Source organism: Altererythrobacter sp. CAU 1778 (assembly GCF_054482795.1).
This window is the reverse complement of record NZ_JBTLRP010000002.1, coordinates 229,315-284,256: the sequence shown is the minus strand read 5'-3', so window position 1 is coordinate 284,256 and position 54,942 is coordinate 229,315. Positions and strand designations below refer to the sequence as shown.

Genomic DNA, 54,942 nt, shown 5'->3' with positions numbered 1-54,942 from the left:
GCCAGCTACGAAAATCGCAGGCCATTGCGTACGCGCTCTGCCGCCTGGGCGCAGAGCCTGGCGTCCGCGCTCGCGGCCATCGGGCTCAGCCCCAATGCGATCAGCACCATCGGCATACTGTTCGCCGCGATGGGGGCGTGGGGATTCCTCAGGACGGACGAGAGCCAGTGGTTCTTCCTGCTCGCCGCGCTCGGCATCCAGCTGCGACTGCTCGCCAATATGCTCGACGGGTTGGTCGCGGTGGAAAGCGGCAAGGCGAGCGCGACGGGACCGCTGTTCAACGAAGTGCCCGACCGCATAGAGGACGCGCTGCTGCTGATCGCTGCGGGATATGCCGCAGGCGAGGTCGAGCTGGGCTACGGCGCGGCGCTGCTCGCATTCGGCACGGCCTACGTCCGCGCGACCGGCGGGGCGCTGGGCTTGCCGCAGGATTTCATCGGGCCGATGGCCAAGCAGCACCGCATGTTCGTGCTGACCCTCGCCGCGCTGCTCGCCGCCTTCCTGCCGGCCAATCCCTTCATCGCGTGGGGCCTTTGGCTGATCGTCGCCGGAGCCGCGCTGACCTGCCTGATCCGCACCTGGCGCATCGGGCGCGGGCTGCGTGGCAAGGCGCGGGGCCAATGATAGCGCGGCTGGTGGGCGAGGCTATCTTCGCCGCCACGCGCTTCCTCGTTGGCGGGCATCCGCGCTGGCGCGGAGTCGAGCCGGACCTGACGCAGCGGATCTACTTCGCCAACCATGCGAGCCATCTCGACACCATCCTGCTGTGGGCCGCGTTGCCGGGCGCGCTGCGCCGCACGACGCATCCGGTGGCCGCGCATGACTACTGGGGCACCGGCGCGATAAAGCGCTTCGTCGCCATCGATGTGCTCAATGCCGTGCTGGTGGAGCGGAGCGGCAGCCGCGACCCGCTCGCCCCGATGCGCGAGGTGCTGGAGCGCGGCGAAAGCCTGATCATCTTCCCCGAAGGTACCCGCCGGAACGAAGCGACGCCGGGCCGCTTCAAGCCCGGCCTCTACCATCTCGCGCGCGACTTTCCGCAGGCGCAGCTGGTGCCGGTCTATCTCACCAATCTCGCCCGCGCCTATCCCAAGGGCGCGCTGATCCCGGCGCCGATCACCAGCGTGGTCAATTTCGGCCCGCCGGTGGAGTTGATGGCAGGAGAGGACAAGGACGCTTTCCTCGCGCGCGCACAAGGCGCCGTCGCGGCACTGGCTGAAGGAGAAAGTGCATGAGCCTGAGCCTGAGCCCGACGATGATCACCCTGTTCGGCGGCGTGCTGGCGCTGCTGCTGGTCGCCTCGCTGGTGGGCTTCGTGCTGTCCCGGCGCGTGACCAGCGAAGGCGGCAGGCTGACGATCGACAATTTGAATGCGCGGATCAAGGCGTGGTGGCTGATGATCGCGATTTTCGCGGTCGCATTCACCTTCGGCAAGATGGTGACGATCGTGCTGTTCGCACTGACCAGCTTCTATTGCCTGCGCGAATTCCTGTCGCTTACGCCCACGAGGCCGGAAGATCACCGCGCGGTGGCGGCGGCATTCTATCTCTTCATACCGCTCCAATACTGGCTGATCGCTGTGGAATGGCAGACGCTGTTCGCGATCCTGATCCCGGTCTGGGCGTTTCTGCTGCTGCCGCTGCTGTCGGTGATGAAGGGCGAGACGGAGGACTTCCTCCCCCGCACCGCTCGCATCCAGTGGGCGCTGATGCTGACCGTCTTCTGTATCAGCCACGCCCCGGCGCTGCTGATCCTGGACATTCCGGGGCTCGAGGAGAACTTCCTGCTGCTGTTTTTCCTGATCACCGTCGTGCAGCTTTCGGACGTGTTGCAATATGTCTTCGGCAAGCTGTTCGGCCGCCACAAGGTCGCACCGCGCGTCAGCCCGGCCAAGACGTGGGAAGGCCTTATCGGCGGGGGACTCTCCGCATCGGCAGTGGGGGCGGCGCTGTTCTGGATCACGCCTTTCTCTCCGTTGGAAGCGGCGGGCATGGCGCTCACCATCGTGCTGGCCGGCTTCGTTGGCGGACTGGTGCTGAGCGCGGTCAAGCGCAGTCTGAAGGCGAAGGACTGGGGCACGATGATCGAAGGGCATGGCGGCGCCCTCGACCGGATGGATTCGGTCAGCTTTGCCGCGCCGGTGTTCTTCCATCTCACCAACTACTTCTTCGCAATCTAGACGGAAGGGGAAAGCGCAATGGCCTTCGCCGCGATCGGACTGGCCGCCGTCTGGGCGCTGGCAGAGGCGGTGGTGTTCTTCATCGTCGCGGATGTGCCGATCATGGCCGTGGCGCTGCGCTGGGGCTGGCGACAGGGCGTCTTGGCGGCGTGCTTCGCTGCCGTCTTTGCCGCGCTGGGCGGAGCGGTGGTTTACATGGGCGCGGCGACCTTGCCGGAACTGACGCGCCCGTTGCTGCTCGGTGTGCCGGGGATAAGCGCGCAAATGCTCGACGATGCGGTGGAAAGCTACGGCATGGGCGGCTTCCTGCCGATGCTGGCCGGGTCGTTCACCGGCGTGCCATATAAACTCTACGCCTTCGCCGCCGGGCTGAACATGGTCCCGTTGCCCGCATTTCTGTTGCAGACCGTGTTCGCCCGCTTGCCGCGCTTTCTCCTCGTGGCGCTGCTATCGGGATGGCTCGGCGAGCGCCTGCGCCCCTGCCTGCCGCAATGGGCGATCTGGGCATTGTTCGGCGTATGCTGGCTTGCATTCTACGCCTGGTATTTCACTTCCTTCGGATGGTGAGGAGGACATGTTGAAGCGAGCCGTTCCCTGGCAGCGACGAGCTGTGGGAAACCTCGGAACGAAAACCGGTCCTGAACCGTTGGTTGCTTGTAAGTCATTGAGACAATGACGCAAAACCAGAATTCAGGAGTATCTATGTTCGAGAAGTTTCGCATCAAGGAACACATGGAAGTCGCCGACAGCAACGGCCAGCATATCGGCACTGTCGATGACGTCGACGGTGACAAGATCAAGCTGACCAAGTCCGACGCGGCAGACGACATGCACCACTTCCTCTCGATGGACGATGTCGAGAAGATAGACGACAATCGCGTCTATCTGAAGGAAGGCGCACGCATTCCGACAGGCCTGAACGTCTGACGACCAGAGCACTGCCAGAACATTGATTGCCTCGCTCAACAGGGTGGGGGCAACACCGGCCCCGGTTTCGATCCCCCTCGGAACCGGGGCTTTCGGTATCTGGATGGCAGACCGGATGGACAAGGCGCCGCTGCTGCCCCATCTTGCTGATAATTTGGCGTTACAGGGAGCTTAAGCGATGTCGGCAGTTATCATTTCCGCAGGTCTGGTCTTTTCCATGCAGGCGGTGACGGAACCGGTCGCGCGGGCCGAATATCTCGCCGTCATGGATGCCGAACACGCGAAGCTCGATGCCAATGGCGATGGCAACGTGACCGGGCAGGAAGCTGCCGCCGCGCAGACGCGCGAGGCGCAAATGCAGGTGCTGGCCGCCAACAGGCAGATCTTTGCGCGGCTGGACAGGGACAACAACGGGACGCTGACGGCAGAAGAATTCGCGGCCCTTGCCGCCCAGCCGCAACCGGCGGACCCCGCACCCTTCATGCAGCGGCTGGACCTCGACAAGAACGGCAGCGTCACGCTGATCGAGCATCGCCGCGTGATGGCGCAGACCTTCGACGCGATCGATACCGATGTCGATGGCGTGGTCACGCCCGCCGAAATGAACGCCGCGAACCAGCGCGCCGCCGCCGCGGCGCAGGCCGAGGCGCAACGCCAGTCGAACGGGCGGTGATCAGGCCGTACCGCGGTCCAGCCAGCGCGCCAGCTTGACGCCGCCGGTAATCAGGAACGGCACCAGCACGATGCTGAGGGCAACCTTCGCCAGCACCTGCCCGATCAGCAGCGGCGTGATGTCGAACTGACCGTAGAAGGCCAGCGTCACGAAGATCACCGAATCGATCGCCTGGCTGAGCGCAGAGGCGATCGCCCCGCGCACCATCAGCGACACGCCCTCGCCCTCGCCCGAACCTCGCAGGCGGTCGAAGATCCAGACATTGAGCAACAGCGATACGATGTAGGCTGCAGGGCCAGCCAGCATGATGCGCGGCGTTTGCGACAGCACCCGCTCGAACGCGGCCAGGTCCTCTCCGCGGAATGCGATCATGTCTGGCGAGGCGGGCAGACGCAGCACCAGCAGGATGAGAACCGCCGAGATGGCCAGCGGCAGAAAGCCCCACCACACCAGCCTGCGCGCGCGTTCCTGGCCGTAGAGCTGGGCGATGGTGCTGGAAATCACCACCAGCAGCAGGAAAGCGAAAATGCCTGCCTCTACCGCGAGGTTGGTCGGCCAAAGCTGCACCTGCTTGTAGGCAAGCACGCCCGCCGCCACGGTCATCCCGCCATAAAGCAGGGTGTAGACGAACAGGCCGCGCGGCATGGTAATGGTCGAAGTGTCGTTCATCCCGTGGGGGCTATTAACTCTGCGGGCAAAAGGGAAGCGCCGAGCCGTGGGTGGCTGGCTTTTGCCTGTGGATGCCCATAATGCTCCCCCTTTGACACGCGGGCCGAATCCGCCTGCGCACATCGAATTCGACCTTCGGGGGGTCCATGCCGCAATTGTTCAGCCTGCTCGGGATCGGCGCGATCCTGCTCATCGCCTTTCTGCTTTCGACCGGAAAGAAACGCATCAAGCTGCGGATCGTGGGCGCGGCCTTCGCATTGCAGGCGCTGCTCGCCTTCCTCGTCCTGCGGACGCCCTGGGGACGCGCTGCGATCCAGTGGATGGCGGATGGAGTCGCCGCACTGCTGAGCTATGCGAACAAGGGCACGGAATTCCTGTTCGGTCCCTCGGCGACCAACCCGTTGGCAAACACTTTCGCGCTCGGCGCGCTGCCGGTGATCGTGTTCTTCGCGGCGCTGGTCTCGATCCTCTATTACCTCGGCGTCATGCAGCGCGTGGTGCGCTGGGTCGGCGGGGCGATCGGCTGGCTGACGGGCGTGAGCAAAGTCGAATCGCTGGGCGCGGCCGCCAACATCTTCGTCGGACAGAGCGAAAGCCCGCTGGTCGTCCGCCCCTATCTCGCCGCGCTGGCGCCCAGCCGGTTGTTCACGCTGATGACGGTCGGCATGGCGGGCGTCGCCGGTACCATCCTGGCCGCCTATGCCGGGCTGCTGGGAAGCGACTATCTGCCGTTCCTGCTCGCCGCCGCCTTCATGTCCGCGCCGGGCGGCATCCTGATGGCCAAGATCATCATGCCCGACGAAGGCGGCCCCTCGCCCGAAGCGGAAGGCGAACTCACCCTGCCGCGTGGTCGCCTGAGCGGCGAAGGCCCGGCGGCGATAAGCGAAGGCAAGCCGCACGAGGTCGAAATGGCCGAAACCTTCGAGGACGGCGTGCGGCCCGCGAACATCATCGAAGCCGCCGCGCAAGGCGCGCAGACCGGGCTCAAGCTGGCCGTCGCGGTCGGTGCAATGGTGCTGGCCTTCGTCGCGCTGGTTGCGCTGGCCAATGGCATTCTTGGCGGAATCGGCAGCTGGTTCGGCTATCCCGAACTGTCGTTCCAGGCGATCGTCGGCGCGATTTTCGCGCCGGTGATGTGGCTGCTCGGCATTCCGTGGAGCGAGGCGCAGGTCGCGGGCGGGCTGTTCGGCACCAAGATCGTGCTCAACGAATTCGTCGCCTTCATCGACCTCGGCGCGATGGAGCCGGGAACGCTGTCCGACCGGACGCGCGCAATCGTCACCTTCGCGCTGTGCGGGTTCGCCAATTTCAGCTCCATTGCGATCCAGATGGCAGTGACCGGCGGCCTTGCACCCAACCAGCGCCCGGTCATCGCGAAGCTGGGCCTGCGCGCGCTGGCGGCAGGCAGCCTCGCCAATCTGATGAGCGCCGCATTGGCGGGCTTGTTCCTCGCCTGATTGTGCTAAGGGCGCGGGCATGACTTCGACAGAAATGACCATTGCCAGCGTCTCGCTGGAACAGCCGCTCGAAAGCATTGCGACAGAGCTTGGACACAGCTTCGAGGAACTGGGTTTCGGCGTCGTCCGCGACCACGGCATTCCCGATGCGCTGGTGGATCAGGCGTGGGACCGCGCCCGCGCTTTCTTCGACCTGCCCGATGATTTGAAGCGCGCCTACGCCATCGCCGGAAGCGGCGGTGCGCGCGGGTACACGCCCTTCGGCACCGAAAAAGCGAAGGACGCCGCCGTCCACGACCTCAAGGAATTCTGGCACGTCGGCCAGACGCTGGAGCCGGGCGATCCGCTCAATGCGACGATGCCGCCCAATGTCTGGCCAGCAGAGGTCCAGCAGTTCGAGGAAACCTTCCAGCAGCTGTACCGCACGCTGGAGAGCGTGGGCACCCGCATCCTGTCGGCCATCGCGCTGCACATGGGGCTGGACCGCAACTGGTTCACCCCCACGGTGGAGCGCGGCAATTCCGTGCTGCGCCTGCTGCATTATCCGCCCGTGCGCCCCGGCAACGAAGGCGCCGTACGCGCCGCCGCGCACGAGGATATCAACACCATCACCCTGTTGCTGGGCGCGGAAGAAGCCGGGCTGGAGCTTCAGCGCAAGGATGGCAGCTGGATGCCGATCGACCCGCCCGAAGGTGCGCTGGTCGTCAACATCGGCGATATGCTGCAACGCCTGACAGCAGGCCGCCTGCGCTCCACCACCCACCGCGTGGTCAATCCGGTCGGTGAAGCCGCCCGCCGCTCGCGCTATTCGATGCCATTCTTCCTGCACTTCCGGTCGGACTTCATGATCGACCCGGACAAGGTAGGCATCGCGCGTTCGGATGATCCGGCCTACGCCCCGATCAGCGCGGACGACTACCTGATGCAGCGCCTGCGCGAAATCAATCTGGTCTGACGACCTCAGGATATTGGCAAGATTATCCACTCACGAGTGATTTTGCAACTTATGTTGCAATGCGGCAACAGTGATTAACTACTATATTTCATCAACTTAACCGCCACTATTTGGCTATAGAAAATATATTGGCAAGCGCCGTGAAACCTCTGCAGAGGCTGTCATAGACTCGTCACAACTCCCCTGTTTAGGAGCGCCAACCATGGGCCGAAGGGATTCGCGGTCCGGTGCCCAACGTCGAAACAGGGAACCCAGACGTCATGAAACTTAAGTATCTTCTCGCGGCGAGCGCACTTAGCCTCTCCGCAACGGCAGTCGTACTGCCTACCGCCGCTGCTGCACAGCAGATCACTTCGGGGATCGAAGGCCGCGTGGCCGACGCCAACGGCGCTTCGATCAGCGGTGCAAGCGTTGTGATAACCGACACCCGCACAGGTGCGAGCAGCACGTCGACGACCGGAGCCGACGGCCAATTCCGTGTAGACAGCCTCGTTACTGGCGGCCCGTACACTATTACAGCAACCGCTGGCGGCTACGAAGGGCAATCGGTAGAAGGCGTATTCATCAACCTGCAGGGCAACACCCAGCTTACTTTCTCGCTTGAAGACGGCTCGGCATCTGGCGAAAACCTTATCGTCGTGACCGGCAGCCGCGTGCAGCTTTCGACTCGTGCGATCGGCCCCGGCCAGTCTTTCGGCGAAGGCACGATTAAAGCCTTCCCGTCGATTTCGCGTGACGTGCGCGACATCATCCGCATTGACCCGCGTGTCAGCCTTGACCGTTCGAACGAAGTCGACCGGGTGTCCTGCCTTGGCGGCAACGACCGTTCGAACTCCTTCACTGTCGACGGTATTGCCCAGTCCGACCTGTTCGGTCTGAATGGCACGCCCTTCGCCAGCCGCAACTCGCTGCCGCTGCCCTATGACGCGGTTCGCGAAACCTCGGTCGAATTCGCACCCTTCGATGTCCAGTACGGCCAGTTCACCGGCTGTGCTATCAACGTCGTCACCAAGTCCGGGACCAACGAGTTTCATGGCTCGGCCTTCTACACCTATGCCAGCGACGACCTGCAGGGCGACAAGGCCGGTGGCGACGACTTCAGCGGCTCTTCCTACAAGGAAAAGCGCTGGGGCGTTTCGCTCGGCGGCCCGATCATCAGGGATCGCCTGTTCTTCTTCGGCGCTTATGAAAAGACCGACCTTGGCGACAGCCAGGAAGCAGGTCCGATCGGTGCAGGCTATGCCCGCGAACTCGACTTCGTGACGCAGGGACAGTTCGACCAGTTCTCGCAGATCCTCAGCGACGTTTACGGTTATGAAACCGGCGGTCTCGCCCGCGGCCTGGCCGAGGGCAGCGAGCGTTATTTCGGTCGTATTGACGCCTACATCACCGACGATCATCGTCTTGAGGCAACTTATCAGCACCTCGAAGAAACGAACGTCGAAGGTGACGATTTCTCCGAAACATCCAACGTTCTGACCGGTCTCAACAGCTTCGAAGACGAGGGTACGCAGAGCGACTATTACTCGCTTCGCCTGTACTCGACCTGGTCGGACGTCTTCTCAACGGAACTGCGGTTCAGCCGCGCCGACGTGCAGGACGTGCAGGGCCCGGTCGGTGGCGGTGAGGCGCAAGATGCCAATCCGATTCCGCGCTTCGTCGTCGGTGTCGAAAATGACGGCGAATTCGGTTCGATCGTCGCCGGCCCTGGCTTTTCGCGCACATCGAATGATCTCAAGACGAAGGTGACGCAGGTCAAGGCGCTTGGCCGCATGGACTTCGATGCGCACCAGATCACAATCGGTGCCGAATTCAATCAGCTCGATGTGTTCAACCTGTTCGCACAGAACTCGACCGGTACGCTGACCTTCAACAATCTGACCGATTTCGCTAACGGCATCCTGTCGGGCGGCTCCAACACCTTCCCCGACGGAGCAGCGATCAATGCAGGTGACGCAGCCGGTTCGTACGGAAACTTTACCGCATCAGGTGACATCAACGACGCTGCAGCCAACTGGAAGCGGAACACTTGGGTGGCCTATATCCAGGACGACTGGCAGGCGACTGATCAGCTTGAATTGCAGGCTGGCGTCCGTCTGGAGTGGCTTTCGGGCGATGCTCCTGATCACAACCCAAACTTCTTCAATCGCTACGGGTTCACCAATGCGAATTCGTTCGGGAAGATCGATCCGGTGGTGCTGCCCCGTCTGGGCATAACCTACGACCTGTATAACAACGGTTTCATCTCTAACACAAAGATCAAGGGCGGCGTCGGTCGCTTCACCGGAGGCGATCCGGCGGTATATGTGTCGAATGCCTTTTCGAACAACGGTTACGCCGTTGGCTTTGGCCAGACCGGCCGCAATGGCTGTGCTGAAGGCACGCAGGTCGACGTTACTCCGGCGGGCTCGTTCACGGGCATTCCGCAGTGTGTGATTAATAATGCATCTTCAGCTTCAGCTGGCGGTTTTGCGGATACCCAATCGACCGATCCCAACTTTAAGATGCCGACCGTGTGGCGCGCCAATCTCGGACTTTCGACCGATCTGGGCACCGAAACGGGCTTCTTCAGCGACTGGCACCTCGATCTCGACTTCATTTACTCGAAGTTCGTGAACCCGGTGGACTTCGTCGACCTTTCTCAGGTCGTCGATCCTTCGCAGGGCCTTGACGGCTATACTGTCGATGGTCGTCCGATCTACGCCGCGATCGACCCGACACGAGACGGCTGTGACGCTACCCTCCTCGACCAGGGTGGCTCGCCGCCGACCTACACCAACGTCACCGGAGCCTGCTTCGGAACGAGCCGGGACGACGAAATCCAGCTAACCAACGGCAAGAGCTACGAGAGCAAGATCTTCTCGGCGATCCTGTCGAAGTATTGGAACCGCGGACTGTTGACCGACGGTGGCTCGGTCCGCTTGAACCTCGGCTATGCCTACACCGACGCGGAGAACAACCGTTACAACAACAGCTCCACCGCGACGTCGAGCTTCGACATCGTGGCGGCTTTCGACCGTCAGAATGTCGATGTTGCGACGGCTGAGTACCAGACCTCACACAACATCAGCGCGGCGATCAATTTCGAGGAAACCTTCTTCGGCGATTACGCGACCAGCGTCGGTGCGATCTTTGTCGCCCGTTCGGGTCGTCCGTATTCGATCGTGTGGGACAATATCTCGACCGTTCTGAACGACAGCGCGAGCGGCGACTTCAATTCGCTGCTTTACGTCCCGACCGGGGTTGGCGATCCGAACGTGGTGTACACCAACGCCACTGCGGAGAGTGAGTTGGATGCCTTCATCAACGCCAACTCGTGTGTCTCGGACTACCGTGGTTCGGTGCTGCCGCGTAACAGCTGCCGCAACAATTGGTTCTACGACCTCGACCTGCGCTTCAGCCAGGAACTGCCGGGCCCGGCACGCGTGTTCGGTCTAACCAACGACCGCATCAAGCTGTTCGCGGACTTCGACAACTTCCTGAATCTGCTGGACTCGGACAAGAACGTCTACAAGCGTTACGGATATAGCGAAAGCGTCATCCGTGCGAATCGGATCGATAGCCAGGGCCGTTATGTCTATGACGAGTTCACCGGTCCGCGCGATCCGGAAATCCAGAGTTCCTCTTCGCTCTGGAAGATTCAGCTGGGCGTGAGCTACGAGTTCTGATGCTCATGACCCGATTGAACTTCCGTTCGATCATCCTTGCGGTCGCCCTGTCAGGGGTGGCCGCTTTCGTTTCCGGGCCCGTTGAAATTACGTCGGGCACGCTGTCTATGGCGGACCCAGCGATGTCTCCAGCCGTCCTCGACACCGCGCAGCCACTGACCCGAATCGCTTTTGCCAGTTGCAACCGGCAGGACAGTCCGCAGCACATGTGGCCTCTGATCGGGGCGACGCGCCCGCAGCTGTTCATGATGATCGGCGACAACGTCTATGGCGATCGCGGCTGGGCCGGTGATCCGGAGCTTGCCTCCTTCAGCAATGCCTACGCCATGCTCGGGGCAGAGCCGGGCTTCACCGCCCTGCGCCACGATGTGCCGATACTCGCGACATGGGACGACCACGATTACGGACCCAACGACGCCGGAGGGGAGTTCCCCTACAAGCTGCGATCCGAAGACCTTTTCGAAGCCTTCTGGAATTCCTCTGCCGCCGTACGTTCGCGGCCCGGCATCTACGACAGCGTGACGGTCGGCCCGGCGGGCCAGCGGGTGCAGATTATCGTGCTCGATACGCGCTTCTTCCGCAGCCCGTTGACCAAGGGTCCGCAGACGGAGGAACGCCCGCCGCTGGGCCCCTACGTGCCGCACAGCGATCCCGCCAAGACCATGCTCGGCGCAGAACAGTGGCAGTGGCTCGAAGGCGAGTTGGCCAAGCCCGCCGACCTGCGCCTGATCGTCTCCTCGATCCAGGTGCTGGCGGACGCGCAGAATTTCGAAAAGTGGGGCAATCTGCCGCTGGAGCGGGAAAGGCTCTACCGTATGCTCAAGGCACGCAACGGCGGCGGCATCGCGCTGCTGACTGGCGACCGGCACTCCGGCAGCTTCTATCGCGCCACCCCGCCCGCTTTGGGCGAAGAGGTGGTCGAGATCACCTCGTCATCGCTCAACGCCGCTTTCGTATCCGAAGGCGCGAGCGAGCGGGAGGCCGACGCCAGCCGCATCGGCCCGCTCTATCTTGTCGAAAACTTCGCCACGCTGGACATCGACTGGCGCGCGCGCGCGCTGAAGATGGATTTGCGGGACAATACCGGCGCGGTGATCGCCGGAGAGACGATGCGCTTCTAGTTAAGCTTTCTTGCGCCGGCGGAACTGGTGCAGCAGCGGCTCGGTATAGCCGCTCGGCTGCGTCGTACCCTCGAACACCAGCGCCCGCGCTGCCTGGAAGGCAAGGCTCGTCGCTTCGTTGCCTGCCATCGGTTCGTAGAGCGGATCGCCCGCGTTCTGTTCGTCCACCTTGGCGGCCATGCGGCTGAGCGCGGCATCGACCTCGTCCGCCGTCACCACGCCATGCTGCAACCAGTTGGCGATGTGCTGCGAGGAAATCCGCAGTGTCGCGCGGTCTTCCATCAAGCCGACGTCGTGGATGTCCGGCACCTTGGAGCAACCGACGCCCTGGTCGATCCAGCGCACCACGTAGCCGAGAATGCCTTGCGCGTTGTTATCGAGTTCCTCGCGCACTTCCTCCGGCGTCCAGTTGGTCCCACCAGCCAGCGGGACGGTAAGCAGGTCGGCCAGCGGCGCGATGCTTTCCGCCGCGCGCTGTTCCTGCCGTTCCGCCACGTTGCAGCTGTGGTAATGCGTCGCATGGAGCGTCGCGGCGGTCGGTGACGGCACCCATGCCGTGCTCGCGCCACTCTGCGGATGGCCGATCTTCTGGTCGAGCATATCGGCCATCATGTCGGGCGCGGCCCACATACCCTTGCCGATCTGCGCCCGGCCGCGGAAGCCGCAGGAAAGGCCGATCTGGACGTTGCGATCCTCGTAGGCGGAAATCCATTTCTCCGCCTTGATCTGGCCCTTGCGCAGGAACGGCCCGGCCAGCATCGAGGTGTGGATTTCGTCGCCCGTGCGGTCGAGAAATCCGGTGTTGATGAAGAAAATGCGATCCTTCACCGCGTGGATGCAGGCGGCAAGGTTCGCACTGGTGCGCCGTTCCTCGTCCATTACGCCGACCTTGATCGTGTGGCGGTCGAGCCCCAGCAGATCTTCCACCGCGTCGAACAGATCGTTAGTCAGCGCCGCCTCTTCCGGCCCGTGCATCTTCGGTTTGACGATGTAGATGCTGCCGCTCCGGCTGTTGCGATATTGCCCCAGGCCCTTGAGGTCGTGGAGCCCGCAGAGCGAGGTGAAGACCGCATCGAGCAGGCCTTCGGGCGCTTCGGAGCCATCGGGCAGGCGCACCGCCGGATTGGTCATCAGATGGCCGACATTGCGCACCAGCAGCAGCGAGCGGCCGGGCAGCGTTTGCGCGTTCCCGTCGGCATCGGTGTAGGTGACGTCAGGGTTGAGGCGGCGGGTGAGCGTCTTGCCTCCCTTGTCGAAGCTTTCCTCCAGATCGCCGCGCATCAGGCCGAGCCAGTTGCGATAGGCGAGCACCTTGTCCTCTGCGTCGACCGCGGCGACCGAATCCTCGCAATCGATGATCGCTGTCAGCGCGCTTTCGAGCACGATGTCGCTGATCTTCGCCTTGTCGGTGCGGCCAACCGGGTGTTCGGCATCGAAGCGAATATGGATGTGCAGGCCGTTATGTCGCAGCATCACGCCACCCTCGGTCGTGCCGATATGGCCCGCCGGATCGGCCAGCACGATGTCGTCGACGCCGGAGATATCGGCCCAATGTCCGCTCGCCAGCGGCACCGCGCGGTCGAGGAATTCGCGGCCCCATGCGATCACGCGCTGCCCGCGCGCCTCGTCATAGGCGCCCGGAGGGGCGGTGTCGCCCAAAGCATCGGTGCCGTAGAGTGCGTCGTAGAGACTGCCCCAGCGCGCATTGGCCGCATTAAGCACGAAGCGCGCGTTGAGCACGGGCACCACCAGCTGCGGGCCGGCAACACTGGCGATTTCGCTGTCGGTGTTCTCGGTCCCGATGGTGAAGGCCGCAGGCTCGTCGACCAGATAACCGATTTCGCGCAGGAAGCTTTCCGGCGCCCCGCCCTTGCCCGGATTGGCCTTGTGCCAGTCGTCGATCTGCTGTTGCAGGTTTTCTCGCTTGGCCAGAAGTTCGCGGTTGCGCGGCGCGAAGCGGGCGAGGATGTCGGCCAGCCCTTCCCACAGGGTCAGAGCGCTGATGCCGGTGCCGCGCAGCGCCTCGTCCTCGACGAAGCGGACCAGTTCGGGCGCAAGCCACAGTCCCGCACGTTGCTCGAAAGCGTCCTCTCCCAAACTTTCCGGCTTCGCTGTATCGGCAACTGTGGCTTGCATTCGGTCAGACCTCTTCGGTGTGATCAGCCCGCCCGGCCAAGCCGGTGCAGGAGATTGGCGTAGCGCTGCGATTCTGCCGGATCCTCGCAATTGCGGGCATATTCGGCGACGGCGGTGCGCAGCAGTTTGAAATCCTGGTTGGAAAAGATCGCGCGCGGCCGTTCGTCCGGGCGGCTCTGCGGCATGTCTTCGTCGTGGCTCATCGTCTGTTCTCCTTATCGGCCCCCAATCGATCGGGGCGCGGACGCTCTCTCCTATCGCCGCGCCCCGACCGAGGCCACCCCCACGGGCGGTGACCTCCAGCAGGGACCGCCGGCGTCAGGCAGCAGCGAACTGGTTCATGGTGTTGTCCTTGCCGCCGGCCTTGAGGGCCGCTTCGCCGGCAAAGGCTTCCTTGTGGTCGTCCCCGATGTCGGAGCCGGCCATGTTCTGGTGCTTCACGCAGGCGATGCCTTCGCGGATCTCGCGGCGCTGGACCTGCTCGACATAGCCCAGCATCCCCTCTTCACCGAAGTAACGCTTGGCGAGGTTGTCCGTGCTCAGCGCGGCCGTGTGATAGGTCGGCAGGGTGATCAGGTGGTGGAAGATGCCCGCCTGCGCCGCGGCATCGGCCTGGAAGGTGCGGATGCGGGCATCGGCTTCCTGCGCCAGCTCGGTCTCGTCGTAATCGACGCTCATCAGCCGGGCGCGGTCGAAAGCGGAGACGTCCTTGCCTGCGGCTTCCCAGGCATCATAAACCTGCTGGCGGAAGTTGAGCGTCCAGTTGAACGACGGCGAGTTGTTGTAGACCAGCTTCGCATTGGGGATGACCTCGCGGATACGGTTCACCATGCCGCCGATCTGGCCGATGTGCGGCTTCTCGGTTTCGATCCAGAGCAGATCGGCACCGGCCTGAAGGCTGGTGATGCCGTCGAGCACGCAGCGGTCCTCGCCCGTTCCGGCGCGGAACTGATAGAGGTTGCTCGGCAGGCGCTTGGGGCGCAGCAGCTTGCCTTCGCGGCTGATGAAGACATCGCCGTTCTTGATGTCGGCCGGGGCGACTTCCTCGCAGTCGAGGAAGCTGTTGTACTGGTCGCCGAGGTCGCCTTCTTCCTTGGTGTAGGCGATCTGCTTGGTCAGGCCCGCGCCGAGGCTGTCGGTGCGCGCGACGATGATTCCGTCGTCCACGCCCAGCTCGAGGAAGGCATAGCGGATGGCGCGGATCTTCTGGTGGAAGTCCTCGTGCGGCACGGTGACCTTGCCGTCCTGGTGGCCGCACTGCTTCTCGTCGGACACCTGGTTCTCGATCTGCAACGCACAGGCGCCCGCTTCGATCATCTTCTTGGCGAGCAGATAGGTCGCCTCGGCATTGCCGAAGCCTGCGTCGATGTCGGCGATGATCGGAACGACGTGGGTTTCGTAATTGTCGATCGCGGACTGGATGCGCTTGGCCTCGACCTCGTCACCCTTTTCGCGGGCGGCGTCGAGATCGCGGAACATGCCGCCGAGTTCGCGGGCATCGGCCTGCTTGAGGAAGGTGTAAAGCTCCTCGATCAGCGCGGGCACCGAAGTCTTTTCGTGCATCGACTGGTCGGGCAACGGCCCGAAGTCGCTGCGGAGCGCGGCGACCATCCAGCCGGAGAGGTAGAGGTACTTGCGCTTGGTCGTGCCGAAATGCTTCTTGATGCTGATCAGCTTCTGCTGCCCGATGAACCCGTGCCAGCAGCCCAGCGACTGCGTGTAGTCGGCGGGGTTGGCATCGTACGCAGCCATGTCCTCGCGCATGATCCTGGCGGTGTACTTCGCGATGTCGAGGCCGGTGTTGAAGCGGTTCTGGATCTTCATCCGCGCTGCGGTTTCGGCGTCGATCGCGTTCCAGGGCGCTCCGTTGGTGCCGATGGTCTGGCTGAGTTGGTCGATTTCGGACTGGTAGGTCATCGGGAGAGATCCTTCGTTGACTGGTGATTCGATCTGCACCCGAAATGCGCTGTTGCAATGCACAAGAAAACGCTCTGCGGTGTCATATTGTCAAACTTTACAAAATATGATTGTAAGGATGTAAAGTTTAAGTGGAGTTTGCCTGATGGTCGCGAAAGCCCTGTTCCTCGGACCGCGTATCAAGCGTCTGCGCCGCGATCTTGGCCTGACGCAGGCGAACATGGCGAGCGATCTCGACATCTCGCCCTCCTACGTCGCACTGATCGAGCGGAACCAGCGCCCGGTAACGGCCGATATGCTGCTTCGCCTCGCGCGCACATACGAGGTCGACATCGCCAGTCTGGCAGATGACGATGCGGACGAGACGGGCCAGCGCCTGCAGGCCGTGCTGGCGGAGCCGATCTTTTCCGACATAGATCTTCCCGCACTCGACGTGGCGGATATCGCGGCGTCCTATCCCGGCTTTGCCGAGGCTTTGCTGCGGCTGCACACCGCCTATGGCGAAGAACAGCTCGAACTCGCCCGCCGACGCGAGGTGACGCCCGCTGGCGCAGGCGCGGTGGTGAGGACCGATCCCGTCAGCGAAGTGCGCAACTTCCTCGCCGCGCGGCGCAACGCCTTCCCGACGCTCGATGATTCGGCGGAACGCTTGGCCGGGGACCTCACTTCTGCCGAGACGATGATCGCTCGCCTGGCGGACACGCACCGTCTGGAGGTCCGGTTCGTGAACCCCGAACTGATCATGGGGGCGCTGCGCTGGCACGACCGGCACCGCGGGCGGGTGATGCTCTCGGAAGGGCTGGATCCGGCCTCGCGTCGCTTCCAGCTGGCCGTGCAGCTCGCCTTGCTCGAGGCGCGCGCGGAGATCGAACGGCTCGTCGGCGAAGGCAATCTTTCCACCGACAATGCCCGCCGCATGGCGCGCCGCGCTCTCGCCGGCCATTGGGCAGCGGCATTGCTTATGCCTTACCGTGCCTTCACCCGCGCCGCGAAGGACGCGCGTTACGATATCGAACTGCTCTGCCGGAGGTTCAGCACGACTTGGGAACAGGTGGCGCATCGGCTGACCAATCTGACCCGCCCCGGCACCGACGCGGTGCCGTTTGCCTTCGTGCGCATCGACCAGGCCGGCAATGTCTCGAAACGGCTGGACGGGGCAGGCTTCCCATTTGCGCGGCTCGGCGGTGGCTGCGCGCTGTGGAACGTCCACGAAACCTTCCGTCAGCCGTTCCGCATCTATACCCAGTGGCTGGAACTGGAAGACGGGCAGCGGTTCTTCAGCGTCGCGCGCATGGTGCGCGCGGGCGGCGGCAGTTACGACGCGCAACGCGTCGAACGCAGCGTAGCGCTGGTCTGCTCGGCCGAGCACGCGGGACAGCTCGTCTATGCGGAGCCTCAGGACAAGCGGCCTGCCCCCACGCCGGTCGGCGTCGCCTGCCACTTGTGCCACCGTCCCCACTGCCTTGCCCGTGCGACCCCGCCGATCGGGCGCGAGATGCGGCCCGACGAATATCGTGAGACCGGCATCCCATTCGCATTCGCTTCCGACTGAGCGCGGAACCGCCGGGCAGAACGAGCGTTTTTTCGCCAAACGATTTCAGGGAGTCCATTCCATGGCCGAAGAACGCATCACCGAAACCCGCGACGAAGCGGGCAATACCCACACCACGCACACGATCGTCAGCGACGGCGCAGAGCCGCGCCGCAGCGGCGGGGCAGGCTGGGTCATCGCCCTCGTCCTGATCGTCCTGGCAATCGGTGCCTTCTTCCTGTTCAGCCAGCAGAACAACTCCGAAATCGCCGCGAACGAGGCGATGACAGAGGCCGCGAACAATGTCGGCGATGCTGCCGGTCAGGTCGGCGACGCTGCACAGAACGCCGGTGAAGCCGTACAGGACGCCGTCGACGACGAGTAAGCCCTAAAAGCCGTATCTCAGCCCTGCCCACACCGTGCGCGGGGCTCCGAGATCGACCGATCCCCCCGAATTGCGGGTGACGATCCGCTCGTCGAGCAGGTTCTCGCCGCGAAAGACAGCAGAAAGCTCGCCGGCAAGTGGCACCTGCACGAAGGCGTCGAGCGTCGTCGCAGCGGGCAGAACGTCCGCGCCGCTGTCATCCTCGAACTGGCGGGAGACATGGCGTAGCGTCAGCGCGGCGCGCGTGCTTTCTCGCGGTGCGTAAGCGATCGTCGCGCTGGCGGCGAACTTGGGCGATTGTGGCGGCCGCGCTTCGTCAAGCCCGGCCGATTGCCCTGATCCATCGATCGTCGCATCGGTCCAGGCGAGCGATGCGTCGAAGCGCCATGCATTCCGGACGATTCCCAATGCTCCCTCCAGCCCCTGCGCGTCGATTGCGGGCAGGTTCTGCCGCTGGCGCAGCGTCGGCGTCAGCGAGACATTGGCGACGGCTTTCTCGAGGCGGTTGTCGAAAGCGGTCAGCGAGAATGCGATTCCGTCTGCCACGGTCCAGTCCGCGCCGATTTCGAACCCGGTAAGCCGTTCGGGTCGCAGGTCCGGGTTGGCTTCCGTCGTGATGGGAAACACCACGAAGGGGCGATAGAGCTCGTTCAGGGTCGGCAGGCGGAGGCTGCGATAGGCTGCCGCCCGCAATTGCAGCGTATCGCTTGCCTCGAGGGCCGCGCCGCCGCGCCATGAGAGCGCCCAGTCGGCGCGATCGGAATAACTGTCTGCGCTCGTCACCGCTCCCGCCGCATTGGTGTCGCGCAGGAAGCCGTCTTCAATGCGGTAGCGATCCGCCCGGACACCTCCGGTCAGGACCAGAGGGCCGAAGCGTCGGTCGTATTCGGCGTAGAGCCCGACATCGCTGTTGCGTCCGCCAGCATAACGGCTGCCGGTTAGCGCGCCCGTGAAGGCGCTGATCCGGTCTTCCGCAATCTCGCCTTCGACCACGCGCAGATCGCTGCCGAGCCGCAAGGTCTGGTCCACACCCAGCGGCGGGCGCAGCTCCACCTTCCCGCCATAGCCGCTCGACGGCGTATCCTTCTGATCGAGCACCGGCGTGAAACGGGTGGAGGAAATGACGATGTTCGAAAAATCGCGCCACTGGCCGTAGCCGAGAACGTCGAATTGCCAGCGGCCGCGACCGACCAGCCGCAGGCTCGCATCCTGTCCCTCGATCCGCGAATCCGCGCCGTCGAAGCGCAGCGTCCGCTCGTCCTCGAAGGCCAGCGCGCGTGCCTGCAATTCCACGTCGGGTCCGACCGGATAGGCCACCCGCGCACTTGCCGACCAGCTTTCGAACGCGGCACGGGCGCTGGCAGGTACGCGCTGATCCCGCGGCGTCGTATGGAAGCCCTGCCCCCGGTCCCATTTGCCTGAAAGCACCGCCATCCCGTCGCCAACGCGCGGAGCGACGCTTCCGAAAAGTTCGGTCTCGGCGCGTTCGTTGATGGCGCCGCTCGCCTGCACGGGAGCAAGATCAACCGGCCCGGCGCTCTCGAGCGCAATGACGCCCGCCAGCGCGCCTGCGCCGAACGGCCCCGCCCCGCCGCCGCGCGTGACGGAGATGCGGCCCAGCCGCTCCGGCGCGAGCGCGCTCAGCGGGACGTAACCGAAGAAGGGATCGGTCAGCGGCACCCCGTCCAGGGTAACCAGAGCGCGGCTGCTGGCGTTGCCGCCCAGCGCGCGCAAGGTGACGCCCTGCGCCGTCGGGTTCGAGGAGCGGCTGTCCGAACGGCGAAATTGCTGGAAGCCCGCGACGTTCGCGAGCACGTCCTCTATCCGGCCCGAAGCGCTGGCGGTGATCCGTTCGCGTTCCAGCTCGACAGTGTCGTAGGCGATTGCCCCGTCGGGTTCTTCCAGCCCCTGCCCGGTGACGACAATGACCGTCTCGTCCTGCGCCAGTGCCATCGTGGGGAGGACGGAAGCGGTGGCGAGCAACGAGAGCGTAAAGGTTCTGTGGATCATGCCGTCGCGACTAGCGCGGCGCGCGACGGCCGAACACCCCTCGCCACCGATCCGCTGGCAAGCGAACCCGTTTTCCCTTACAACCGATTCCCGATGGAGAGAGAAACCTGATGACCAAACCCGACGTCGACGTCCTGATCGTGGGGGCCGGCATTTCCGGCATCGGCATGGCCGCTCACCTCAAGATGGAGTGCCCCGACCGCAGTTTCACGATTCTGGAGCGGCGCGACAATCTGGGCGGAACGTGGGACCTGTTCCGTTATCCCGGTATCCGCTCCGACAGCGACATGCACACGCTCGGCTTCGAATTCGAACCTTGGCGGCACGAGAAATCCATCGCCGATGCTCCTGCGATCCTGGAATATCTCAATCGCATCGTCGATGAACGCGGCATCCGCGAACACATCCGCCTGTCGCAGAAGGTGATTTCCGCCGACTGGAGTTCGGCCGACGCGATGTGGACGCTGACGGTGGAAAACGGGTCCGGCGAACAGTCGCAGACCACGGCGCGCTGGCTCTATCTCGGATCGGGATACTACGATTACGACGAGCCCTACGATGCAGGCTTCGACCTTTCCGCCTTCAAGGGGCAGGTCATTCATCCGCAGTTCTGGCCGGACGATCTCGACTATTCGGGCAAGAAGGTGGTGGTCATCGGATCGGGCGCAACCGCGGTCACCATCGTTCCTTCGATGAGCCGGGATGCCGCGCATATTACCATGCTGCAACGCACGCCGACTTGGGTGTTCAGCCGCCCCGCGAAGGACGGGATCGCGAACGCGCTGCGTAAGGTCCTGCCCGAACGGCTCGCCTATCGGATCACGCGGTTCAAGAACATCCAGATGCAGTCGTTCGGCTTCAAGGCGGCGCGCAACCATCCGGAAAAGGCGAAGCAGCGCCTGCACGATCGCATCCGCAAGTCGATGGGCGCGGATTACGATCTCAAGGATTTCACGCCGCCCTACAATCCGTGGGACCAGCGTATCTGCCTGGTGCCCGACGACGACCTATTCGCGGCGATGAGGGCGGGCAAGGCCGAAGTCGTGACCGACCGCATCGCCGGGTTCGAGGAAAACGGCATCAGGCTCGAATCGGGCAAACTGCTGGAAGCCGACATTGTCGTAACCGCGACCGGGCTGCGCCTAGCCGTGGCAGGGAAGATCGCCGTTTCGATGGACGGTGCGCCTGTGAAGTTCGAAGATCACTTTTACTACAAGGGCTGCATGTTCTCGAACATTCCCAACCTCGCGGTCGTGTTCGGATACCTCAACGCAAGCTGGACGCTGCGCGCCGATCTCAACTCCGCTTACATTTGCCGCATGCTGAACCTCATGACCGAGCGCGGTGCCAGCGTCGCCGTGGCCGATCTTTCCAAAGAGCGGGAAGCTGCGCTGGAAGAGGACGACCTGTTCGACTTTTCCTCCGGTTACATCCAGCGTTCCAAGCACATCATGCCCAAAAGCGCGGTGGAATACCCTTGGCGGCTCAACCAGAACTACGTGATGGATCGCAAGATCATGCGCGAAAGTCCGGTAGAGGACGGGATCCTGACGCTGCGCGGTCCGGATGCAGGCGCCGCCGAAGATGCGGAGCAACGGCTGGAAGCTGCCGAATAGGGTTTGCGCCCTCGCCCGCATCGATTAACGCTCCGTCCATGAGCGAAAACAGCGACAAGATCTGGACCGCCGGGCTGATCGTCATCGGAGACGAGATTCTTTCCGGCCGCACGCATGACAAGAACATCGCGCAGGTCGCCAGCTGGCTCCAGGTGCAGGGCATTCGCCTTTCCGAAGTGCGCGTGGTGGCCGACGTGCAGGAACGGATCGTTGCAGCCGTCCATGCCCTGATGGCGGATTACGACTACCTGTTCACCACCGGCGGCATCGGCCCGACGCATGACGACATCACGGTGGACGCGGTCTCGGCTGCGCTCGGCGTCGACGTGGTCGTCCACCCGACGGCGCGCGCGATTTTGGAGGAATATTACGCCGACAAGCCCGGCGGCCTGACCGACGCGCGCCTTCGCATGGCCCGCGTGCCGGAAGGGGCGGACCTCATCCCCAACCGCATGTCCGGCGCACCGGGCATTCGCAGGGGCAACCTGTTCCTGATGGCAGGCGTGCCGCATATCACCGCCGGTATGCTCGACGCGCTGACCGGGCAGCTTGAAGGCGGCGCGCCGCTGCTGTCGGAGACCGTCGGCTGCTGGAGCCCGGAAAGCGAAGTTGCCGACATCCTGCGCCAGGTCGAGAAAGCGCATGAAAACTGCCAGATCGGCAGCTACCCCTTCTTCCGCGAAGGCCGGGTCGGCGCGAACTTCGTCGTCCGTTCCACAAAGCAGGACGACCTCTCCAGCTGCGTCGACACCTTGTGCGAAGCGTTGGCAGAGGCCGGCTTCGATTTCACGCCCGGCGGGATCTGACAGCGCGACGGCGACGCCAGGCCAGACCTGCGGCCCCGGCACCGAACAGGACGAGCATCCCCGGCGCTGGCACCGGTGTCGCTCCACTTGAACTCTGCGCCTGATAGGTCGGCAGGTTCCAGCCGCCCGAGAACACCAGGTCGAAGAAGCCGGTACCCGTGCCACTGGAGGGATCGGTGCTGTTCACGCGAATGCCGCTGGTAGACAGCTGCGGCCCGCCGCCCTCGCCTTGCAATCCGAAGATCACCGGATCGTCAGCCGCTGTGGCGCGACAGGCCTGCGGGCCGGAGCACGGAAGATAGGTCGCGCTGTCGGCGTCGTAGATATATCCCGGCGCGCCGTAACTGCCGGAAAAGAAGTTCTCACCGCCATCGAGGCTGTAGCTGTCTGTCCCGTAATCATAGACCACGCTGAGCGAGGCGTCCGGCAACTGACCGAGGTTCAGCGTGCGCTGGAGCGGGCTGCTGACACTGAAGCTTTCGATGTAGCCAGTGACCGGGCTTGTCCCGGGCTCGGGCGAGGTCAGGCGCAGGCGGTAGATGCCGTCTTCCGCGACGGGGCCGGCGTAAGTGGTATCGTAGAACGCGCGCGTCGGCAGAACCGCCTCTGCGGTGAAACTGAAATCGTCACCGACCTTCAGCGGATAGCTCGGCAGGTCGCCGCTGTATTCGACCAGCGATCCGTCCTGTCGCCGGATCGTCAGCGTGTCCTGTGCGCTCTGCGTCACGGTGCCGTCGAAACGAATCGTGACCACCCGGGACACGTCGCTTTCCTGCGCGAGCGCAGTGCCGGGCAGGCCCATTCCAGCGACCAGAGCCGCGACCAGACAGTTCGATAATTTCACAACTCAGCCCCCCAATGCATCTGACAAAGGGGAGGCTGGCCGATACTCTACCGACAGGCCAGTTGCGTGGGATGCGCGTCTTCGATTGGCACGATTTTCTTGCGGTCAGAACCGCCGGGTCACGCTCACCCTGCCCTGCAGATAGTCGTAGCCCGATCCGATCGCCGCATTGTCCGAAGGTGTGTCGGTGTAGGTCAGTTCTGCGCCGACGGACCAGTCGCGGTCGCCGCGCGGGCTTTCGACGCGCAGCTGTGCGAAGTTGCTCTGCGACCAGTCGCTGTCGGAATCGCGCTGGATGCCGATCCCGCCCGCGGCCTGCACCATCCACCCTTCGCCGATGAAGCGGCGGAGCTGCACCACCGGCAGCACCTGCGCGTAATAGCGCGGCGAGTAGTAATCGGCCTCGCGCGGCTCGCTCGAACGGAAATAGCGCCCGCGCAACTGCGCCGAGAGGCCCCATTCGGGCTTGACCACATGGACGTAGGTGCCCCGCAGGTGAACGCGCGAATTGTCGCCAGTGAAGTCCTGATACCCGGCGAGCAGGTTGAGGACGTTGCGATCGTCGAACGGAATGTCGATCGCTGCCCCGCCGAAGGTCGTGTAGATCGGCGTATCGTCCAGCCCCTGCGGGGTTTCAACGATGTCACGCTCGAGGAAAACTTCCTTGCGGTACTTCGCCTGGTCGTTGGCGGAAATCGAACCGATGACCGTGTGCATATCCGTGCCCACGCGGGCGCGCAGCTGCCAGTCGCCCACTTCCCGGCCGAGTTGCAGAAACACCCGTTCCCGCTCGTCCGTGTCCTGCCCCATCGGGGTGTACCAGGCCTTTTCCAGCCGCACGCCGATACGGTCGTTGTCGCCGCGATTGCGCAGGTCGAAATCGATGGCGGAGCGCAGCACTTCCGTGTCGTCGCTGTCGGTCGAAGCGAACACCTCCGCGCCGATCGCGGGTCGCGCAAACGGATCGTTCTGCGCCAGCGCCGGCGATGCCGCACACGCCAGCAGTCCGCTGGCCGCGAGCAGCGCGCGTCGTATTCTCTTCAATTCCACTGTTTCCTGCCTCCGGTGAGTTCGGCGAAATAGCCCCAGACGGACACCGGCTGCATCACGAGGGGGTAGACGAAGGCGAACAGGATGAAGCCCCACAGGCTTCGCTTCATGGCGATGTCCTGCCGCCGCAGCATCCGCATCTGGATGCGATAGATAACGAGGTTCCACAGCGCCGCGATCGGCAGCACGAGGAGGGTGATCGGCCCGGCAAGCCAGTAAACGCCGAGCAGCGCGAGGATGATACCGGGCAGGAAGGCCAGGGTGAACGCCAGGTCGATGCTGACGAACAGCAGGTTCCACCAGATGAACATGGTGGACAGCCGCCGCTTGACCAGCAGCTTGCCGTGCAGTGCCAGCGCCTCGATCATGCCGCGCGCCCAGCGCTTGCGCTGGCGCGCAAGGGCACCGAAGGTCACCGGCGCGCTGGTCCAGGCAATCGCATCCTCCGCGTGGCCGACACTCAGGCCTCGCTGGAGCATGTCCCAGGTCAGAACGATGTCCTCGCCCACCATGTCGGGCCAACCGCCTGCTTCGAGAAGCACCTGCTTGCGGTAGAGGCTGAAGGCTCCCTGCGCGACGAGCGTGCCGTCATACATGCCCTGCATCCGCTTCACCGCGGCGATGCCATGGAAATAATCCCACTGCTGCGCCTTGGTGATCCAGCTGTCGAAGGCATTGCCGACCAGCACCGTCCCGGCGATGGCGACCGTGGCAGGCGGGCTCGCCTCCAGACGCTCGACCATGGCGGTGATGCTGCCTTCCTGGAGCAGCGTGTCCGCATCGATGGTCACGATCAGGTCGTGGCTCGCCAGTTCCAGCCCGTGATTGAGCACTCGCGCCTTTCCGCTGTTGCGGTCGCGCCGGATCGGGCGCAGCGTCTTCAGCGGCTGGCCTTCGAACAGGTGAGCGCAGGCTTCGACAGCGGCGGTCGTATTGTCCTTCGACCCGTCGTCGAGCACGATGATCTCCAGCGGGCCGCGATACTGCAACTGGCTGAGCGAGACGAGCGTGTCCCCGATCAGCTCTTCCTCGTTATAGGCGGCGACGAGGACGCTGATCGCCGGCCAGTGCGCGGGCGTGCGGCGCTGCGCGTCGGGACGCAGGATCAGGCTCATCAGCAGAAACGCATTCATGAAGCCCGGCACGTAGGCGATGAATGTCAGCACGAAGAGCGCGACGAGCGGATGCGTCAGGTCGCCAAGGTCCGACAGCCACGGCATCGACAGCCAGATGCTGAACACCATCCAGAACAGGGCAAACAGCAGCGCGATGACGAAGCGGCGACGCTGGCGCCGCTCGCGTTTCGTCCAGTAGCTCTCGGGCACCGGTTCGCCGTCTGGCGCGGTGGCGATGGCGTGGGCAGTCATGCAACCGCTCCGTGCTTAACAGGCCGGTAAGGATAGTTGGCAGGATGGTGGTAGGATCGAGGGAGCACAGCGGCAGCCGAAGGGGCGCCAAGTGCAAGAAACCATTCTCGATAGATCGATCGATGCTTTGATTGTCGCGGGAATTTTCTGCGCGAAGGCGCTGATGGCGCTCGGGCTGTGCGAATCATTTTTGTGAAGGCTCGCCCCGCGCAGGCTCCTGCCGCGCAAGTTCGGTCGGTTGCTCGTCGCCTTCCGTCGCTGTCCGCAAGTCTTCCTTGACCGTAGCGATCAGTTCCCGGCCTTCGGCGCGGGTGCTCACCATCACTTCCTTGAGATTGGGCGGAGGTGCGATCCGGTCCTGTTCGGTGGCGATGTCGAGAGAGCTCCACATACCGCCGACCAGCGCGACCGCGCCAAGCGAGGCGGCCAGCGCAAGGCCGAACACCGCCAGCGGACGCGTGTTACCGTAGCGATAGGCTTCGTCACCAGCACCTTGCTGGGGCGCCAGGTCGGAGAATGATGGCGTGTCGGTGGATGCGGTGCCGTCGGCCCGCGCGTTCGGTGACGTAAGAATGGTGTGACCCTTGTTAACCTTGCCCCGCAGTAACGCTTTGGCCCCGTATCCGGATGCGCGCTGCCTTAAGCTCAGAAGTGCTTCGTCGCGCAAATGCCACGGCTCGCGGATACGCAGGCTGAACGGCTGGCACGATTCGCGCTGAATCTGCCGGCCTTATGTTTCGTGCGCATGAAAAAGGCCGACGGTTTCCCGCCGGCCCTTTTGCAACAATTCGGCTAACCGTTCGGCGGTCAGGCGCCTTCGACTTCGCTCAGGTCCACCTTCAGGCCGGGGCCCATGGTGCTGGTCAGCGAGATCTTGCGGACATACTTGCCCTTCGCGCCGGTCGGCTTCGCCTTCACGATCGCGTCGGTCAGCGCCTTGAAGTTGGCTTTCAGATCTTCGTCCTTGAAGCTCATCTTGCCGATGCCGGAGTGGATGATGCCCATCTTCTCGACGCGGAATTCGACCTGGCCGCCCTTGGCGTCCTTCACGGCCTGTTCCACGTTCGGAGTGACGGTGCCGAGCTTCGGGTTCGGCATCAGGCCCTTGGGGCCGAGAACCTTACCGAGACGGCCGACGACACCCATCATGTCGGGAGTCGCGATCACACGGTCGTAATCGAGATTGCCGGCCTGCATGTCTTCCATCAGGTCTTCGGCACCGACCTTGTCGGCCCCGGCGGCAGTCGCCTTTTCGGCATTGTCGCCACGCGCGAACACGGCGACCTTCACATCCTTGCCGGTGCCGCTGGGTAGCGAAACCATGCCGCGGACCATCTGGTCGGCGTGGCGCGGATCGACGCCGAGGTTCATTGCGACTTCGATCGTCTCGTCGAACTTCGCCTTGTGCTCACGCAGCGTGGCGAGTGCTTCGTCCACGGTGTAGAGCTTCTCTGCGTCGAGAGCCAAAACCGTCTTCTGCTTCTTGGTCTGCTTGGCCATCGTCTCAGCCCTCCACCACTTCGATGCCCATCGAGCGGGCGCTACCGGCGATTATCTTGACCGCCTGGTCGATATCGTTGGCGTTAAGATCGGCCATCTTCGTTTCCGCGATCTCGGCCAGCTGGCTGGTCTTGATCGAACCGATGATGTTCTTGCCCGGTTCCTTCGAGCCCGACTTGATCTTCATCGCCTTCTTGATGAGGAAGCTCGCCGGCGGCGACTTCGTAACGAAGGTGAAGCTGCGGTCCGCGTAAACGGTGATCTTGGTCGGGATCGGGGCGTTCTTTTCCAGGTCCTGCGTTGCGGCGTTGAACGCCTTGCAGAATTCCATGATGTTCACGCCGCGCTGACCCAGCGCCGGGCCGATCGGGGGGGACGGATTGGCGGCGCCCGCGGGCACCTGCAGATTGATGTAACCGTCGATTTTCTTGGCCATCAGAGGCCTCCTTTCGCACTGTCGCCTGCCTCTCTCGAAACAGGCTCATGGTAAGCGGTCGAGCGGCTGCGAAGCGCTGCCTCCCGCGTGGATTTCCGTCACTGTCGTTCGGGAAGGTTGCGCCTTTAGCGAAATGCCACGCTTTTGCAAGGGTGGACGGGTGCCATGCTTAACGCAATTTTCAGGCGAATGCGGCAGGCTATAGCGCGCACATGACCGATACCGCCGTCATCATATCCATCGACACCGAATATTCCTCGGGCGCCTATACCGCGGGGCATGGGCGCAGCGCGGACGCCGCGTGGAACCTCGCGCTAGGCTGCGGCAGCGCAGAGGGCGTGGGCATAGCGCACCAGATTGCGCTGATGGACAGGGCGGGCATTCGCGGCACCTTCTTCGTCGATCCGATGCCCGCGCTGGTCTGGGGTCAAGGCGCGATCGACCGCGTGGTGGAGCCGATCCTGCGGGCCGGTCATGACGTGCAGTTGCATTGCCACACGGAGTGGCTGGCACTGGCGCCCGGAAACGGCCTCAGCGAGGCGACGGGACGCAATATCAAGGACTTTCCGCTGGCCGACCAACAGCGCATCCTCGCTTACGGTATCGCGCGGCTGGAGGCGGCAGGCGCACCGCGGCCGGTTGCTTTCCGGGCAGGCAATTACGGCGCGAACGATGACACCTTGCGGGCGCTCGCGGCGCTCGGTGTTGCCTACGACAGCAGCTTTCCCGCCGGGTTGGCCTGCGATTGCGACATCTCCGCTGATCCCGGTGACGTGCGTCCGCACTACCGCGAGGGCGTGATCGAGGTGCCCATCGCCGCAATCGCCGCCAGCGGCGGGATGCGCCATGCTCAGGTCACCAGCGTTTCGGCGGACGAGATGGTGGCGGGCATCCGCCACGCCGCCGCGCACGAATGGCCTGCTTTCGTCATGGTGAGCCACAGTTTCGAACTGTTCGACCGCAAGCGCATGAAGCCGAACCAAATCGTCGCGCGCCGCTTTGCCGCTCTTTGCGACGCTATCGCGAAAATCGACGGGATCAATCCGCGCGCCGGTTTCGCCGATGTCACGGTCGAGGAAGGGATTGCCCCCCTCCCCCTGCTGCCCGAAGCGAAGACCCGCACCATGCGGCGTTATGCCGAACAGGCGCTGTCGAACGTGCTTTATGGCTGAAAACCCGCTCGACGCGCGTTTCGGCACCTGGCGCGGTCTCGCGCGGTTGGGCCTGGCATGGCCGCAAATGGTCTTCGCCGGGGACACGCTGCCGCGCTACGACCGGCAGGGAGTGACGCGGCTCGTTTTCGTGTGCCACGGCAACATCTGCCGCAGCGCCTATGGCGATATGCTGGCCCGCAAGCTCGGCGCGAATTCGGTGTCGTTCGGGCTGTCGACTGCGACGGGCAAGCCGGCGCATCCCCCGATTGCCGAACTCGGCGCCGCACGCGGGCTGGACGTCGATAACCATCGAACCAGCCAGCCGCAGGACATCGCGCCGCTGCCGGGCGATTTGCTGCTGGCGATGGAGATGCGTCACGCGACGGCCCTGAAAAAACACGCAATCTGGGGCGACACACCGCGCACCTTGCTCGGCCTCTATACCCGCCCGCCGGTACCGCATTTGCACGACCCCTACAAGCTATCGCCCGCTTACATGGCCCGCTGCGTGGAGCGGATAGAGCAAGCCGTGGCAGGCCTCATTGCTGCCCACCCCAATGTCATGCGCGGCGAGTGAGATTCCGCAGGTCCGCCCAAAGCGGGGCAGGATCGCTCCATCTCCAGACGTAATAACGGACCCGCGGATCGAGAAAGCGGGCAAGGAAGCGCCCGGTAAAGCCCAGTTTGGCCCCCACGCTGCCGTGACCCGTCCAGACATCGCGCAAATTCTTCATTTCGGGCGCCATGTACCGCGCCGCGCGCTGCGGATAGGCGGGCTGCACCATGGCCTTTCCGTCACCGAAAGCGTGGCGCCAACTCTCCCAGCCAAATTGCACCCCTGCCGCGCTGGCGAGCGGCAGGCTGCCCCAGAAGCGCCCGTTGATCTCCATCAGTACGCTGCGCCCGGTCGCGGGATCGTGGCGGAACTCGACCATCGCAGGACCGGTCCAGCGCAGCTTGCCCAGCAGCGCTTCCGACTGCGCCCGCAACTCCGCGTGTTCGTTCAGCGGCACCGCTTCGCACAGGCTGGAGACACCGCCCGACAGCGGCCATTCGCGTAGACGGCGATGCTGGAACCGCAGGGTGATTTCTCCGTCCATGGCATGGAACATTTGCCCGAGACCGTAGCCCGGCGCGTATTCCTGCACGATCGGATAGACGCCTACGCCATCGAACCTGGCCAGATATTCGGTCAGCGCCGCGCGGTCGTGGCAGTAGATCACCTTGTCGAGCGAAAGGCCCGCTGCCTCCAGCGTCGCGCTCACGCTGAGCGGATCGCTCCATTTCGCGACCAGCGGAAAACGCGCGTCCTCTGCCAGCCATGAAAGGTCGGAGCCGGTCGGCTGCCAGCTACGCGGCACCTCCAGCCCGACTTCTTCCGCCAATCCCAGCAGCGCTTGCTTGTCGAGCACCAGCCGCATCTGCCCCGGCAGCGGCGCGGCGATCAGGAGCGGCGATCCCGCCTGCAGCAGCTCCGCCAGCGCCAGCACGTCCGCCTCCCCGATTGCCATGACCTTGTCGATGCCTTCGCGCCTGGCCAGATCCTCCAGCCAGTCCGCCACGGCACCTGACGGTCGCAGGATAGGCTTTCCCGCATATCGGCTGGCGCAAAGGAAGGAATCCGCCCGGCGCACGATCGGCCGCACCGCGACGCCATGCGCGCCCAGCTCGCGAATTACCGCGAGCGAGATCGGGCTTTCGGAACACAGGAGAGCAGTGTCGGTCATTGCCGCCGACACCTAGGCAAACGGGCCGGCTGCCGCCAGCCGCTTACTTGACCAGTTCGACCTGTTCGAAGTCGAGTTCGACCGGCGTCGCGCGGCCGAAGATCGAGACCGAAACCTTGACCTTGTTCTTGTCGAAATCGAGTTCCTCGACCTCGCCGTTGAAGCTGGCGAAGGGGCCTTCCAGCACCTTGACCTGATCGCCGATTTCATAATCGACGGTGATCTCGCGCTTGGGCGCGCTGGCAGCTTCCTCGACGGCACCGAAGTAACGCTGCGCGTCACGTTCGCTGATCGCCTGCGGCTTGCCGTTGGGGCCGAGGAAGCCGGTCACCTTCGGCGTGTTCTTGACGAGGTGATAGACGTCGTCGTTGAGGTTCAGCTTGGCAAGGACATAGCCGGGCATCGTCTTGCGCTCGACCTGGACCTTCTTGCCGCGCTTCACTTCGGTGATGGTTTCGGACGGGACCTCGACCTCTTCGACGCCTTCCGACAGGCCGAGGCGTTCCGCCTCGCTCAGAATGGCGTCGCGCACCTTGTTTTCGAAACCGGAATAGGCGTGGATGATGTACCAGCGAGCCATGAGAGTGTCCGTCGTCCTTGAAAAGTAAGCGTTCGGGTTCAGACCAGCGTCAGCAGACTGCCGACCACCCAGCCGAACAGCGAATCGACGCCGAGGAAAAACAGCGAAAGGATCAGCACCAGAATGCCAACGAAGATCGCGGTGCGAACCGTTTCTTCGCGCGTCGGCCACACCACCTTGGATGCTTCCGAACGCACCTGGCGAATGAACTCTCCGGGGCTGACCTTGGCCATTGATCGATCCTGCACTGCCGCGCCGGTTCCGGCGCATGAATATCCCGCCTTCAGGGAAGGGCTCATCGCCGCCCCGGTGCATTTCCGGGAGGGCTGGTAGAGTTTCCTATGTCGGAAGACGGCTGCGCATTTAGGCCGGACGGGCGGCAAAAGCAAGGGATGGCCAGCGAAGTCCTGACCGATGCTCCATCGTGCCCGATTGCCTCTTTCCATGACCCCCCTGCGGCTCTAGCGTGCGCGCTTTATTTCGAGGGTACGCATGAGGGGAAATTCTTGATGGCAGCCAGCCAACCGGCAACGCTGGACGAGCGCCTGCTCGGCCCCGTCACCAATGTGGCGGATTTTATCTGGGGCGGTACGTGGAACGGGGAGTCCGTGCTCCCCTTCCCCCCGCTCGCCATAGTTTTGCTGGGCGCGGGGCTGTGGTTCATGATCGGCCTGAGGGCCTATCCGATCACGAATCTCGTCCCCGCGGTCAAAAACCTGTTCGCCGGGCGCAAGGGCAGCGGCGCGGGCGAGATTTCCCCGTTCGCGGCGCTTTCGACCGCGCTGTCGGGGCAGGTCGGCACGGGTAACCTCGCCGGGGTCGCCACCGCGATCGCGCTGGGCGGTCCGGGTGCGATCTTCTGGATGTGGGTCACAGCGCTGTTCGGCATGGCGCTGGCCTTTGCCGAAGGCGCGCTGGCGATCCGCTATCGCGAAACGACCAGCGAAGGCACCTATCGCGGCGGCCCGATGAGCTACATCATGATGGGCCTCGGCCCCAAGTGGACCTGGCTTGCAATCGCCTTCTGCGTCGGCACGCTGATCTCCGGCCTCGTCACCGGCAACGCCATTCAGGCGAACGCCGTGGCGGACGGGCTCAACGAACTGTTCGGAATAGAGGAATGGCTCGGCGGGCTGATCGTCGCGATCCTCGTCTTCGTGGTCATCATCGGCGGCATCAAGTCGATCGGCAATGTCGCGGAAAAGGTCGTGCCCTTCATGGCCGCTGCCTACATCCTGATGGCGGTGCTCGCGATCCTGCTGAACATCGGCGACATACCCGAAACCTTCAGCCGCATCTTCGGCGGTGCGTTCAATGCACAGTCGGCCAGCGGCGGTTTCGTCGGTGCGGCGGTGATCCTCGCGATCCGCGCCGGTGTGGCGCGCGGGCTGTTCTCCAACGAGGCGGGACAGGGTTCGACCCCGATCGCTCACGCAGTGGCGCAGACCGACGATCCGCAGTTCCAGGGACGTATGGCGATGCTGGGCACGTTCATCGACACCATCGTGATCTGCACCATGACTGCGCTGGTCATCCTGACGGTGGAAGGCAACTTCACGCATAACGGCGCTCCGGTGCTGCACGCATGGCAGTCCGATCTCGATGGCTTCGCGGTCACGAGCGGTGCCTTTGCCGCGGCCTTCCCGGTCGAGGTCGGCTCGGTCCCGCTCGGCACGCTGGTCGCCAGCATCGCGCTATTGCTGTTCGTCTTCACGACCCTGCTGACGTGGAGCTATTACGGCGAGCGCGCGATTACCTTCATCTACGACCGCTTCCCCGGTTCGAACCTGAAGGGCGAGAAGGTGCTGCACATGGCGTGGCGCGTCTTGTGGTGCGTCGGCATCTTCATCGGTGCGACACGGGAAAGCGATCTCATCTGGCGCATGGGCGACATCGCCAACGCGCTGATGGTGGCCCCGAACCTGCTCGCGCTGCTCCTGCTGTCGGGCGTGGTCTTCGCGCTTGCTCGCGGAGAAAAGACGGCGGGCAGGACCTTCACCGCGAAAACGCCGGAAGAGCCGGAGGAATACTGACCTCCCGCCCTTGCACCGCGCAAACAAACGGGCGCCGGGATCATCTCCCGGCGCCCGTTTTGTTTGTCAGCTTGCCGAAGGGGCGATCAGCGGCCGAAGAGACGCTCCAGAAACGAGGGCGCGTGCATCGGCTGGATCGGCCCGTGCTTCGCGCGGCGCATGTTCGGATCGTTATAAGGGCGCGGCATGGTCCAGCCGTCGGGCTTGGTGCTGCGGAAACTCAGGCTGCTCATGGCGTCTACTCCTTGTCCAACCTCGATTGGTCTTTGGAAGAGAACACCCTGTCGCCCGCGCGGTTCCCGCGCCCGCTTTCCGCCGATGTCGGAAAAATGGCAGGGGTGACAGGATTCGAACCCGTGGCCCTCGGTTTTGGAGACCGATGCTCTACCAGCTGAGCTACACCCCTGCAGCCGGAAGCGGGCGTCTAATCGCTCGCTTTCGTCTTGGCAAGCATCTGGCAAAGCACATGGCTGCTTACGCAATCGCATCGCGGTGCTAGAGCGCAGGCCATGCACGCGCCGACCCCGCAGGTCATTCCGCCCGACATGCTGCTGCTGGCCTATCGCAGCGGCATTTTCCCGATGGCCGATTCGCGCGACGATCCGGAAATCTTCTGGGTCGAGCCGCGGATGCGCGCGATCCTGCCGCTTGATGGGATGCAGGTGTCGCGCTCGCTGGCGAAGACCATCCGGACGGACAGGTTTCGGGTGACCTGCAACCTCGCCTTCGCCGATGTGGTTGACGCTTGCGCCGCCCCGCGCCGCGACCATCCCGAAAGCTGGATCAGCGAACGGATCGCAGCAAGCTACCGTCAGTTGCACGCGGCGGGCCATGCCCATTCGATCGAATGCTGGGATGGCGATTCGCTGGTCGGCGGACTTTATGGCGTCGGCTTCGACCGGGTGTTCTGCGGGGAAAGCATGTTCAGCCACGCCAGCAACGCATCGAAAGTCGCGCTCGCTTGGCTGGTGGCGCTGCTGAACCGAGCGGGGGCGGAGTTGCTGGATTGCCAGTTCATAACCAGCCACCTCGCCTCGCTCGGCGCGGTGGAGATACCGCAGGCGGAATATCTGAAATTGCTGGGCAGCGCGACCGGCGGGACGGCGAAAGCCGATCTGCCTTCCGCCTATTCCTCGCTGCTTTCGGAATCCGCGACCGGCTCCTCTTCGTCCGGGAAGCTCATTGCGCAATCCTTCACCCAGACGTCGTAGATCGGGTGCTCGACGACGTTGATTGAGGGGTTGTTTTTGAACAGCCAGCCAGAGAAGACCTTGGCCCACGCGAGATCGGCCTGCGCGGACTGGCGCTGCTCGACGAAGACCTGAACGAAGGCGCCCGTTTCCGGGGGATTTTCCCACGGAGCGGTGCGTTCGCAACTGGCCAGGCGGATGATGACATTGCCCGCCCGCTTCGATTCGCCGGGCTTTATCTCGATGTCCTGAGAGATGTTGTTGCGCTTGTTCAGCAGGCCGATCGTCGCGACGCGTTCCGCCAGCGGTGTGCCGACCCCGTTATCGCCGCCCCTGGGCACCGCGACCGGCGCGGAGAACTGTTCGGGAACCTCGGTTTCGACCGGCTCCGGCGGCGGAGGCTCTTGCGAGCAGGCCGCCAGCGCACCGGCCAGCAGCATCGGGGCAACCAGAAAGCGCACTGCGCGGGTCAGCCTTCCGGCGTCCAGGCTTCGTAATCGCCCGTCGCGCGGGCACGCTTGCCACCCATTTCCAGCGCGCCGGCCGGGCGATAGGCGTCGCTCGTGCCGGTAGCGTTAGGAGTGTAATCGGTTTCCCAGATGCGCGCTGGCGGCAGGTCGCTTTCGGGCAGTTCCTCGCCCGCACCGTGCAGCCAGCCGTGCCATTCGCTCGGCACCCGGCTCGCGTCGTTCGCACCTTCGTAGATCACCCAGCGCCGCTCGCGCCCGTCGGGCGTCTTTTCCTTGCTGCGGTAGTACGTATTGCCCTGCGCGTCGGTGCCGACTTTCTCGCCGTTGCGCGCGGACCACAGCATGGTGCCGATGGTCGCGCCATCCCACCAGGTGAAGATCTTGGAGAATATACCCATGGCCGTGCGCGTTAGCTTGCCGCCCGCCCGCCCGCAAGCGTGCTCACCACGCCACCAGCGCGCCGGGTTCCAGCCCGAGTTCCGCCGCGCGACCGCCCGGCAGTTCGAGCACCGCCATGGCGGGCGCCAGCGAGACGCGGGTCTGGAGCGAATAGGGCTCCGCATTGGCGACGGTGTTGATGATCCGCTTGTCCGGCCCGATGAAGATGATGTCGAGCGGGATGACCGTGTTCTTCATCCAGAATCCGCGGATTTCCGCATTGTCGTAGGGGAACAGCATCCCTTCGTTCGGGCCGAGTTCGCGGCGGAACATCAGGCCCTGCCGCTGCTCCTCTTCGCTGCGGGCCAGTTCTACCGTGAAATTGTGCGTCTTTCCGCCCTGCGTGATTTTCAGCGGCGCGAGCGGCAGCCCTGATTCCGGATGAACGGACGCGGTGGCGGCCTGTTGCGGCGCATTGCTCGTCCCGGTCCCTTCTCCGGGCTGGGCAGTGCAAGCGAGCAGCAGCGTCGCACTCAGCGCGGTCAATGTCGCGCGAATCATCACATTTCTCCTTCATCGACCCAGGCGAGCGCCGCAGCCTCGCCCTCGCACGCCATTACCGCGCGAACATGATCGAAGGAATGGCCCGCGCGCAGCAATGCGGCAATCTGTTTCTCGCGCCGGTCGCGGTCCACTTCTTGGGTGGCGAAGGGGCCGAAGCGGCGCTTCTTTGCCAGCGCGACCACCGCCTGCCGCGCTTCGAGGTCGCTTGGCGCGACGCTTTCGCGCAGGGGCTCGTCGATACCGTCATGGTGGAGGGTCTGTGAGATACGCCGCTTGCCGTATCCACGCCGTAGCAAGCTTCCCGACTTGGCGCGGGCGTAGGCTTCGTCGTCGATGTAGCCCAGTTCGACGAAACGCTCCGCAATGCCTTCGACGTCCGGCGGGCTTTCTCCGTCCCAACCGCGCTCGCGCAATTTGCGCGCGAGATACGTCCGCAATTTGGCAGAGGTGGTGGCATATCGCGCGACGTATCGGGTCGACAGATCGTAAAGGCTTGATTTCGTTAGGGGCGGAACCGGGCGGCGTTCCCTGGGGGGTCTATTTCGGGCAGACATCGGCCATATTCGTGCCACAGTCCTACCCGAATGGGAAAGGCTACGTTAGGTATGAACCGCTGAAACATCGCCTCATGCTGTGTTCACGCTATCCTTGGCCAAGATGTCAGCCAGGAAAAGAACACGACGGGTCCCGGAAAATATGAACGAAACGACGCCGATTCCGACACCGAACGACTGCACGCTGGAGCGGCGGTTTTCGGACTTCGCGACCTTTGGTGACGCGCTCGATTACGCGGCCACGGGATCGCGCGGGCTGAATTTTCACGATCCGCGCGGCAATCTGGCCCGCGCCTATCCCTTTGCCGAGCTGCGCGAGGATTCGCTGGCGATGGCACGGCGGCTGGCGGGCCTTGGCATCGCGCCGGGCGACCGTGTCGCCCTGATCGCGGAAACCGGCGCCCAGTTTGCCGCGCTGTTCTGCGGCGCCATCTATGCCGGCGCATGGCCTGTCCCGCTGCCGCTGCCGACCAGCTTCGGCGGGCGCGACAACTATATCGAACAGATCGCGGTGCAGCTCGCCAGCTCCGACCCGCAGATCCTGCTCTTCCCCGAAGAGATAGCCGAGATGGCAGGCGCCGCCGCCGACCGGCAGGGCTGCCGCGGCATGAGCTTCGAGGATGCAGAGAAGCTGGAGGAATCCAGCGATCCGCTGCCGCAGAACATGCCCGACGACATCTGCTATTTGCAATATTCCTCCGGCTCGACACGCTTCCCGCATGGTGTCGCAGTGACCCACGAAGCGCTGCTGTCGAACCTCGCCGCGCACGGGCATGGCATGGAATTGCAGCCGAGCGACCGCTGCATCAGCTGGTTGCCGTGGTATCACGACATGGGCCTTGTCGGCTGCCTGCTGTCGCCCATCGCGAACCAGGTTTCGACCGACTATCTCAAGACCGAGGATTTCGCGCGCCGTCCGCTTGCATGGCTCGACATGATCAGCCGCAACGCGGGCACGACGCTCAGCTATTCGCCGACTTTCGGCTACGACATCTGCGCGCGCCGCATCTCCAGCCAGAGCCACGTGGGCGACCGCTTCGACCTGTCGCGCTGGCGCGTCGCGGGCAATGGCGCCGACATGATCCGGCCCGACGTGATGCAGGGCTTCGTCAACGCCTTTGCCGATGCTGGCTTCCACGCCAGCGCCTTCCTGCCGAGCTACGGCCTTGCCGAAGCGACGCTGGCCGTCACCATCATGCCGCCGGGCGAAGGCATCCGCGTGGAGCTGGTCGAGGAAGAGCGCCTGTCGGGTCGCCCGCGCGACATCAGCCGCCCTGCCCGCTACCGCGCGATCGTGAATTGCGGCAAGCCGGTGCGCGACATGGAAGTCGAAATCCGCGGTGAAGGCGACGGTCCGCTGGCGGATCACCACATCGGCAAGGTCTGGTGCCGCGGCCCCAGCGTCATGCACTCCTATTTCCGCGACCCCGAAGCGACGGACGAATGCCTGGTCAACGGTTGGCTCGACACAGGCGACATGGGCTACATGGCGAACGGATATTTGTTCATCGTGGGCCGCGCCAAGGACATGATCATCATCAACGGCAAAAACCACTGGCCGCAGGATATCGAGTGGGCGGTGGAACAATTGCCGGGCTTCAACCACGGCGACATCGCTGCCTTTTCCATCGAGATGGAAAACGGCGAGGAAGCGCCTGCCGTGCTGGTCCATTGCCGCGTGTCGGAGGAGGCAAAGCGCCTCGAACTGCGCGACCAAATCCGCGAGCGGGTCCGCTCGGTCACCGGCATGAACTGCGTCGTGGAACTCGTGCCTCCGCGCAGCCTGCCGCGCACGTCGTCGGGCAAGCTCAGCCGCGCGAAGGCGAAGAAGCTCTACCTCGCGGGCGAGATCGAGCCGTTCCAGATCGCGGCCTGATGCCTATTGCTCCGGCGCCGCCCAGCGGGCGGTGACCGGGCCGGTTCCGTTGCCGCGCGTTTCCGTCCGTACGTTCAGTCCACGCTGGCCGAGCAGTTCGGCAATTGCAGCGACATTGTCCGCTCCGCCGATCAGCACGACAGGCGCGCCGACGCGCTTGCCCGCCCATTCGATCAGGCCAAGCGCCGCGACCCCGGCATCGTCCGGCCCATCCGCGTCGAAACTGACTTGCGGTAGCGTGCGTGCGGGCGGCCGCAGTTCGACGGTCCATTCCGGCTCCGTCGCGGAAATACGGTTTTCGAGGTCGCGATAGGCGATCAGCGTTGCCCCATCGAGCGGGCGGGCCGTCACCAGCGCCCGGCGCTTCTGCCGATCGACCAGCACGTCGCTTTCGTCCACGCCAGCCACGATCGCCAGACGGGCGGCCAGTTCGTCGGCACGGGCGGCGCTCGCCTGTTCCTGTGCGCGGGCGGTGGCGACCTCCGCCTGCTCGGCGGCCTGTGCGGCGGTTCCGACCTGATATTGCGTCAGCGCGACATCGATGGGCCGCTCCATTCGCTGGCTCAGCCGGCGCTCGGTTACCTGCTCCGCATTGGCGCTCAATTGCGGGGTCAGCACGGTCGCCTCGACCACGATCGGGTCGGTTTCCCAGTTGAAGGCAATGTCGGACAGGCGCGAGCTGTCATCGAACGGCGCCATCACTTCCTGCCGGATGACGCGCTGCGCCTGCGTTTCCCACGCGATCTGGCGCAGCGAGATGAACAGCGGAATGGCGAGCCCGATGAAGGCGACGACGATGACGATATATTGCAGCGCCGTGTTGCGTTCCGACAGGCTGGTGCGGAAACCGTAAAGCCGGGCCATTATCGCGGCGGTCAGCGCGATGGTCATGAGGTTGGTGAAATAGAGCAGCAGCGCGCCCCAGAAGACCGTGCCGTTCGCCGTGGCGAGGCCGAAGCCGACCACGGCCAGCGGCGGCATCAGGGCGGTGGCAATGGCAACGCCCACCACAGTGCCTTCACGCCCGCGGATCATCGCGTAAGCACCGGCGATGGCGGAAAAAAGTGCCACGAACAGGTCGAACAGATTGGGGCGGATGCGCGCGGCGATTTCCGGCGTGATCGTCTGGATCGGGGACATGAAGACGATTGCCGCGCAAAACAGAACGGACAGAAGCGTACCGACCGCAAGCGATTTCGCGCTCTGCTTGGTCCAGCCGAAATCGCCCACTGCCAGCCCGAAGCCCAGGCCGATGATGGGGTCCATGAGCGGCGAGAGGAGCATGGCCCCGATCACTACTGCTGGCGAGGACAGCAGCAGGCCGAGCATCGCGATGCCGGCGGACATTGCAAGCATCAGCAGGTAACGCGAGGAAATTGAGCATTCCGCGCGCCGCTTCTCGATCACCGCCGACTGGTCGACCGTACCGACGACGGACGTGCGCCACCACGCGAGCCAGCTGGCGAGCACATGGCTGAAAGAATTGTCCGCCGGCGGGGCTGTATCGGGCGCGGGCGGCGTATTGGCCGCGGTCATTTCCGGTGTGCTTGCCATGCTGTCCCTCTCTTAGTCGGACGCCATACGCAATTCGCGCTCGCGGACAAACCCGCAGTGACGTAAACTGGTCATCCTTGAAGAACGTGTTATAGCTTACTAATACAGTGAGAGACACGACCACACCCTTGCGAACGGGACGATCCATGGCCGAAACCAAGACTGCGACCGAAACCGAACTGGAACTTACGCCGCCCGATCCGGTGCCGCAGGTCACGCCGGAACGGGCCGTCGGGCTGGTCCCCGTGGACGAGGAAAAGAAGTCCAAGCTGGAAGAGAAGGTCGATACCTTCGTCGCCGATCTGGTGGCGCATGACGCGAATTCGCCTGAATTCGGGCAGAAGGTCGACCAGATCACCAACATGGGCCGCAAGGAAATCATGGCGGCGGCGCAGCAGTCCAACCGCTTCCTCGATCGCCCGGTGCGCGCGATGGACAAGGACGAAGGCGTTGGCGCCAATCTTGCCGAACTGCGCCGCGTGGTGGAGGAACTCGACCCCGGCAAGCGGGGCAAGTTGTCCGGCACGCGCAAGTTCCTCGGAATCATCCCCTACGGCAACAAGCTGACCAGCTACTTCCGTAGCTACCAGAGCGCGCAGGGACACATTCAGGGCATCCTCGGCAACCTTGCGAGCGGCAAGGACGAATTGCTGATGGACAACGCCGCCATCGACGTCGAACGGCGCAAGCTGTGGGAAGCGATGGGCAATCTGGAACAGATGATCCACATTTCCAGGACGCTCGACACAAGGCTGGAGGAAAAGGCGGCCGAACTCGACGCGACCGACCCGGCGAAGGCCAAGGCGATTCGCGAGACGGCGCTGTTCTACGTCCGCCAGCGCACGCAGGACCTGCTCACCCAGATGGCGGTCAGCGTACAGGGCTATCTCGCACTCGATCTGGTCAAGAAGAACAATGTCGAACTGGTAAAAGGCGTCGACCGCGCCAGCACCACCACGGTCGGCGCGCTGCGCACCGCGGTGACGGTGAGCGAGGCGATGACCAACCAGCGCCTCGTCCTCGGCCAGATTACCGCGCTGAACGAAACGACCGCGGGCATCATCGATTCTACCGGCACATTGTTGCGCGAGCAGACCGGCAAGATCCACGAGCAGGCCGCGTCGAGCACCATTCCGCTCGAAACGCTGCAACGCGCCTTCCAGAACATCTACGACACGATGGACGAGGTCGACGAATTCAAGGTTCGTGCGCTCGACAGCATGAAGCAGACGGTCGACGCGCTTTCGAGCGAGGTCGAGAAGTCGAAGGGCTATATCGCGCGCGCCGAAGGTCAGGCGCAGGCGAGCAAGGAAGTCGCCTCGCGCGGTCCATCGCTGCTCGAGCTGGAGGGTTGATGGCCGACAGCACGCACAGCAGCGACCAGATCATCCGCGCGGCAAAGGGCTCGCTGCAGGTCCAGCAGGCGGGCGGGCGGCGCAGCGGTTCGATCGGTCGCGGCTCGGCCCAATTGAAGCGCCAGCATCTCAAGAAGAAATTCGGGCGGATCGTGCTGGCGCTGGCTGGCATCTGGATGGCCGCATCCATCACCGGTGCAGTGATCGACGGTCTCGGCTTCACCGGGCTGATGACCGCGATTTTCGTGACGGTGGCGGCGGTGTATCTGCTCGGCAAGTATCCCAGGCTGAAAACGCCCAAGCGCGCCGATCTGAAAACCGAGGACGTGCGGGCGCTCGTCGGCAAGACCGAACTGTGGCTGGAACATCAGCGCAGCGCCCTGCCCGCGCCCATCGCGAAAATCCTGACCACGATCGGCGCCCAGCTCGACGAACTTGGGCTGCAACTCGAAGAGGTCGATCAGCAGCACCCGACCGCGCGCCAGATCCGCAAGCTGGTGGGCGAGGATCTGCCCGAGATGATCGAAGGCTATCGCCGCATCCCGCAACACTTGCGGCATGAGGAACGCGCCGGGTCGACGCCCGCGCGCCAGCTGGAGGAAGGCCTCGGCCACATCAGCCGCGAGGTCGATTCGATAACGCGGCAACTGGCCGAAGGCTCGCTCGACGAACTCGCGATCCGCACGCGCTATCTCGATTACAAATACGGGTCGGCCATGGGTGACGCGGGCGACAGCGGCGTGCCCCTGCCCGATTTCGAGGCGGAAAAGGCCGCGAGGAGCAAGGCCTGATGCGCGTCGCCATTCCCCACCAGCTTAGTCGCGAAGAAGTGCGGCGCCGCATCCGCGGGGGCAGCCACCAGATCGCGGATTTCATTCCCGGCGGCTTTGCCGAGGTGCATACCGGCTGGCAGGGCGAAGACCGTATGACGCTCGCCGTCGGCGCGATGGGCCAGAGCATCACCGGCCATATCGACATCGAGGACGATCAGGTCGTCTTCGTGGTGGAACTGCCGCCCGCCCTGTCCTTCGTCGAACCGATCGTTGCCAGCGCGATCCGCGACAAGGGCCAGAAGATGCTCTCCGCGCCGGAATAGCAAACCTCAAGCGGACTAGAGCTTGCGTTCAAGTTCCAGATATTGCCGTGGGATCCTCAGCGCGGCCGAGGCGATCCGCGTTTCGCGCAGGAACAGAACCAGCGCGAACATCAGCAGCGCGATCGCGAGGATGAACGTCGAGGCCACCACGGGCTGTAGCTCCAGCCCGGCGAATTCCTCGACGAACAGCAGCACCACGGTCAGTCCGATGCTGAGGCCGCTCATCACCATGACGAAGATCGCCCGACCGATCAGCGCGATGCGCTTGTCGAGCAAGCGGATCTGGCGAACGACCACGTCGTGCTCGACGCCGGTCGTGTCGCCGTGCGTGTCCTGCAATTTGCGCGCCCGGTCCACAACGCGGCCAAGCCGGGTCGAAAGCAGGTTCATGATATTGCCGATGGCGACCAGCACGAACACCGGCGCGAGGGCAAGCTGAATGGTCTGGGCTATCATCCCGAGTGCTTTATCCGGCGGACCGGAAACGGTCCAGCGCTCACGTCAGAACCACTTCTGCCGCCAGTAGAAGGGCGCGGCCACGGGCTCGCCCTGCGCATTGGTGGCCGGGCGGAAGCGCAGCCGGCTTTCGACGAGATCGCAGGTGATGCGATCCGCCTCTGCATCGGGGCTGGGCTGGTAGACCCGGCAGTTGCGAGCGCGGCCATCGGCACCCACGGTGACCTGCACGATGACTTCGGTGCCGCGCCGCGCCTGCCGCCCGCCGGGCGGAACGGGATAGTCGCGCGCGTTTTCGATCTGGCCGGAGATATGAACTGGCTTGGTGACCGGGACGAGGCCGCCCTGCCCGTCCCCGCTGCGTCCGCTGCCGGTACCCTCTCCTTCGCCGCCAGCCCCCGTGCCTGCGCCTGTTTCGCCAGCCCCGGAGCGACTCTCCTCGCCATCGGACCTGGCGCGCGGCACGGGCTTGGGATTGAGCTTTACCGGCGGTTCGGGGGCCATCACCTCCTTCGGCTTGGCCTGCGGGCCTTCGGGCGCCGCAGCGCCTTCGTCGGGCTTCGGCTCCGGCTCCGGCGTGACTTCCGGTTCGGGATCTTCAGGTGCGGTGATCTGAACCGTGACGAGCGAACCGACGTTCTCGATGGCTTCCGCCGTCCAGTCCGGCGCGAAGGCCGCTGCAAGGCCGAACAGGGCCGCGATATGCGCCCCTGCAATCAGTAGGAGCATCGCCCATCGGGGCTTGCGTCGTGCGGAGCCGTAGCCGCTCTCGATCGTCCGGGACATCGCACCACCATAATCACCGATGCACCGTTTTGCGAGAGCCATGGCGGATCGGCCGCTTCCCGCAGTGATTCTACGCAATCGCCCCTAAGCGCCTGCAACGGCCCGATTTACCTCCCCCGCCTATCCCGGAGCCAGGTCGACACAATCGAAGGTGGGTCATGTTCATTCTGCTGGCGGACGACGATTACCTGTTTGGCTTACGTCTTCGCGAAATGCTCGCAGCGGCGGGGCACTGCGTCACCATCGTGCACGACGGCTTCGAACTGGAGAGGAAATCGCGGCAGGTGAGGCCGGATGCGGTGCTGCTCGACATCGCCATGCCTCGGCGTGGCGGGCTCGAAGCATTGCGCTCGATCCGCGAGGACGGTGGGCTGGCCGATGTGCCGGTGATTGCGATCACCGCCCGGCGCGATACCGCCCTGCTCGATTGCGCGCTCTCCAGCGGCGTTCATGCCGTACTCTCCAAGCCGATCGACGACGAGCAGCTGCGGCAGGCAATTGCCGGACTCGCGCCTCGGCCCTGCATGGAGTGGTCCGATGCCGCCTGAGTGGTCGCTCTCGGGAAAGAGCGGCCTTGCCTTCCTGCGCCTGCTCGCGCTCGCCATCGTCCCCGGAGTGGTCTTTGGCCTGATCGCCTATGCCAGCATCGAGTTGTCGTGCGGTGACGGCAGGATTGCGGCGGTGTGGCTCCCCAACGCGCTGGCCATCGCCGTCCTTCTGCGCGTCGATCTGCGGCCGCTTCCGGCGGTGTTTGCATCGATGTGGTTCGGCAATCTAGCGGCCGATCTGATGGTCGGCGATTCATTGTGGAAGGCGATGGGCCTTTCTACCGCCAACAGCTGCGGAATCGCCGTGATGCTCATGCTGACGCGGCGGCTGTGCGGGCCGCGGCCCGACATGGTGAACCTGCAGGACATCATGCGCTTCTGTGCTGTCGGGGGGATTGCGGCCCCCGCCCTGTCGGCAACGATTGCAACTCTGGTCATCGCACCTCCGCTGGCGGAGCTGCCCTTCGTCTGGGGTCAATGGGCGCTGACCGATGCGTTGAGTGTGGTGATCGTGGCCCCGGCGCTGATGATATTCATCGACGCCTTCAGGAACCGCCGCCGCCCCGCCCGAAGAGATATTCTGGAATGGGGCGCCATCACCTTTTTCGGCACCTCGCTGACGTTCTACGTCTTCCTGCAGAGCCAGTTTCCCTTCCTGTTCCTGATCGCGCCGGTCATCATGCTGCACGCCTTCCGCCTCGGCAGCCTCGGCACGGCCTTTTCGATAACGAAGGTCGCCGTGATCGCGGTAATCTGCACGTGGCTGGGACGCGGTCCGATCCAGCTGGCGGTTGCGGGCATGACCGGCCATATGCTCGTGCTGCAACTGTTCCTCGCCAGTTGCTTTCTCGTCAGCCTTCCGGTGGCCGCCTCCCTGCAATGCACCAAGAAGATGCTGCGGCAGATCCGCGAGCAGAAGCAGGACTACGCGCTGCTGGCGGAGAACATGGCCGACGCAGTGCTGCGCTATCTCCCCGACGGCACCTTCCTCTACGCATCGCCATCCGTGCGCGATGTGCTCGGCGCGTCGAGCGACGAGCTGGTCGGCTCGAACTCGCTCATCCGAGCCCACCCCGAAGCACGGGAAACCTTGCGGCAAGTGACCCGGCGCCTCGGGAGCGGCGAAACCGAGAACGAGCGCTTCACCTACCGCCGTCTGCGGGACGACGCGAATGGCGAGGCCGTATATATCGAAGCGTTCTGTCGGCTCGTTCGATCGCCAGATGGTGCGCCGGAAACGATTATCGTGTCTGCGCGCGACGTTACCCACCGGCTGGCGCTCGAAAAGGAACTGGTCCGGGCCCGCCGCCATGCCGAGGCGGCTGCCGAAGCGAAGAGCGAATTCCTCGCCAATATGTCGCACGAGATTCGCACGCCCATGAATGGCGTGCTCGGTTTCGCCGAACTGCTTGCCCGTTCGGATCTTACGCCGGAACAGCGCCACCAGACCGACCTCATCACGCAGAGCGGCCGCTCCATGATGCGACTGCTCAACGACATTCTCGACATATCCAAGATCGAGGCCGGGCAGATCGTCGTTGCCAACGAGGCGGTGAACCTGCGCCAGCTGCTGTCTCACTGCCTGCGCCTCCATTCCGCGAACGCGCAGGAGAAAGGCGTCACCATGCGAGAGGATTTCGCGATCGACCTGCCCGTCGCTGTCTGCACCGATCCGCAGCGCATCCGGCAGATCGTGCTGAACCTGGTCGGCAATGCAGTGAAGTTTACCGACAGCGGCGAGGTCGTGCTGCGTGCGGGCGTGGACGGCGAAACGCTCGTAATCGCCGTGGAGGACAGCGGCATCGGCATCGCGCCAGAGCGGATGAAGGCCATTTTCAACCCGTTCGTGCAGGCCAACGGTACCACCTCGCGCAAATATGGCGGAACTGGACTGGGCCTCGCAATTTCGCGCAAGCTTGCCGGGCTTCTCGGCGGGGAGCTCGACGCCGTGAGCGTGGAGGGACGCGGATCGCGGTTTGTCCTGCGCGTGCCATTGGTGAAAGCCGACGCGCTGGAGCCTGCCGAACGGCATTCCGAGGATGGCGCGGCATCCTGCGTCAACCTCCCGCCCGCTCGGATCCTTCTGGCAGAGGACGTCGACATCAACCGCCTGCTGGTCGGCGCCATGCTCGAACAATGCGGCCAGCGCGCCACGGAAGCGCACGACGGCAACCAGGCCGTGCGGATGGTCCGGGAAGCGGAGGCCAAAGGCGAGCCCTTCGACCTCGTGCTGATGGACATCCAGATGCCCGAATGCGACGGCTACGAAGCCGCCCGCCGCATCCGCGCGGCGGGTATCGGGCCCGACAAGCTCCCCATCATGGCCCTCACCGCCAATGCTTATGAAGCCGACATCCAGCTCGCGCGCGACGCAGGGATGCAGGGCCATCTTGCCAAGCCGCTGCGCCTGCGCAGCCTGGCGGGCGAACTGAACCGCTGGCTTGGGCAGCCAAATCCGGCTGGAACGCCAGCATCGACCGGGCAGCAGGCCAGCGCGCCCGCCGCGCTTCATGCGATGTGGGAAGAACGCCGCAAAACCGCACTGGAAGCCGTGGCCGCTATCTTGCGCTCGCCTACGCCGAGTGCGGAGGAAACCGAACAGCTGGCGCGCCAGGTTCACAAGATCGCCGGTACGGCGGGCGTGTTCGGCGAGAACGCGCTGGGCGAGAGCGCGGCCCAGCTCGAATGCGCATTGCGCGGGGTGGACGCCAGCTGTTCGGTGGAGGACGCCGCGCGCGCCATGCTCGCCGCCGCTTGACGCGCCGACCTGCCGCGACGGCTTGACCTGCCCCGCTTTATCGCGTCAATCGAGCCTCCAGTGGAGAGGAATTGATTGATGAGCAGCCCGAATCTTGCGGCGCCTGGCGCGCAGGCAGAACAATATCGTTCGCGCGCCGGAGTTACGCTGGCGATGCTGACTCTGGTCTACATCTTCAACTTCCTCGACCGGCAGATCCTCGGCATATTGCAGGAGCCGATCAAGGCTGACCTGGGTCTCACCGACGCGCAGTTCGGCGCGCTGGGCGGCCTCGCTTTCGCTCTTCTTTATTCGGTGTTGGGAGTGCCGCTTTCGATTCTCGCCGACCGCACGCGGCGCAGCTGGGTCATCGGCGGCGCGCTGACGTTCTGGAGCGCGTTTACCGCCCTGTGCGGCACGGCGACGAGTTTCTGGCAATTCTTCATCTACCGGCTTGGCGTGGGCGTTGGCGAAGCGGGCGGCGTCGCGCCGTCCTATGCGCTGATTGCGGACTACTTCCCGCCGCAGCGCCGCGCGCGGGCGCTGGCGATCTTCTCGCTCGGCGTGCCGATAGGGCTCGCCGGTGGCACCCTGCTGGGCGCGTATATCGCTGCCAACGTGGACTGGCGCGCTGCCTTCCTGACGATGGGCGTGGCCGGCATCGTGCTGGCACCGATCTTCCTTTACCTCGTGCGCGACATTCCCAAGCCTGCCCAGCAGATGGCGGCAGCAGATCGCCCGTCGATGTTTGCCGCTTTCCCGATCCTTCTTAAGAAACCGAGCTTCTGGCTGCTCGCCTTCGCTGCGGGATCGAGCTCCCTGACAGGATACGGCCTCGCGCTGTGGACACCGGGCATCCTGATGCGCAGCTTCGGCATGGACCTGGTGACTACGGGGCAGTTCCTCGCATCGCTGCTGCTTATCGGCGGTACGAGCGGGATGTTCCTCGGCGGTTGGCTGGCCGACAAGCTGGGGCAGGCCGATCGCCGCTGGTATGCGCGCATCCCGGCGATTGCCTGGCTGATCACGGCGCCGACCTTCGCGCTGGCATTCATGGTGCCGATGCCGCTGTGGCTGATGTGGATCATCCTGCTTGTTCCCAATGCGCTGAACACCCTGTGGCTCGGACCGATCACCACGGCTGTGCAGAATCTGGTTCCGGCAGAGATGCGCGCGACGGCGTCGGGAAGCTTCTTGATGATCAACAACCTGATCGGCCTTGGTATCGGCCCCATGCTAATGGGTTTCCTGTCGGACGGGTTTACGGAAACCTACGGCAATGATGCGCTGCTTTACGCGGCTGTGGCGTGCCTGGGTTTCTACGTGCTCGCTGGCCTGCTCGTGCTGTTCGCATCGCGCACCCTGCGCGCCGACTGGATCGAGGAAGCGCACAACTAAGGCAGGCGAAGCCCCGGCGTCATGCGGGCGCGGGTCCATATGGCTTAGGAATATTTGGCTCGGTCCGCGAGGCTATTGCTTTGCGATAGCTTAGCGGTTGTTGGCGAGGGAACCGGGTTCCCCTCGTATAAGCCAGCCCGGTTGGGGCTATGATCCACGATTAGGGTTGCGTCGTTGGTTGCCGGGCTAATCGATGCGCGATCAGCCTAGGCGCTCATCACCTCCACCCAGCTCCTGATTGGGACGGGCCCATACTGGGGCCTAATCAACCTCTGAGCCGCGCAGCCTGACCTTTTCTCGCTCGCCTATAAGAGCACCACGTCGGGTCGGGAGCATGAACGCTCTCCGAGGGGACGTCTCCCAGACTTCGGCCAAAAACGCCCTGCCCTTTTGCGCCCCAGGCGCCCGGCCCGATCCGCCTGTAACCGCGCGGCAGCCGATCACGCGGGCATCGGGCAAAAGAAAAGGGGCCGGAAAACCGGCCCCTTCCCAAAGGTCTTGTGTGACCCGTCGATTACATGCCCGAACCCGGACCGTAGGTGATTTCCACGCGACGGTTCTGAAGTTCGCGAACGCCGTCGGCGGTCGGAACGCGCGGGCTGCTTTCGCCGAACGCTTCGCTGCCGATACGTGCACCCGGGATGCCCCGGTTGACGAGGTAGTCGGTGACAGCTTCGTTACGACGCTCGGACAGGCCGACGTTGTACTGCACGGTACCCGAACGGTCAGCGTGACCGGCCAGCATGATCGCGGCGTTGCCGCAATCGTTGTAGGCGGTGACGGCCGAGTTAAGGATCGTCGCTGCTTCCGCAGTGATGTCCGACTTATCCCAGTCGAAGAACACGATGTACGGACCCGTGTTGCACGGCGCCGCAGTCACCGGCGGCGGGGGCGGCGGGGGCGGCGGGGGCGGCGGGGGCGGCGGAGGCGGCGGCGGCGGAGCAGCCGGCTCACCGAAGTTGTAGTACACGCCCAGCAGGATCGAGTGCGAGGTCAGATCGGCTTCGAGATCGTCACCGGTTGCCGACACGAAGTCGAGGTTCGGTGCGTTGAAGTAACGATACTTCAGGCCGATGTCCCAGTTGTCGCTGACGGCTTCACGCACACCGGCGATCAGCTGCCATGCAAGACCGGAGTCGCTGTCGTCGACCAGCGCGCCCGATGCGCCATTGGCGATCGCTGCGTTGGTCAGTTCGAAACCGGCGTCGGTTTCAACGCGAGCGACACCGATACCGCCGCCGACGTAGCCCTGAAGGCCGTCGTCGTCACCGAAATCGAACAGGCCGTTGAGCATGAAGCTCAGGACGTTCGTGTCACCGGTTGCGTCGAATTCACCGGCACCCGTGAGCGCGATGCTGTCTGCGTCGAGATCCTTGTAGGCGCCTTCGGCTTCCAGACGGAATGCACCGAAGTCATAACCCACCAGACCACCGACGTCGTAACCGGCGTGGTGATCGATGCGAGCAACGTCGTTGACGTCGTTTACATCAACGTCGAGATCTTCGGCCATGACTGCGCCGCCTTCGAGGCCGATATAGAAACTATCGTCCCGTGCCAAGGCAGGCGAGGCAAGGGCCGTGGAGGCCAAGGCCATGCCCAGTGCTAGCTTGCGAACCATTAAACTTCCCCTTGTGGCACCCCCGACATTCAGGTCGAGGGCAAGAATACGAAATACGTCTTTAGGGAGGTTCCGACAGGATTGTCCGAGCATTTTCAAAGCCCGGCCATGTACCCAATTCGGATCGCCCTCCTGCATTGTCAAAAGCACGACCGGTGGAACGGTTCCCACCAATCTCGCCCGACAAAGCCGATTTCCTGAACTCTTGCAACATATTCCAACGGAAATCTGCCCCTTATCGGGCGAATGTTGCATAAAACACGCAGTTCAAAACTACCTGCGCCGCGTGTTTTTCTCAGGAAACTTTGGTGAGCCCTGCTGGGTTCGAACCAGCGACCTACTGATTAAAAGTCAGTTGCTCTACCGACTGAGCTAAGGGCCCACTCACCGGGCAGTCCCCTAGGCAGCACCTGCGGCCGGGTCAAGCGCGCGTGAAGCTGTCGAAGCGTCAGCGCGGTGACTGGGTCGCGCCAATCGGGCGCGATCGAGGCGGCGGGGCCGAGAACGAAGCGTCGCTTGCGAAAAAGCGGATGCGGAATTGTCAGATCGGAAGTTCGCCAACGGCCGCCACTCCATAATATTATGTCCAGATCGAGCGTGCGCGCCCGCCAGCGCTGGCCGATACGCGTGCGACCGTACGACGTCTCTATATCTTGGAGCAGGGACAGCATTTCGTCCGGCGGCTGGCGCCCACGCACGATCGCCGCTGCGTTTGCATAGACGCGCTGCGATGGCCCGAGCGGGCGCGTCGCAACGACTTTCGACCGAGCGACGACTTCGATAGCCCCGGAAGAGACCATGGCAAGTGCAGAAGCCAGCAGCGCGCGCGGATCGCCGAGCCGGTGATGGCGCTGGTTGCTCCCCAGCGCCAGGAGATAGAGGTGCTCGCCGCTCAAATATCCTCGCAAAGCCTTCCGTAAAGCTGGGGGCGCCGGTCGCGGAAGAAGCCCATTCCCGCGCGGTGCATGGCTGCGCGCTTCAGGTCGAGCCTTGCCATCAACACGCCGCTTTCCTCCCGACCGTAGTCGCAAAGATAATCGCCCCATTCGTCCGTGATGAAGCTGTGTCCGTAGAAGCTTTGTCCGCCTTCCACCCCGATCCGGTTGGCTGCAACCACGGGCATACAGTTGGAAACCGAATGGCCCAGCATCGCGCGGCGCCACATCCTGCTGGTGTCGAGATCGGCATCATAGGGCTCAGAACCAATGGCGGTGGGATAGAACAGCACTTCGGCGCCCATCAATGCCATCGCGCGAGCACATTCCGGGTACCACTGGTCCCAGCAAACGCCCACGCCGATGCGCGTGCCGAACACGTCCCACACCTTGAACCCGTCGTTGCCGGGACGGAAATAGTACTTTTCCTCATACCCCGGTCCGTCGGGAATATGGCTCTTGCGGTAGGTGCCCAGGATCTCGCCCTGCGCGTCGATCATCGCCAGCGTGTTGTAGTAGTGGTGCCCGTCCCGCTCGAAAAAGCTCGTCGGGATCGCGACCTTCAGCTTCGCCGCGAGTTCCTGCATCGCAACGACCGAGGGGTGCTGCGCCGTAGGACGGGCAAGCGCGAACAACTCCTCATCTTCCACCTTGCAGAAATAGGGGCCGGAAAAGAGCTCGGGCGGCAACACGATCTGCGCGCCGCCCGCCGCGGCTTCCTCCACCAGAGCGGAGACTGCCGCGATATTCTCGCTCTCGTCTTCGGAATTGAGCGCCAGCTGAAGCGCGGCGACAGTCAGTTCGCTCATGCGTTTGGCTGGCCTCTCAACGCTTGCGGAACAGCAGGGTCATGCGGTCGCTTTCGCCCATCGCTTCACGCCGGGCGTATTCTTCCGTGCCCTTTTCCGCGCCGCTGAACGAAGGCGCACGGGTCCAGACGCCGCCTTCGTGGTTGGCGGGATCGTTGGGGTTGGCGTTGATCTCGCTCGTATCCACGAGTTCGAACCCGTGCGCCTCGACCAGCGCAACGACGTCCTTCTGGCGCAGGTAGCCGTTCGCGCCGAGCGTGTAGTCGGCAGGAGCATCTTCCTTCGCGCGGTGCTGCACGATGCCGAGCATCCCGTCATCCTTCAGCATCTTGCGGATGCCGGTCAGCTCCGCATACATCGCGCCCGACCGAAGCAGATTGTGCATTTCCCGGAAGATCAGCACGCGGTCGACCGTTCCCGCGACGCCTTCGGGCACGTTAGCACTGTCGTAGTAGGTGACCGGGGCCCCCGTCAGCGACCATGCCGGATAGCTTTCGCCGAACTTGCCGGGCAGTCCGGCCATGTATTCTGCAAACCGATCCGAATCAGCGGCCGCAGGATTGGGCGACAGTCCGATGTAGCTGCCGCTCTCACCCAGATACGGAGCGAGGACGCGCGTGTACCAGCCGCCGGCGGGCATATAGTCGGCCACGGTCATGCCGGGGCGAACCTGGAAGAATTCCAGCGTCGCGGCCGGGTGCCGCCATTCGTCACGCGCGCGATCGTCCGCGCGGCGCGCGTCGGCCAGCACGGTCTGCATGATCGCCTGCGCCGCTTTCGTGTCTTCGTAAGTAGGGATGCTGGCACCATCGGGCAGCAGAACCTCCTGCTGTGCCGAAGCCGGAACACCGGCGAACATCGCGCCCGTGGCAATCGCAGTCAAAAGAGCAGCTTTCATCGTCCCAGCTTTCATCATCATCGTCCTCTCACTCATGGCAATCGGCTACGCCGTACCTACATTGCCAGCCACTATACGGAGATTTGCATGAGCGACAAACAGCAAGCGATCATTGCCGGCGGCTGCTTCTGGTGCACCGAAGCGGTGTTCCGCGACGTGATCGGCGTGAGCGAGGTCGAAAGCGGCTATATCGGCGGCGACGTGGCGGACCCGACCTACAAGCAGGTATGCAGCGGGTCGACCGGGCACGCGGAAGGCATTCGCGTGACGTTCGATCCCGAAGTCATCACCCTTCCCGAAATCTACGACGTCTTTCTCGGTACCCATGATCCGACGCAGCTGAATCGACAGGGCAATGATGTGGGCACGCAATACCGCAGTGCCATCTTCCCGCTCGACGACGCGCAGCGAAGCGAAGCGGAAGCCGCCATCGCCCGCTGGAACGCCGATCATGGCGGCCAGAAAGCGGTGACGACCATCGAAGGTCCCGCGCAGTGGTATCCGGCTGAGGAATACCATCAGGAATATTGGGAAGGCCAGGGCAAGAGCAATCCCTATTGCCTCGCGGTTATTCCGCCCAAGCTGATGAAGCTGCGCAAGAGCTTCCAGAAATATCTCAGGGAAGACGCCTGATCGCTTGATAAATCGGACATGAGAGCGGCCCTGACGAGACATCGCCGGGGCCGTTTTCGCGTGGCTAACCGAAGCGGGCGATGAAAAATCCGTCCAGCCTGCCATGTTCGGCGAACATTCCGGGATCAGTGCAGACAAAGCCTTCTGGCGTGGGCTGCAATCCGGGGGGAAGCTCCTCCGCAAGAATTGGCGATCGGGGCATCGCGCACCCTTGGGCCTGCGCTACCCCTTCGCCGGTTTCGAGCGAACAAACCGCGTAGACCAGCCTCCCGCCCGGTGCGAGCCATCCTGCTGCCCGGCCCAGCAATGCGGACTGCAATTCTGCCATCTCCGTGATCTGGCGATCCCCGATCCGGTGGATGACGTCCGGATGCCGCCGCGCGGTGCCGGTCGCCGTGCAGGGCGCGTCGAGCAGGATCGCGTCGAACGTGTCCCCCGGCTCCCATTCCAGCGCGTTCGCTGTGACGGCATGGGCCGCCAGCCCGGTGCGCTGAAGGTTGTCGCGCAGCCGCTCCATCCGCCGCTTGGAAATGTCCAGCGCGGTGACGTCCCAGCCCGCCGCAGCCAGTTGCAACGTCTTGCCGCCGGGCGCGGCGCAAAGGTCGAGCACGCGGCGCCCTTCCCCCTGCCCCAGCAGGCGTGCCGGCAGCGAAGCCGCGAGGTCCTGCACCCACCATGCGCCTTCGGCATAGCCTTCGAGATTTTCCACCGCCGTCCCGCGCGGCAACCGGACATGACCGCTTGCGAGAGATACGCCGCCAAGCCGCTGCGCCCATTCCCCCGTCCGTGCCGGATCGCCCAGGGCCAAGTCGAGCGGCGGCGGCGCAATCAGGCCCGCCGCAATCGCTTCCGCCCGGTCACCCCAGCGCGCCGCGACCTGAGGTGGCAAGGTGGGAACCGGCGGCAGAGCTGCTTCGCCGCGCGTCAGTGTCGCGAAAACGCCGTGCGCCAGCCGCTTGGGTCCGCCCGCCAGCAGGGGCAGTGCAGTCGCCACCACCGCATGGGGAGGCGTTTCCAGACGCAGCCATTGCGCCAGCATCAGCCGCAGCACCATGCGCGGCTTCGCATCGTCCGGCAGAACCTGTTTGGTCGCGGAATCGATCAGCGCGTCGAGATCGACCAGCCAGCGCAGAACCTCTCCCGCGATGGCACGCGAGAGCGCCTTGTCGGCAAAGCCGCGGACTTTCCGCAGCGCGTTGGGTGCCGCCTGATCGAGCGTCTCGCCCCGACGCAGCACGGCATCAAGCATTTTGAGCGCGGCGCTGCGCGCGGGAAGTCCGGGAATATCGGCCATGGCCTAGCGCCCTTAGCCGGGGTTGAAACTTCCCGCCAGCGCGCGCATTTCGAAAGCATGGCCGAGAAACCCAAAACGGAATTCGTGAAACCCGCGCACTGGTCCAACGACCCGCCGCCCAAGCCGGAGCCGCTGAAGGACGACGAAAAGCTAAGCCCCACCCGTTACGGCGACTGGGTCAAAAAAGGCATCGCCATCGATTTCTGATATCCTGATCGGCGACCAGACAATCAAAAAGCGCGAGCCCGCGCGCCCGCAGGTGCCCCGAAATGCAATGGAGGGGATAGCACCTAGGATGTCGCCCGCATGGGCAGACCAACAATCTAGAGCTTCACGAACTCTACCTTCAGCCCGTCCTTGGGCTTCGGGATAGGCCAGGCCTGCCATTCCGGATCGTAGCCGTCCGCGATCTCGATCCGATAGCGCGACAGCAGATGTGCCATCAGGATTTTCACCTGCATGTAAGCGAAGTGCAAGCCGAGGCACATATGTGCCCCGCCGCCGAAAGGTATCCATGCGTATTTGTGCCGCGCCTTCACCTGCTCAGGCGTGAAGCGCATCGGATCGAAGGTCAGCGGGTCGGGCCAGTGTTCCTCCATATGATGCACGTAATGCGTGTTGATGCCGACCGAGGTGCCTGCCGGGATGCGGTATCCGCCGAATTCGAATTCCTCCATCGCGCGGCGCGGCATGGAGGGGACCGGCGGGATGAATCGCAAGGCTTCCTTGAACGCCATTTCCGTCAGTTCCAGCTTGCCGAGGTCGTCGTAATCGACCGGCTTGCCCGCACCGCCCGTCACGGCCTCGATCTCCCGCCGCAGTTTCTCCTGCCATTCGGGGTGCTTGGCGAGCAGATAGACGAGCGAAGTCGCGCTCGACGTGATGGTGTCGTGCGCGGCCATCATCAGGAAGTTCATGTGATCGACCACTTCGTCGACCGGCAGCATCGATCCGTCTTCCCGCGTGGCGGTGGCGAACTGGCTGAACATGTCCTGCCCACCGCCCTCGGCGCGCCGCCGCTCCGTTTCGCGGGTGAAATAATCGACCAGGAA

At 64.1% G+C, this 54,942-nt stretch carries 55 protein-coding genes and 2 tRNA genes (2 of these 57 cut by a window edge); 27 read left to right on the top strand and 30 right to left on the bottom strand.

Features of this window, described 5'->3' with window-relative positions; translation table 11 throughout:
* The 6 genes from ACXYN8_RS09420 to ACXYN8_RS09395 form a co-directional block, all read left to right on the top strand.
* Positions 1-624, top strand: the 3' portion of a protein-coding gene (locus tag ACXYN8_RS09420; protein WP_458889173.1) for a CDP-alcohol phosphatidyltransferase family protein. It extends 15 nt beyond the left edge of the window; only the last 624 of its 639 coding nucleotides appear in the window; the start codon falls outside the window, past its left edge; it ends in the stop codon at positions 622-624.
* Positions 621-1,235, top strand: a complete 615-nt coding sequence (locus ACXYN8_RS09415) for a lysophospholipid acyltransferase family protein (protein ID WP_458889172.1) — start codon at positions 621-623, stop codon at positions 1,233-1,235. The genes ACXYN8_RS09420 and ACXYN8_RS09415 overlap by 4 nt, the downstream gene beginning before the upstream one ends.
* The gene (locus ACXYN8_RS09410) at positions 1,232-2,179 is read left to right on the top strand and encodes a phosphatidate cytidylyltransferase (RefSeq protein ID WP_458889171.1); all 948 of its coding nucleotides are present in this window, start codon (positions 1,232-1,234) and stop codon (positions 2,177-2,179) included. The genes ACXYN8_RS09415 and ACXYN8_RS09410 overlap by 4 nt, the downstream gene beginning before the upstream one ends.
* Positions 2,180-2,197: 18 nt before the next feature.
* Positions 2,198-2,746, top strand: coding sequence for a hypothetical protein (locus ACXYN8_RS09405; RefSeq protein ID WP_458889170.1), 549 nt, complete (start codon positions 2,198-2,200; stop codon positions 2,744-2,746).
* A 135-nt stretch (positions 2,747-2,881) separates the two neighbouring features.
* Entirely contained in the window at positions 2,882-3,106 is a 225-nt protein-coding gene (locus ACXYN8_RS09400; protein WP_458889169.1) for a DUF2171 domain-containing protein, read from the top strand.
* Positions 3,107-3,284: 178 nt separating this feature from the next.
* The gene (locus ACXYN8_RS09395) at positions 3,285-3,779 is read left to right on the top strand and encodes an EF-hand domain-containing protein (protein ID WP_458889168.1); all 495 of its coding nucleotides are present in this window, start codon (positions 3,285-3,287) and stop codon (positions 3,777-3,779) included.
* Here the strand turns inward: ACXYN8_RS09395 and ACXYN8_RS09390 are convergent, their stop codons facing one another.
* Positions 3,780-4,448, bottom strand: coding sequence for a queuosine precursor transporter (locus ACXYN8_RS09390; protein WP_458889167.1), 669 nt, complete (start codon positions 4,446-4,448; stop codon positions 3,780-3,782). It lies immediately after the preceding gene.
* A 146-nt stretch (positions 4,449-4,594) separates the two neighbouring features.
* On the opposite strand from ACXYN8_RS09390, the gene ACXYN8_RS09385 reads away from it, so the two are divergent.
* The 4 genes from ACXYN8_RS09385 (at position 4,595) to ACXYN8_RS09370 (ending at position 11,649) form a co-directional block, all read left to right on the top strand.
* Positions 4,595-5,905, top strand: a complete 1,311-nt coding sequence (locus tag ACXYN8_RS09385) for a NupC/NupG family nucleoside CNT transporter (protein ID WP_458889166.1) — start codon at positions 4,595-4,597, stop codon at positions 5,903-5,905.
* Between the two features lie 19 nt (positions 5,906-5,924).
* A complete protein-coding gene (locus tag ACXYN8_RS09380) occupies positions 5,925-6,860 on the top strand; it encodes an isopenicillin N synthase family dioxygenase (protein WP_458889165.1) in 936 nt (311 codons plus the stop codon).
* A 260-nt stretch (positions 6,861-7,120) separates the two neighbouring features.
* Positions 7,121-10,528 carry a TonB-dependent receptor gene (locus ACXYN8_RS09375; protein ID WP_458889164.1) on the top strand — a complete coding sequence of 1,136 codons (3,408 nt, stop codon included), beginning with the start codon at positions 7,121-7,123 and terminating at the stop codon, positions 10,526-10,528.
* A 122-nt stretch (positions 10,529-10,650) separates the two neighbouring features.
* Positions 10,651-11,649, top strand: a complete 999-nt coding sequence (locus tag ACXYN8_RS09370) for an alkaline phosphatase D family protein (RefSeq protein ID WP_458889163.1) — start codon at positions 10,651-10,653, stop codon at positions 11,647-11,649.
* Here the strand turns inward: ACXYN8_RS09370 and ACXYN8_RS09365 are convergent, their stop codons facing one another.
* From ACXYN8_RS09365 to ACXYN8_RS09355, 3 genes are all read right to left on the bottom strand, one after another.
* On the bottom strand, positions 11,650-13,785 hold the full coding sequence (locus ACXYN8_RS09365; RefSeq protein WP_458889162.1) for a malate synthase G: 2,136 nt from the start codon (positions 13,783-13,785) through the stop codon (positions 11,650-11,652).
* Positions 13,786-13,808: 23 nt separating this feature from the next.
* A complete protein-coding gene (locus tag ACXYN8_RS09360) occupies positions 13,809-13,988 on the bottom strand; it encodes a hypothetical protein (RefSeq protein WP_458889161.1) in 180 nt (59 codons plus the stop codon).
* A gap of 115 nt (positions 13,989-14,103) precedes the next feature.
* Positions 14,104-15,702, bottom strand: coding sequence for an isocitrate lyase (locus ACXYN8_RS09355; RefSeq protein ID WP_458889160.1), 1,599 nt, complete (start codon positions 15,700-15,702; stop codon positions 14,104-14,106).
* A 142-nt stretch (positions 15,703-15,844) separates the two neighbouring features.
* Here ACXYN8_RS09355 and ACXYN8_RS09350 point away from each other — a divergent pair, with 142 nt between their 5' ends.
* Both ACXYN8_RS09350 and ACXYN8_RS09345 read left to right on the top strand, forming a co-directional pair.
* Positions 15,845-17,254, top strand: a complete 1,410-nt coding sequence (locus ACXYN8_RS09350; RefSeq protein ID WP_458889592.1) for a helix-turn-helix domain-containing protein — start codon at positions 15,845-15,847, stop codon at positions 17,252-17,254.
* A gap of 61 nt (positions 17,255-17,315) precedes the next feature.
* Positions 17,316-17,618: a hypothetical protein gene (locus tag ACXYN8_RS09345; protein WP_458889159.1), complete on the top strand. Its 303-nt coding sequence runs from the start codon at positions 17,316-17,318 to the stop codon at positions 17,616-17,618.
* A 3-nt stretch (positions 17,619-17,621) separates the two neighbouring features.
* Here ACXYN8_RS09345 and ACXYN8_RS09340 read toward each other — a convergent pair whose 3' ends face one another.
* The gene (locus ACXYN8_RS09340; RefSeq protein ID WP_458889158.1) at positions 17,622-19,628 is read right to left on the bottom strand and encodes a TonB-dependent receptor; all 2,007 of its coding nucleotides are present in this window, start codon (positions 19,626-19,628) and stop codon (positions 17,622-17,624) included.
* A gap of 110 nt (positions 19,629-19,738) precedes the next feature.
* Between ACXYN8_RS09340 and ACXYN8_RS09335 the strand changes: the two genes are divergently transcribed.
* Both ACXYN8_RS09335 and ACXYN8_RS09330 read left to right on the top strand, forming a co-directional pair.
* Positions 19,739-21,244 (top strand): flavin-containing monooxygenase, encoded by a 1,506-nt coding sequence (locus tag ACXYN8_RS09335; protein ID WP_458889157.1) that lies wholly within the window; start codon positions 19,739-19,741, stop codon positions 21,242-21,244.
* Positions 21,245-21,282: 38 nt separating this feature from the next.
* Positions 21,283-22,050: a competence/damage-inducible protein A gene (locus ACXYN8_RS09330; protein WP_458889156.1), complete on the top strand. Its 768-nt coding sequence runs from the start codon at positions 21,283-21,285 to the stop codon at positions 22,048-22,050.
* Here the strand turns inward: ACXYN8_RS09330 and ACXYN8_RS09325 are convergent.
* The 6 genes from ACXYN8_RS09325 to rplK all read right to left on the bottom strand — a co-directional run bounded on the left by ACXYN8_RS09325 (position 22,031) and on the right by rplK (position 27,247).
* The gene (locus tag ACXYN8_RS09325; protein ID WP_458889155.1) at positions 22,031-22,894 is read right to left on the bottom strand and encodes a PEP-CTERM sorting domain-containing protein; all 864 of its coding nucleotides are present in this window, start codon (positions 22,892-22,894) and stop codon (positions 22,031-22,033) included. The genes ACXYN8_RS09330 and ACXYN8_RS09325 overlap by 20 nt on opposite strands.
* A 105-nt stretch (positions 22,895-22,999) precedes the next feature.
* Positions 23,000-23,938 carry a hypothetical protein gene (locus ACXYN8_RS09320; protein ID WP_458889154.1) on the bottom strand — a complete coding sequence of 313 codons (939 nt, stop codon included), beginning with the start codon at positions 23,936-23,938 and terminating at the stop codon, positions 23,000-23,002.
* On the bottom strand, positions 23,935-25,311 hold the full coding sequence (locus tag ACXYN8_RS09315; protein WP_458889153.1) for a glycosyltransferase family 2 protein: 1,377 nt from the start codon (positions 25,309-25,311) through the stop codon (positions 23,935-23,937). Before ACXYN8_RS09315 ends, ACXYN8_RS09320 begins: the two co-directional genes overlap by 4 nt.
* Before the next feature lie 184 nt (positions 25,312-25,495).
* Positions 25,496-25,978, bottom strand: coding sequence for a hypothetical protein (locus ACXYN8_RS09310; protein WP_458889152.1), 483 nt, complete (start codon positions 25,976-25,978; stop codon positions 25,496-25,498).
* Between the two features lie 140 nt (positions 25,979-26,118).
* Positions 26,119-26,811: a 50S ribosomal protein L1 gene (rplA, locus tag ACXYN8_RS09305; RefSeq protein ID WP_458889151.1), complete on the bottom strand. Its 693-nt coding sequence runs from the start codon at positions 26,809-26,811 to the stop codon at positions 26,119-26,121.
* Between the two features lie 4 nt (positions 26,812-26,815).
* Positions 26,816-27,247 (bottom strand): 50S ribosomal protein L11, encoded by a 432-nt coding sequence (rplK, locus tag ACXYN8_RS09300; RefSeq protein ID WP_458889150.1) that lies wholly within the window; start codon positions 27,245-27,247, stop codon positions 26,816-26,818.
* Positions 27,248-27,459: 212 nt separating this feature from the next.
* On the opposite strand from rplK, the gene ACXYN8_RS09295 reads away from it, so the two are divergent.
* Positions 27,460-28,419 carry a polysaccharide deacetylase family protein gene (locus ACXYN8_RS09295; RefSeq protein ID WP_458889149.1) on the top strand — a complete coding sequence of 320 codons (960 nt, stop codon included), beginning with the start codon at positions 27,460-27,462 and terminating at the stop codon, positions 28,417-28,419.
* Positions 28,412-28,978: an arsenate reductase/protein-tyrosine-phosphatase family protein gene (locus ACXYN8_RS09290; RefSeq protein ID WP_458889148.1), complete on the top strand. Its 567-nt coding sequence runs from the start codon at positions 28,412-28,414 to the stop codon at positions 28,976-28,978. The genes ACXYN8_RS09295 and ACXYN8_RS09290 overlap by 8 nt, the downstream gene beginning before the upstream one ends.
* On the opposite strand, the gene ACXYN8_RS09285 is transcribed toward ACXYN8_RS09290, so the two are convergent.
* Genes ACXYN8_RS09285 through secE form a run of 3 tightly spaced genes read right to left on the bottom strand, consistent with a single transcriptional unit; the run spans position 28,962 to position 30,941 of the window.
* The gene (locus ACXYN8_RS09285) at positions 28,962-30,128 is read right to left on the bottom strand and encodes a carboxylate--amine ligase (protein WP_458889147.1); all 1,167 of its coding nucleotides are present in this window, start codon (positions 30,126-30,128) and stop codon (positions 28,962-28,964) included. The two genes, ACXYN8_RS09290 and ACXYN8_RS09285, sit on opposite strands and share 17 nt — an antisense overlap.
* 43 nt (positions 30,129-30,171) lie before the next feature.
* Positions 30,172-30,708 carry a transcription termination/antitermination protein NusG gene (gene nusG / locus ACXYN8_RS09280; RefSeq protein ID WP_458889146.1) on the bottom strand — a complete coding sequence of 179 codons (537 nt, stop codon included), beginning with the start codon at positions 30,706-30,708 and terminating at the stop codon, positions 30,172-30,174.
* 38 nt (positions 30,709-30,746) lie between these two features.
* Complete coding sequence (gene secE / locus ACXYN8_RS09275) at positions 30,747-30,941, bottom strand: preprotein translocase subunit SecE (RefSeq protein ID WP_458889591.1); 195 nt, start codon at positions 30,939-30,941, stop codon at positions 30,747-30,749.
* Positions 30,942-31,217: 276 nt separating this feature from the next.
* Here secE and ACXYN8_RS09270 point away from each other — a divergent pair, with 276 nt between their 5' ends.
* On the top strand, positions 31,218-32,741 hold the full coding sequence (locus tag ACXYN8_RS09270; protein ID WP_458889145.1) for an alanine/glycine:cation symporter family protein: 1,524 nt from the start codon (positions 31,218-31,220) through the stop codon (positions 32,739-32,741).
* 86 nt (positions 32,742-32,827) lie between these two features.
* On the opposite strand, the gene ACXYN8_RS09265 is transcribed toward ACXYN8_RS09270, so the two are convergent.
* Both ACXYN8_RS09265 and ACXYN8_RS09260 read right to left on the bottom strand, forming a co-directional pair.
* A complete protein-coding gene (locus ACXYN8_RS09265; protein ID WP_458889144.1) occupies positions 32,828-32,974 on the bottom strand; it encodes a hypothetical protein in 147 nt (48 codons plus the stop codon).
* A 97-nt stretch (positions 32,975-33,071) separates the two neighbouring features.
* Positions 33,072-33,147: transfer RNA gene (locus tag ACXYN8_RS09260), tRNA-Trp, on the bottom strand.
* 103 nt (positions 33,148-33,250) lie between these two features.
* Between ACXYN8_RS09260 and aat the strand changes: the two genes are divergently transcribed.
* Complete coding sequence (gene aat, locus ACXYN8_RS09255) at positions 33,251-33,952, top strand: leucyl/phenylalanyl-tRNA--protein transferase (RefSeq protein WP_458889143.1); 702 nt, start codon at positions 33,251-33,253, stop codon at positions 33,950-33,952.
* On the opposite strand, the gene ACXYN8_RS09250 is transcribed toward aat, so the two are convergent.
* From ACXYN8_RS09250 to ACXYN8_RS09235, 4 genes are read right to left on the bottom strand one after another with little or no spacing between them, the layout of a single operon-like run.
* Complete coding sequence (locus ACXYN8_RS09250) at positions 33,868-34,392, bottom strand: DUF2155 domain-containing protein (protein WP_458889142.1); 525 nt, start codon at positions 34,390-34,392, stop codon at positions 33,868-33,870. The two genes, aat and ACXYN8_RS09250, sit on opposite strands and share 85 nt — an antisense overlap.
* Before the next feature lie 8 nt (positions 34,393-34,400).
* Entirely contained in the window at positions 34,401-34,799 is a 399-nt protein-coding gene (locus tag ACXYN8_RS09245; RefSeq protein ID WP_458889141.1) for an NADH:ubiquinone oxidoreductase subunit NDUFA12, read from the bottom strand.
* A 43-nt stretch (positions 34,800-34,842) separates the two neighbouring features.
* On the bottom strand, positions 34,843-35,340 hold the full coding sequence (locus tag ACXYN8_RS09240) for a DUF192 domain-containing protein (protein WP_458889140.1): 498 nt from the start codon (positions 35,338-35,340) through the stop codon (positions 34,843-34,845).
* On the bottom strand, positions 35,340-35,780 hold the full coding sequence (locus ACXYN8_RS09235) for a regulatory protein RecX (protein ID WP_458889139.1): 441 nt from the start codon (positions 35,778-35,780) through the stop codon (positions 35,340-35,342). The genes ACXYN8_RS09240 and ACXYN8_RS09235 overlap by 1 nt, the downstream gene beginning before the upstream one ends.
* A gap of 259 nt (positions 35,781-36,039) precedes the next feature.
* On the opposite strand from ACXYN8_RS09235, the gene ACXYN8_RS09230 reads away from it, so the two are divergent.
* Positions 36,040-37,773: a fatty acyl-AMP ligase gene (locus ACXYN8_RS09230; RefSeq protein WP_458889138.1), complete on the top strand. Its 1,734-nt coding sequence runs from the start codon at positions 36,040-36,042 to the stop codon at positions 37,771-37,773.
* Between the two features lie 3 nt (positions 37,774-37,776).
* Here ACXYN8_RS09230 and ACXYN8_RS09225 read toward each other — a convergent pair whose 3' ends face one another.
* A complete protein-coding gene (locus tag ACXYN8_RS09225; RefSeq protein ID WP_458889137.1) occupies positions 37,777-39,327 on the bottom strand; it encodes a TIGR00341 family protein in 1,551 nt (516 codons plus the stop codon).
* A 146-nt stretch (positions 39,328-39,473) separates the two neighbouring features.
* Between ACXYN8_RS09225 and ACXYN8_RS09220 the strand changes: the two genes are divergently transcribed.
* From ACXYN8_RS09220 to ACXYN8_RS09210, 3 genes are read left to right on the top strand one after another with little or no spacing between them, the layout of a single operon-like run.
* Positions 39,474-40,682, top strand: coding sequence for a toxic anion resistance protein (locus tag ACXYN8_RS09220; RefSeq protein ID WP_458889136.1), 1,209 nt, complete (start codon positions 39,474-39,476; stop codon positions 40,680-40,682).
* Positions 40,682-41,473 (top strand): hypothetical protein, encoded by a 792-nt coding sequence (locus tag ACXYN8_RS09215; RefSeq protein WP_458889135.1) that lies wholly within the window; start codon positions 40,682-40,684, stop codon positions 41,471-41,473. Before ACXYN8_RS09220 ends, ACXYN8_RS09215 begins: the two co-directional genes overlap by 1 nt.
* Positions 41,473-41,778, top strand: a complete 306-nt coding sequence (locus ACXYN8_RS09210; protein ID WP_458889134.1) for a polyhydroxyalkanoic acid system family protein — start codon at positions 41,473-41,475, stop codon at positions 41,776-41,778. Before ACXYN8_RS09215 ends, ACXYN8_RS09210 begins: the two co-directional genes overlap by 1 nt.
* A 15-nt stretch (positions 41,779-41,793) precedes the next feature.
* Here ACXYN8_RS09210 and ACXYN8_RS09205 read toward each other — a convergent pair whose 3' ends face one another.
* Both ACXYN8_RS09205 and ACXYN8_RS09200 read right to left on the bottom strand, forming a co-directional pair.
* Complete coding sequence (locus tag ACXYN8_RS09205; RefSeq protein ID WP_458889133.1) at positions 41,794-42,234, bottom strand: DUF2721 domain-containing protein; 441 nt, start codon at positions 42,232-42,234, stop codon at positions 41,794-41,796.
* Positions 42,235-42,279: 45 nt separating this feature from the next.
* Positions 42,280-43,020, bottom strand: a complete 741-nt coding sequence (locus ACXYN8_RS09200; RefSeq protein WP_458889132.1) for a TonB family protein — start codon at positions 43,018-43,020, stop codon at positions 42,280-42,282.
* Positions 43,021-43,178: 158 nt separating this feature from the next.
* Between ACXYN8_RS09200 and ACXYN8_RS09195 the strand changes: the two genes are divergently transcribed.
* The 3 genes from ACXYN8_RS09195 (at position 43,179) to ACXYN8_RS09185 (ending at position 47,703) form a co-directional block, all read left to right on the top strand.
* Entirely contained in the window at positions 43,179-43,568 is a 390-nt protein-coding gene (locus tag ACXYN8_RS09195; protein ID WP_458889131.1) for a response regulator, read from the top strand.
* On the top strand, positions 43,558-46,326 hold the full coding sequence (locus ACXYN8_RS09190) for an ATP-binding protein (protein ID WP_458889130.1): 2,769 nt from the start codon (positions 43,558-43,560) through the stop codon (positions 46,324-46,326). The genes ACXYN8_RS09195 and ACXYN8_RS09190 overlap by 11 nt, the downstream gene beginning before the upstream one ends.
* A 78-nt stretch (positions 46,327-46,404) precedes the next feature.
* A complete protein-coding gene (locus tag ACXYN8_RS09185; RefSeq protein WP_458889129.1) occupies positions 46,405-47,703 on the top strand; it encodes a spinster family MFS transporter in 1,299 nt (432 codons plus the stop codon).
* A 514-nt stretch (positions 47,704-48,217) separates the two neighbouring features.
* Here ACXYN8_RS09185 and ACXYN8_RS09180 read toward each other — a convergent pair.
* The 5 genes from ACXYN8_RS09180 to ACXYN8_RS09160 all read right to left on the bottom strand — a co-directional run bounded on the left by ACXYN8_RS09180 (position 48,218) and on the right by ACXYN8_RS09160 (position 51,999).
* Positions 48,218-49,321, bottom strand: coding sequence for an OmpA family protein (locus ACXYN8_RS09180; protein WP_458889128.1), 1,104 nt, complete (start codon positions 49,319-49,321; stop codon positions 48,218-48,220).
* A gap of 306 nt (positions 49,322-49,627) precedes the next feature.
* Positions 49,628-49,703: transfer RNA gene (locus tag ACXYN8_RS09175), tRNA-Lys, on the bottom strand.
* Positions 49,666-50,217, bottom strand: a complete 552-nt coding sequence (gene folK, locus ACXYN8_RS09170; RefSeq protein ID WP_458889590.1) for a 2-amino-4-hydroxy-6-hydroxymethyldihydropteridine diphosphokinase — start codon at positions 50,215-50,217, stop codon at positions 49,666-49,668. The genes ACXYN8_RS09175 and folK overlap by 38 nt, the downstream gene beginning before the upstream one ends.
* Entirely contained in the window at positions 50,214-51,065 is an 852-nt protein-coding gene (gene aguB / locus ACXYN8_RS09165) for an N-carbamoylputrescine amidase (RefSeq protein WP_458889127.1), read from the bottom strand. The genes folK and aguB overlap by 4 nt, the downstream gene beginning before the upstream one ends.
* 16 nt (positions 51,066-51,081) lie before the next feature.
* On the bottom strand, positions 51,082-51,999 hold the full coding sequence (locus tag ACXYN8_RS09160) for a class I SAM-dependent methyltransferase (RefSeq protein ID WP_458889126.1): 918 nt from the start codon (positions 51,997-51,999) through the stop codon (positions 51,082-51,084).
* A 51-nt stretch (positions 52,000-52,050) separates the two neighbouring features.
* Here ACXYN8_RS09160 and msrA point away from each other — a divergent pair, with 51 nt between their 5' ends.
* On the top strand, positions 52,051-52,596 hold the full coding sequence (gene msrA / locus ACXYN8_RS09155; protein WP_458889125.1) for a peptide-methionine (S)-S-oxide reductase MsrA: 546 nt from the start codon (positions 52,051-52,053) through the stop codon (positions 52,594-52,596).
* A gap of 64 nt (positions 52,597-52,660) precedes the next feature.
* Here the strand turns inward: msrA and ACXYN8_RS09150 are convergent, their stop codons facing one another.
* Entirely contained in the window at positions 52,661-53,890 is a 1,230-nt protein-coding gene (locus ACXYN8_RS09150; RefSeq protein ID WP_458889124.1) for an RsmB/NOP family class I SAM-dependent RNA methyltransferase, read from the bottom strand.
* Positions 53,891-53,947: 57 nt separating this feature from the next.
* On the opposite strand from ACXYN8_RS09150, the gene ACXYN8_RS09145 reads away from it, so the two are divergent.
* Complete coding sequence (locus ACXYN8_RS09145) at positions 53,948-54,097, top strand: DUF1674 domain-containing protein (protein ID WP_458889123.1); 150 nt, start codon at positions 53,948-53,950, stop codon at positions 54,095-54,097.
* Between the two features lie 116 nt (positions 54,098-54,213).
* Here the strand turns inward: ACXYN8_RS09145 and ACXYN8_RS09140 are convergent, their stop codons facing one another.
* Positions 54,214-54,942: the 3' portion of a cytochrome P450 gene (locus ACXYN8_RS09140; RefSeq protein ID WP_458889122.1), read on the bottom strand. It continues 672 nt past the right edge of the window; only the last 729 of its 1,401 coding nucleotides appear in the window; the start codon falls outside the window, past its right edge; it ends in the stop codon at positions 54,214-54,216.

What these genes read in the sequence shown, in the direction of transcription:
- ACXYN8_RS09210 (WP_458889134.1), top strand. Translation starts at nt 41,473, where the DNA reads ATGCGCGTCGCCATTCCCCACCAGCTTAGTCGCGAAGAAGTGCGGCGC.
- ACXYN8_RS09385 (WP_458889166.1), top strand. Translation starts at nt 4,595, where the DNA reads ATGCCGCAATTGTTCAGCCTGCTCGGGATCGGCGCGATCCTGCTCATC.
- ACXYN8_RS09185 (WP_458889129.1), top strand. Translation starts at nt 46,405, where the DNA reads ATGAGCAGCCCGAATCTTGCGGCGCCTGGCGCGCAGGCAGAACAATAT.
- ACXYN8_RS09180 (WP_458889128.1), bottom strand. Translation starts at nt 49,321, where the DNA reads ATGGTTCGCAAGCTAGCACTGGGCATGGCCTTGGCCTCCACGGCCCTT.
- ACXYN8_RS09190 (WP_458889130.1), top strand. Translation starts at nt 43,558, where the DNA reads ATGCCGCCTGAGTGGTCGCTCTCGGGAAAGAGCGGCCTTGCCTTCCTG.
- ACXYN8_RS09285 (WP_458889147.1), bottom strand. Translation starts at nt 30,128, where the DNA reads ATGACCGACACTGCTCTCCTGTGTTCCGAAAGCCCGATCTCGCTCGCG.
- ACXYN8_RS09410 (WP_458889171.1), top strand. Translation starts at nt 1,232, where the DNA reads ATGAGCCTGAGCCTGAGCCCGACGATGATCACCCTGTTCGGCGGCGTG.
- rplK (WP_458889150.1), bottom strand. Translation starts at nt 27,247, where the DNA reads ATGGCCAAGAAAATCGACGGTTACATCAATCTGCAGGTGCCCGCGGGC.
- ACXYN8_RS09380 (WP_458889165.1), top strand. Translation starts at nt 5,925, where the DNA reads ATGACTTCGACAGAAATGACCATTGCCAGCGTCTCGCTGGAACAGCCG.
- ACXYN8_RS09315 (WP_458889153.1), bottom strand. Translation starts at nt 25,311, where the DNA reads ATGACTGCCCACGCCATCGCCACCGCGCCAGACGGCGAACCGGTGCCC.
- ACXYN8_RS09150 (WP_458889124.1), bottom strand. Translation starts at nt 53,890, where the DNA reads ATGGCCGATATTCCCGGACTTCCCGCGCGCAGCGCCGCGCTCAAAATG.
- ACXYN8_RS09205 (WP_458889133.1), bottom strand. Translation starts at nt 42,234, where the DNA reads ATGATAGCCCAGACCATTCAGCTTGCCCTCGCGCCGGTGTTCGTGCTG.
- ACXYN8_RS09370 (WP_458889163.1), top strand. Translation starts at nt 10,651, where the DNA reads ATGTCTCCAGCCGTCCTCGACACCGCGCAGCCACTGACCCGAATCGCT.
- ACXYN8_RS09405 (WP_458889170.1), top strand. Translation starts at nt 2,198, where the DNA reads ATGGCCTTCGCCGCGATCGGACTGGCCGCCGTCTGGGCGCTGGCAGAG.
- msrA (WP_458889125.1), top strand. Translation starts at nt 52,051, where the DNA reads ATGAGCGACAAACAGCAAGCGATCATTGCCGGCGGCTGCTTCTGGTGC.
- ACXYN8_RS09160 (WP_458889126.1), bottom strand. Translation starts at nt 51,999, where the DNA reads ATGAGTGAGAGGACGATGATGATGAAAGCTGGGACGATGAAAGCTGCT.
- ACXYN8_RS09220 (WP_458889136.1), top strand. Translation starts at nt 39,474, where the DNA reads ATGGCCGAAACCAAGACTGCGACCGAAACCGAACTGGAACTTACGCCG.
- aat (WP_458889143.1), top strand. Translation starts at nt 33,251, where the DNA reads ATGCACGCGCCGACCCCGCAGGTCATTCCGCCCGACATGCTGCTGCTG.
- nusG (WP_458889146.1), bottom strand. Translation starts at nt 30,708, where the DNA reads ATGGCTCGCTGGTACATCATCCACGCCTATTCCGGTTTCGAAAACAAG.
- ACXYN8_RS09390 (WP_458889167.1), bottom strand. Translation starts at nt 4,448, where the DNA reads ATGAACGACACTTCGACCATTACCATGCCGCGCGGCCTGTTCGTCTAC.
- ACXYN8_RS09415 (WP_458889172.1), top strand. Translation starts at nt 621, where the DNA reads ATGATAGCGCGGCTGGTGGGCGAGGCTATCTTCGCCGCCACGCGCTTC.
- ACXYN8_RS09195 (WP_458889131.1), top strand. Translation starts at nt 43,179, where the DNA reads ATGTTCATTCTGCTGGCGGACGACGATTACCTGTTTGGCTTACGTCTT.
- ACXYN8_RS09295 (WP_458889149.1), top strand. Translation starts at nt 27,460, where the DNA reads ATGACCGATACCGCCGTCATCATATCCATCGACACCGAATATTCCTCG.
- ACXYN8_RS09270 (WP_458889145.1), top strand. Translation starts at nt 31,218, where the DNA reads ATGGCAGCCAGCCAACCGGCAACGCTGGACGAGCGCCTGCTCGGCCCC.
- ACXYN8_RS09245 (WP_458889141.1), bottom strand. Translation starts at nt 34,799, where the DNA reads ATGGGTATATTCTCCAAGATCTTCACCTGGTGGGATGGCGCGACCATC.
- ACXYN8_RS09225 (WP_458889137.1), bottom strand. Translation starts at nt 39,327, where the DNA reads ATGGCAAGCACACCGGAAATGACCGCGGCCAATACGCCGCCCGCGCCC.
- ACXYN8_RS09145 (WP_458889123.1), top strand. Translation starts at nt 53,948, where the DNA reads ATGGCCGAGAAACCCAAAACGGAATTCGTGAAACCCGCGCACTGGTCC.
- ACXYN8_RS09240 (WP_458889140.1), bottom strand. Translation starts at nt 35,340, where the DNA reads ATGATTCGCGCGACATTGACCGCGCTGAGTGCGACGCTGCTGCTCGCT.
- ACXYN8_RS09200 (WP_458889132.1), bottom strand. Translation starts at nt 43,020, where the DNA reads ATGTCCCGGACGATCGAGAGCGGCTACGGCTCCGCACGACGCAAGCCC.
- ACXYN8_RS09215 (WP_458889135.1), top strand. Translation starts at nt 40,682, where the DNA reads ATGGCCGACAGCACGCACAGCAGCGACCAGATCATCCGCGCGGCAAAG.
- ACXYN8_RS09375 (WP_458889164.1), top strand. Translation starts at nt 7,121, where the DNA reads ATGAAACTTAAGTATCTTCTCGCGGCGAGCGCACTTAGCCTCTCCGCA.
- ACXYN8_RS09360 (WP_458889161.1), bottom strand. Translation starts at nt 13,988, where the DNA reads ATGAGCCACGACGAAGACATGCCGCAGAGCCGCCCGGACGAACGGCCG.
- ACXYN8_RS09345 (WP_458889159.1), top strand. Translation starts at nt 17,316, where the DNA reads ATGGCCGAAGAACGCATCACCGAAACCCGCGACGAAGCGGGCAATACC.
- ACXYN8_RS09330 (WP_458889156.1), top strand. Translation starts at nt 21,283, where the DNA reads ATGAGCGAAAACAGCGACAAGATCTGGACCGCCGGGCTGATCGTCATC.
- secE (WP_458889591.1), bottom strand. Translation starts at nt 30,941, where the DNA reads ATGGCCAAGGTCAGCCCCGGAGAGTTCATTCGCCAGGTGCGTTCGGAA.
- ACXYN8_RS09340 (WP_458889158.1), bottom strand. Translation starts at nt 19,628, where the DNA reads ATGATCCACAGAACCTTTACGCTCTCGTTGCTCGCCACCGCTTCCGTC.
- ACXYN8_RS09230 (WP_458889138.1), top strand. Translation starts at nt 36,040, where the DNA reads ATGAACGAAACGACGCCGATTCCGACACCGAACGACTGCACGCTGGAG.
- rplA (WP_458889151.1), bottom strand. Translation starts at nt 26,811, where the DNA reads ATGGCCAAGCAGACCAAGAAGCAGAAGACGGTTTTGGCTCTCGACGCA.
- aguB (WP_458889127.1), bottom strand. Translation starts at nt 51,065, where the DNA reads ATGAGCGAACTGACTGTCGCCGCGCTTCAGCTGGCGCTCAATTCCGAA.
- ACXYN8_RS09265 (WP_458889144.1), bottom strand. Translation starts at nt 32,974, where the DNA reads ATGAGCAGCCTGAGTTTCCGCAGCACCAAGCCCGACGGCTGGACCATG.
- ACXYN8_RS09290 (WP_458889148.1), top strand. Translation starts at nt 28,412, where the DNA reads ATGGCTGAAAACCCGCTCGACGCGCGTTTCGGCACCTGGCGCGGTCTC.
- ACXYN8_RS09365 (WP_458889162.1), bottom strand. Translation starts at nt 13,785, where the DNA reads ATGCAAGCCACAGTTGCCGATACAGCGAAGCCGGAAAGTTTGGGAGAG.
- ACXYN8_RS09355 (WP_458889160.1), bottom strand. Translation starts at nt 15,702, where the DNA reads ATGACCTACCAGTCCGAAATCGACCAACTCAGCCAGACCATCGGCACC.
- ACXYN8_RS09400 (WP_458889169.1), top strand. Translation starts at nt 2,882, where the DNA reads ATGTTCGAGAAGTTTCGCATCAAGGAACACATGGAAGTCGCCGACAGC.
- ACXYN8_RS09335 (WP_458889157.1), top strand. Translation starts at nt 19,739, where the DNA reads ATGACCAAACCCGACGTCGACGTCCTGATCGTGGGGGCCGGCATTTCC.
- ACXYN8_RS09395 (WP_458889168.1), top strand. Translation starts at nt 3,285, where the DNA reads ATGTCGGCAGTTATCATTTCCGCAGGTCTGGTCTTTTCCATGCAGGCG.